At 73.0% G+C, this 56536-nt stretch carries 52 protein-coding genes (2 of these 52 running past the window's edge); 32 read left to right on the top strand and 20 right to left on the bottom strand.

All coding sequences use genetic code 11. The features are described 5' to 3' along the window. The 7 genes from RM812_RS03330 to RM812_RS03360 form a co-directional block, all read left to right on the top strand. Nucleotides 1-564, top strand: partial view of a sensor histidine kinase gene (locus tag RM812_RS03330; RefSeq protein ID WP_311570851.1) — the final stretch only. The gene continues 1059 nt to the left of window position 1, outside the view; the window shows 564 of its 1623 coding nt (coding positions 1060-1623); its start codon lies beyond the left edge, outside the window; it ends in the stop codon at nt 562-564. Next, nucleotides 561-968 (top strand): roadblock/LC7 domain-containing protein, encoded by a 408-nt coding sequence (locus RM812_RS03335; RefSeq protein ID WP_311570852.1) that lies wholly within the window; start codon nt 561-563, stop codon nt 966-968. Before RM812_RS03330 ends, RM812_RS03335 begins: the two co-directional genes overlap by 4 nt. After that, on the top strand, nt 965-1309 hold the full coding sequence (locus RM812_RS03340) for a DUF742 domain-containing protein (RefSeq protein ID WP_311570853.1): 345 nt from the start codon (nt 965-967) through the stop codon (nt 1307-1309). Before RM812_RS03335 ends, RM812_RS03340 begins: the two co-directional genes overlap by 4 nt. Next, nucleotides 1290-1907: a GTP-binding protein gene (locus RM812_RS03345; RefSeq protein WP_311570854.1), complete on the top strand. Its 618-nt coding sequence runs from the start codon at nt 1290-1292 to the stop codon at nt 1905-1907. Before RM812_RS03340 ends, RM812_RS03345 begins: the two co-directional genes overlap by 20 nt. After that, complete coding sequence (locus RM812_RS03350) at nt 1904-3136, top strand: cytochrome P450 (RefSeq protein WP_311570855.1); 1233 nt, start codon at nt 1904-1906, stop codon at nt 3134-3136. The genes RM812_RS03345 and RM812_RS03350 overlap by 4 nt, the downstream gene beginning before the upstream one ends. Beyond that, nucleotides 3133-4356 carry a cytochrome P450 family protein gene (locus tag RM812_RS03355; protein ID WP_311570856.1) on the top strand — a complete coding sequence of 408 codons (1224 nt, stop codon included), beginning with the start codon at nt 3133-3135 and terminating at the stop codon, nt 4354-4356. Before RM812_RS03350 ends, RM812_RS03355 begins: the two co-directional genes overlap by 4 nt. A 139-nt stretch (nt 4357-4495) precedes the next feature. Further along, the gene (locus RM812_RS03360) at nt 4496-4897 is read left to right on the top strand and encodes a hypothetical protein (RefSeq protein WP_311570857.1); all 402 of its coding nucleotides are present in this window, start codon (nt 4496-4498) and stop codon (nt 4895-4897) included. 19 nt (nt 4898-4916) lie between these two features. On the opposite strand, the gene RM812_RS03365 is transcribed toward RM812_RS03360, so the two are convergent. After that, nucleotides 4917-6071 carry an enolase C-terminal domain-like protein gene (locus RM812_RS03365; protein ID WP_311570858.1) on the bottom strand — a complete coding sequence of 385 codons (1155 nt, stop codon included), beginning with the start codon at nt 6069-6071 and terminating at the stop codon, nt 4917-4919. Between the two features lie 260 nt (nt 6072-6331). On the opposite strand from RM812_RS03365, the gene RM812_RS03370 reads away from it, so the two are divergent. Further along, complete coding sequence (locus RM812_RS03370; protein ID WP_311570859.1) at nt 6332-7129, top strand: ribonuclease BN; 798 nt, start codon at nt 6332-6334, stop codon at nt 7127-7129. A 170-nt stretch (nt 7130-7299) separates the two neighbouring features. Here the strand turns inward: RM812_RS03370 and RM812_RS03375 are convergent, their stop codons facing one another. The 3 genes from RM812_RS03375 to RM812_RS03385 all read right to left on the bottom strand — a co-directional run bounded on the left by RM812_RS03375 (nt 7300) and on the right by RM812_RS03385 (nt 11532). Then, entirely contained in the window at nt 7300-8451 is a 1152-nt protein-coding gene (locus tag RM812_RS03375; protein WP_311570860.1) for an SDR family oxidoreductase, read from the bottom strand. Further along, entirely contained in the window at nt 8448-10250 is a 1803-nt protein-coding gene (locus RM812_RS03380) for a thiamine pyrophosphate-requiring protein (protein ID WP_311570861.1), read from the bottom strand. The genes RM812_RS03375 and RM812_RS03380 overlap by 4 nt, the downstream gene beginning before the upstream one ends. 214 nt (nt 10251-10464) lie before the next feature. Next, nucleotides 10465-11532, bottom strand: coding sequence for a LacI family DNA-binding transcriptional regulator (locus RM812_RS03385; RefSeq protein WP_394816416.1), 1068 nt, complete (start codon nt 11530-11532; stop codon nt 10465-10467). Nucleotides 11533-11735: 203 nt separating this feature from the next. On the opposite strand from RM812_RS03385, the gene RM812_RS03390 reads away from it, so the two are divergent. The 12 genes from RM812_RS03390 to RM812_RS03445 all read left to right on the top strand — a co-directional run bounded on the left by RM812_RS03390 (nt 11736) and on the right by RM812_RS03445 (nt 28578). After that, the gene (locus tag RM812_RS03390) at nt 11736-12662 is read left to right on the top strand and encodes a carbohydrate ABC transporter permease (protein ID WP_311570862.1); all 927 of its coding nucleotides are present in this window, start codon (nt 11736-11738) and stop codon (nt 12660-12662) included. Nucleotides 12663-12669: 7 nt separating this feature from the next. After that, on the top strand, nt 12670-13620 hold the full coding sequence (locus tag RM812_RS03395) for a carbohydrate ABC transporter permease (protein WP_311570863.1): 951 nt from the start codon (nt 12670-12672) through the stop codon (nt 13618-13620). A gap of 104 nt (nt 13621-13724) precedes the next feature. Next, on the top strand, nt 13725-15068 hold the full coding sequence (locus RM812_RS03400) for an ABC transporter substrate-binding protein (protein WP_311570864.1): 1344 nt from the start codon (nt 13725-13727) through the stop codon (nt 15066-15068). A gap of 83 nt (nt 15069-15151) precedes the next feature. Further along, the gene (locus tag RM812_RS03405; RefSeq protein WP_311570865.1) at nt 15152-17197 is read left to right on the top strand and encodes a beta-galactosidase; all 2046 of its coding nucleotides are present in this window, start codon (nt 15152-15154) and stop codon (nt 17195-17197) included. A 147-nt stretch (nt 17198-17344) separates the two neighbouring features. Further along, the gene (locus RM812_RS03410) at nt 17345-19393 is read left to right on the top strand and encodes a glycoside hydrolase (protein WP_311570866.1); all 2049 of its coding nucleotides are present in this window, start codon (nt 17345-17347) and stop codon (nt 19391-19393) included. 89 nt (nt 19394-19482) lie between these two features. Then, a complete protein-coding gene (locus RM812_RS03415) occupies nt 19483-20121 on the top strand; it encodes a sugar O-acetyltransferase (protein WP_311570867.1) in 639 nt (212 codons plus the stop codon). Between the two features lie 89 nt (nt 20122-20210). Continuing rightward, a complete protein-coding gene (locus RM812_RS03420; RefSeq protein WP_311570868.1) occupies nt 20211-20774 on the top strand; it encodes an MSMEG_1061 family FMN-dependent PPOX-type flavoprotein in 564 nt (187 codons plus the stop codon). Between the two features lie 102 nt (nt 20775-20876). Next, entirely contained in the window at nt 20877-21737 is an 861-nt protein-coding gene (locus RM812_RS03425; RefSeq protein WP_311570869.1) for an ABC transporter ATP-binding protein, read from the top strand. After that, entirely contained in the window at nt 21734-22717 is a 984-nt protein-coding gene (locus RM812_RS03430; protein WP_311570870.1) for an iron-siderophore ABC transporter substrate-binding protein, read from the top strand. The genes RM812_RS03425 and RM812_RS03430 overlap by 4 nt, the downstream gene beginning before the upstream one ends. A 7-nt stretch (nt 22718-22724) precedes the next feature. Then, the gene (locus tag RM812_RS03435) at nt 22725-24794 is read left to right on the top strand and encodes an iron ABC transporter permease (protein WP_311570871.1); all 2070 of its coding nucleotides are present in this window, start codon (nt 22725-22727) and stop codon (nt 24792-24794) included. A gap of 726 nt (nt 24795-25520) precedes the next feature. After that, nucleotides 25521-26846 (top strand): lipase family protein, encoded by a 1326-nt coding sequence (locus tag RM812_RS03440; protein ID WP_311570872.1) that lies wholly within the window; start codon nt 25521-25523, stop codon nt 26844-26846. A gap of 244 nt (nt 26847-27090) precedes the next feature. Further along, nucleotides 27091-28578: an MFS transporter gene (locus RM812_RS03445; protein ID WP_311570873.1), complete on the top strand. Its 1488-nt coding sequence runs from the start codon at nt 27091-27093 to the stop codon at nt 28576-28578. Here the strand turns inward: RM812_RS03445 and RM812_RS03450 are convergent. The 5 genes from RM812_RS03450 to crtI all read right to left on the bottom strand — a co-directional run bounded on the left by RM812_RS03450 (nt 28542) and on the right by crtI (nt 33730). Continuing rightward, the gene (locus RM812_RS03450; RefSeq protein ID WP_311570874.1) at nt 28542-29480 is read right to left on the bottom strand and encodes a DMT family transporter; all 939 of its coding nucleotides are present in this window, start codon (nt 29478-29480) and stop codon (nt 28542-28544) included. The genes RM812_RS03445 and RM812_RS03450 overlap by 37 nt on opposite strands. Before the next feature lie 204 nt (nt 29481-29684). Then, nucleotides 29685-30173 (bottom strand): MSMEG_6728 family protein, encoded by a 489-nt coding sequence (locus tag RM812_RS03455; RefSeq protein WP_311570875.1) that lies wholly within the window; start codon nt 30171-30173, stop codon nt 29685-29687. A gap of 16 nt (nt 30174-30189) precedes the next feature. Further along, nucleotides 30190-31212: a DUF5914 domain-containing protein gene (locus tag RM812_RS03460; RefSeq protein ID WP_311570876.1), complete on the bottom strand. Its 1023-nt coding sequence runs from the start codon at nt 31210-31212 to the stop codon at nt 30190-30192. Further along, nucleotides 31209-32216: a phytoene/squalene synthase family protein gene (locus RM812_RS03465; RefSeq protein WP_311570877.1), complete on the bottom strand. Its 1008-nt coding sequence runs from the start codon at nt 32214-32216 to the stop codon at nt 31209-31211. Before RM812_RS03465 ends, RM812_RS03460 begins: the two co-directional genes overlap by 4 nt. Next, nucleotides 32213-33730, bottom strand: a complete 1518-nt coding sequence (gene crtI, locus RM812_RS03470; protein WP_311570878.1) for a phytoene desaturase family protein — start codon at nt 33728-33730, stop codon at nt 32213-32215. The genes RM812_RS03465 and crtI overlap by 4 nt, the downstream gene beginning before the upstream one ends. A gap of 455 nt (nt 33731-34185) precedes the next feature. Between crtI and RM812_RS03475 the strand changes: the two genes are divergently transcribed. The 3 genes from RM812_RS03475 (at nt 34186) to RM812_RS03485 (ending at nt 37722) form a co-directional block, all read left to right on the top strand. Beyond that, the gene (locus tag RM812_RS03475; protein ID WP_311570879.1) at nt 34186-35403 is read left to right on the top strand and encodes a lycopene cyclase family protein; all 1218 of its coding nucleotides are present in this window, start codon (nt 34186-34188) and stop codon (nt 35401-35403) included. 25 nt (nt 35404-35428) lie between these two features. Further along, a complete protein-coding gene (locus RM812_RS03480) occupies nt 35429-36160 on the top strand; it encodes a class I SAM-dependent methyltransferase (RefSeq protein WP_311570880.1) in 732 nt (243 codons plus the stop codon). Nucleotides 36161-36237: 77 nt separating this feature from the next. Next, nucleotides 36238-37722: an FAD-dependent oxidoreductase gene (locus RM812_RS03485; RefSeq protein ID WP_311570881.1), complete on the top strand. Its 1485-nt coding sequence runs from the start codon at nt 36238-36240 to the stop codon at nt 37720-37722. A gap of 20 nt (nt 37723-37742) precedes the next feature. Here the strand turns inward: RM812_RS03485 and RM812_RS03490 are convergent, their stop codons facing one another. The 3 genes from RM812_RS03490 to RM812_RS03500 form a co-directional block, all read right to left on the bottom strand. Beyond that, a complete protein-coding gene (locus tag RM812_RS03490; protein ID WP_311570882.1) occupies nt 37743-38624 on the bottom strand; it encodes an SDR family oxidoreductase in 882 nt (293 codons plus the stop codon). Between the two features lie 61 nt (nt 38625-38685). Next, the gene (locus RM812_RS03495) at nt 38686-40305 is read right to left on the bottom strand and encodes a phytoene desaturase family protein (RefSeq protein WP_311570883.1); all 1620 of its coding nucleotides are present in this window, start codon (nt 40303-40305) and stop codon (nt 38686-38688) included. Continuing rightward, the gene (locus tag RM812_RS03500; protein ID WP_311570884.1) at nt 40298-40804 is read right to left on the bottom strand and encodes an SRPBCC family protein; all 507 of its coding nucleotides are present in this window, start codon (nt 40802-40804) and stop codon (nt 40298-40300) included. The genes RM812_RS03495 and RM812_RS03500 overlap by 8 nt, the downstream gene beginning before the upstream one ends. Before the next feature lie 566 nt (nt 40805-41370). Here RM812_RS03500 and RM812_RS03505 point away from each other — a divergent pair. Further along, nucleotides 41371-42552: an alpha-lytic protease prodomain-containing protein gene (locus RM812_RS03505; RefSeq protein WP_311570885.1), complete on the top strand. Its 1182-nt coding sequence runs from the start codon at nt 41371-41373 to the stop codon at nt 42550-42552. Nucleotides 42553-42624: 72 nt separating this feature from the next. On the opposite strand, the gene RM812_RS03510 is transcribed toward RM812_RS03505, so the two are convergent. Together RM812_RS03510 and RM812_RS03515 are read right to left on the bottom strand one after the other, a co-directional pair. Next, complete coding sequence (locus RM812_RS03510; protein ID WP_311570886.1) at nt 42625-43056, bottom strand: hypothetical protein; 432 nt, start codon at nt 43054-43056, stop codon at nt 42625-42627. Nucleotides 43057-43178: 122 nt separating this feature from the next. Then, nucleotides 43179-44477: a cation:proton antiporter gene (locus RM812_RS03515; RefSeq protein ID WP_311570887.1), complete on the bottom strand. Its 1299-nt coding sequence runs from the start codon at nt 44475-44477 to the stop codon at nt 43179-43181. Nucleotides 44478-45602: 1125 nt separating this feature from the next. Between RM812_RS03515 and ctaD the strand changes: the two genes are divergently transcribed. Then, nucleotides 45603-47339 carry an aa3-type cytochrome oxidase subunit I gene (ctaD, locus tag RM812_RS03520; protein WP_311570888.1) on the top strand — a complete coding sequence of 579 codons (1737 nt, stop codon included), beginning with the start codon at nt 45603-45605 and terminating at the stop codon, nt 47337-47339. A gap of 6 nt (nt 47340-47345) precedes the next feature. On the opposite strand, the gene RM812_RS03525 is transcribed toward ctaD, so the two are convergent. From RM812_RS03525 to RM812_RS03535, 3 genes are all read right to left on the bottom strand, one after another. Continuing rightward, nucleotides 47346-48587, bottom strand: coding sequence for a cytochrome P450 (locus RM812_RS03525; protein WP_311570889.1), 1242 nt, complete (start codon nt 48585-48587; stop codon nt 47346-47348). A gap of 101 nt (nt 48588-48688) precedes the next feature. Next, the gene (locus RM812_RS03530) at nt 48689-49306 is read right to left on the bottom strand and encodes a hypothetical protein (protein WP_311570890.1); all 618 of its coding nucleotides are present in this window, start codon (nt 49304-49306) and stop codon (nt 48689-48691) included. A 133-nt stretch (nt 49307-49439) separates the two neighbouring features. Next, nucleotides 49440-49853: an SRPBCC family protein gene (locus tag RM812_RS03535; RefSeq protein WP_311570891.1), complete on the bottom strand. Its 414-nt coding sequence runs from the start codon at nt 49851-49853 to the stop codon at nt 49440-49442. Between the two features lie 208 nt (nt 49854-50061). Here RM812_RS03535 and RM812_RS03540 point away from each other — a divergent pair, with 208 nt between their 5' ends. Continuing rightward, on the top strand, nt 50062-51243 hold the full coding sequence (locus tag RM812_RS03540; protein ID WP_311570892.1) for a PP2C family protein-serine/threonine phosphatase: 1182 nt from the start codon (nt 50062-50064) through the stop codon (nt 51241-51243). Nucleotides 51244-51276: 33 nt separating this feature from the next. Here the strand turns inward: RM812_RS03540 and RM812_RS03545 are convergent, their stop codons facing one another. Then, on the bottom strand, nt 51277-51588 hold the full coding sequence (locus RM812_RS03545; RefSeq protein WP_311570944.1) for a hypothetical protein: 312 nt from the start codon (nt 51586-51588) through the stop codon (nt 51277-51279). A 280-nt stretch (nt 51589-51868) separates the two neighbouring features. Here RM812_RS03545 and RM812_RS03550 point away from each other — a divergent pair, with 280 nt between their 5' ends. The 3 genes from RM812_RS03550 to RM812_RS03560 are packed head-to-tail and all read left to right on the top strand — an operon-like array spanning nt 51869 to nt 53621. Next, nucleotides 51869-52603 (top strand): nucleotidyltransferase family protein, encoded by a 735-nt coding sequence (locus RM812_RS03550; protein ID WP_311570893.1) that lies wholly within the window; start codon nt 51869-51871, stop codon nt 52601-52603. Beyond that, complete coding sequence (locus RM812_RS03555) at nt 52600-52896, top strand: BON domain-containing protein (protein WP_311570894.1); 297 nt, start codon at nt 52600-52602, stop codon at nt 52894-52896. Before RM812_RS03550 ends, RM812_RS03555 begins: the two co-directional genes overlap by 4 nt. After that, entirely contained in the window at nt 52896-53621 is a 726-nt protein-coding gene (locus RM812_RS03560; protein WP_311570895.1) for a metallophosphoesterase family protein, read from the top strand. The genes RM812_RS03555 and RM812_RS03560 overlap by 1 nt, the downstream gene beginning before the upstream one ends. Nucleotides 53622-53636: 15 nt before the next feature. Here the strand turns inward: RM812_RS03560 and RM812_RS03565 are convergent, their stop codons facing one another. Continuing rightward, a complete protein-coding gene (locus tag RM812_RS03565; protein WP_311570896.1) occupies nt 53637-54275 on the bottom strand; it encodes a GNAT family N-acetyltransferase in 639 nt (212 codons plus the stop codon). Here RM812_RS03565 and RM812_RS03570 point away from each other — a divergent pair. The 3 genes from RM812_RS03570 (at nt 54265) to RM812_RS03580 (ending at nt 55789) form a co-directional block, all read left to right on the top strand. Continuing rightward, entirely contained in the window at nt 54265-54435 is a 171-nt protein-coding gene (locus RM812_RS03570; protein WP_311570897.1) for a hypothetical protein, read from the top strand. The genes RM812_RS03565 and RM812_RS03570 overlap by 11 nt on opposite strands. A gap of 152 nt (nt 54436-54587) precedes the next feature. Continuing rightward, entirely contained in the window at nt 54588-55121 is a 534-nt protein-coding gene (locus tag RM812_RS03575) for a DoxX family protein (protein ID WP_311570898.1), read from the top strand. A gap of 104 nt (nt 55122-55225) precedes the next feature. Then, on the top strand, nt 55226-55789 hold the full coding sequence (locus RM812_RS03580) for a hemerythrin domain-containing protein (RefSeq protein WP_311570899.1): 564 nt from the start codon (nt 55226-55228) through the stop codon (nt 55787-55789). A 166-nt stretch (nt 55790-55955) separates the two neighbouring features. Here the strand turns inward: RM812_RS03580 and RM812_RS03585 are convergent, their stop codons facing one another. Beyond that, nucleotides 55956-56536 carry the 3' portion of an NAD-dependent epimerase/dehydratase family protein gene (locus RM812_RS03585; protein WP_311570900.1) on the bottom strand. Its footprint extends 460 nt past the window's final position, so 581 of the gene's 1041 nt are visible here — the last part of the coding sequence; the start codon falls outside the window, past its right edge — the gene reads right to left on this strand; the stop codon is at nt 55956-55958.

The raw sequence follows: 56536 nt of genomic DNA on the forward strand, positions 1-56536 counted from the left end.
GTGGGCAGGCTGTCCGTCAAGTACGGGCTGAAGGTCTCCTTCCGGCCGTCCGCGCGGGGCGGTACGGGCGTGCTGATGCTCGTGCCCCAGGACATCCTGAGCGGCCCCGCCGCCGACGGTCCGGTGGCGAGCCCCCTGCCCTCGGCCCCCGCCGATCCGCCCCGGCCCACCGCGGCGCTCGCCGCCGGGTCGGCCGGGTCCACCGAAGTCGATCCCGAGCCGCTGCCCGCCCACGAGTCGGCGGACCGCGGACCGGACGCGGCTGCCGAGTCCGCCGATCCGGTCACGGGGCTGCCCCGGCGCCGCCGCGGCCGCACCCTCGCCGCGGCGGAACGCGCCCGCGCCACCCGGTCCACCGAGCCGCGCGCCACACCGCCCGCCGACGACGCGAAGGCCCGCGCCGCCCGCTTCGGCAGCTTCCGCCAAGCCGTACGGGCCACCGGCCCCGCCACCGCGCGGGACGGTGCCCCGCAGGCGGAGCCCGCCGCACCCGCACCGGCCGAGACGGCCCCCGACCACCCGTCCCACTCGCACGCGCACCCGGAAGGCGACACCACTTCATGACCGGCTCGACCACCGCCGACGAGAAGCTCACCTGGCTCATCGAGGGCCTCCTGGAGCGCACGCCGGGCGCGCGGCACGCACTCGTCCTCTCCCGTGACGGCCTCAAGCTGTGCCGCACCCCGGAGCTCTCCGTCGACCAGGCCGACCAGCTCGCCGCGATCGCCGCCGGCATCCAGTCGCTGTCCCACGGCGCCTCCGTGGAGTTCGGCGACGGCAGCGGCGGGGTGCGCTCGGCCATGACCGAGTTCTACGGCGGCGTCCTGTTCATCGTGGAGGCCGGTGAGGGGGCGCACCTCGCCCTGGTCACCTCCGAGGACGCCGACGCGGGACTCGTCGGGCACAACATGAGCGAGCTCATCGAGCAGCTCGGCGAGCACCTGACCGCGCGGCCCCGCACGTCATGAGCCGCCCCGGCAGGGACGACGCACCCGACCGCCTGTACACCGTCACCCAGGGACGCAGCCGGTCGGGCCCCGACAACCCCTTCGACCTGGTCACCCTCGTCGTCGCCGAGTGCGAGCCGACGCCCGGCATGCAGTCCGAGCACGCGACGATCCTCAGGATGACCGGGGCCCCGACGGCCGTGGTGGAGATCGCCGCCGAGCTGCGGCTCCCGGTGAGCATCACCAAGATCCTGCTGTCCGACCTGCACGCCGCGGGCCGCGTCAGCGCGCGCCACCCCAAGGCAGCCGTCCCCGATCCCGACATCCTGGAGCAGGTGCTCGTTGGACTCCGCAACCTCTGATGCCCGCACCCCCTTGGGTGCGTCCGCCGACAACGGCCTGAAGATCGTGGTCGTGGGCGGGTTCGGCGTCGGCAAGACGACCATGGTCCGCTCGGTCAGCGAGATCCGTCCCCTCAGCACCGAGGAGACGATGACGCAGGCCGGCGAGGCGGTCGACGACATCAGCGAGGTGCGCGGCAAGACCGCGACGACCGTGGCCTTCGACTTCGGCCGCATCAGCCTCGACGCGCACAACGTGCTGTACCTGTTCGGCGCGCCCGGTCAGGAACGGTTCTGGTTCCTGTGGGACCGGCTGTTCTCCGGCACGCTCGGCGCGGTGGTCCTCGTCGACACCCGCCGCATCGACGACTCCTGGTACGCCATCGACCGCCTGGAGCACCACGGCACGCCGTTCATCGTCGCCTGCAACGACTTCGGCGGGCCCCAGCACCCGCCCGAGGCCGTGCGCGAGGCCCTCGACCTGGATCCGCGGGTGCCGCTGGTCACCTGCGACGCCCGGTCCCGCGCATCCAGCAAGCAGGTGCTGATCACGCTGGTCGAGCATCTCCGGGCCCGCTACGCCGGCCACGCCGCCCAGCCCCGACAGGAGTTCGTGTGAGCCCCGACGCCACCGACGCCGTACCGCTCAGCGGCCCCCGCTTCCAGACCGAACCCGCGCTGCTGTACCGGCAGATGCGGCGCGAGCACGGTGCCGTCACACCCGTGCTCCTGGACGGGGACGTCCCGGCCTGGCTGGTGCTGGGTTACCGCGAACTGCACCAGGTGACCGGCGATCCGGTGCTCTTCAGCCGGGACTCCGACCTGTGGAACCAGTGGGAGAACATCCCCGACGACTGGCCCCTGCTGCCGATGATCGGCCGCAAGCAGCCGTCGATCCTCTACACGGTCGGCGAGAGGCACCGCGAACGCGCCGCGATGATCAGCAACGCGCTGGAGGCCGTCGACGCGCACGTCCTGCGCGGCCACGCCGAGCGGTTCGCCGACGAACTCGTCGACCGGCTCTGCGCCAGGGGCGCGGCCGATCTGGTCGGCGACTACGCCATGCTGCTGCCCGTCCGGGTGCTGGCCCGCCTGTACGGCTTCCCCGACGACCAGGGACCGGCCCTGGTCACCGCCCTCAACGACATGATCGACGGCAGGGAGCGGGCCATCGCCGGCCAGACGCACCTCGCCACGTCGATGGCGCGGCTGCTCGCCGACCGTAAGGCGGCGCCCGCCGACGACGTCGCCTCCCGGATGCTGGCCGACGACAGCGGCTTCAGCGAGGAGGAGGTCGCCCAGGACCTGATGGTGATGATGGCCGCGGGCCACCAGCCGACGGCGGACTGGATCGGCAACTCGCTGCGCCTGATGCTGACCGACGACCGCTTCGCCGCCTCCCTCTTCGGTGGCCGCAACAGCGTCGCCGAGGCCATGAACGAGGTGCTGTGGGAGGACACGCCCACGCAGAACGTGGCCGGCCGCTGGGCCCTGCGCGACACCCGGCTCGGCGGACGCCACATCCGCGCCGGCGACCTGGTGCTGCTCGGCCTGCAGGGCGCCAACTCCGACCCGCAGGTCCGCACCGACGGCTCCGCGCTCACCGGCGGCAACAACGCGCACTTCTCCTTCGGCCACGGCGAGCACCGCTGCCCCTTCCCCGCGCAGGAGGTCGCCGAGGTCATCGCGCGGACCGGCATCGAGGTCGTCCTCGACCGGCTGCCGGACATCGACCTGGCCGTGCCCGCCGGGTCCCTCACCCGTCGCCCCTCGCCCTGGCTGCGGGGGCTGACCGAGTTGCCCGTGCGGTTCACCCCGACCACTGCCCTGGGAGGCACGTCAGCATGACGACCGGCACCGAAGAAGCGCGGATCCCGCTGGACCCGTTCGTCACCGACCTGGACGGCGAGAGCGCCCGGCTGCGCGCGGCCGGACCCCTGGCCGCCGTGGAGCTGCCGGGCGGTGTGCCCGTCTGGGCGGTCACCCACCACGCGGAGGCCAAGGCCCTGCTCACCGACCCCCGCCTGGTCAAGGACATCAATGTGTGGGGGGCGTGGCGGCGGGGCGAGATCCCCGCGGACTGGCCGCTGATCGGGCTGGCCAACCCGGGCCGCTCGATGCTGACCGTGGACGGCGCCGAGCACCGCCGGCTGCGCACGCTCGTGGCGCAGGCGCTCACGGTGCGCCGGGTGGAGCACATGCGCAAGCGGATCACCGAGCTCACCGACCGGCTGCTGGACGAGCTGCCCGCGGACGGCGGCGTGGTCGATCTCAAGTCGGCCTTCGCCTACCCCCTGCCGATGTACGTCATCGCCGACCTGATGGGCATCGAGGAGGCGCGGCTGCCGCGGCTGAAGGTGCTGTTCGAGAAGTTCTTCTCGACGCAGACGCCGCCCGAGGAGGTCGTCGCGACCCTCACCGAGCTGGCCGGCATCATGGCCGACACGGTCGCCGCGAAGCGTGCCGCGCCCGGCGACGACCTGACCAGCGCGCTGATCCTGGCCTCCGAGGACGGCGACCACCTCAGCGACGAGGAGATCGTCTCCACGCTCCAGCTCATGGTGGCGGCGGGCCACGAGACCACCATCTCGCTGATCGTCAACTCCGTGGTCAACCTCGCCGCGCACCCCGGGCAACGGGACCTGGTGCTGTCCGGTCGGGCGGACTGGTCCGCGGTGATCGAGGAGACGCTGCGCTACTCGACCCCGACCTCGCACGTCCTGATCCGTTTCGCGACCGAGGACGTCCCGGTCGGCGACAAGGTGCTGCCCGCCGGGGACGCGCTGATCGTGTCGTACGGCGCGCTGGGCCGGGACGAGCGGGCGCACGGTCCGACGGCGGGCGAGTTCGACATCACCCGCGCCTCGCAGAACCGGCACATCTCCTTCGGTCACGGCCCTCATGTGTGCCCCGGCGCGGCCCTGTCCCGCCTGGAGGCCGGCGTGGCGCTCCCCGCACTCTACGCCCGTTTCCCGCGCCTGGACCTGGCGGTGCCGGTGTCGGACCTGCGCAACAAGCCGGTGGTCACGCAGAACGACCTGTTCGAGCTGCCGGTCAGGCTGGCGTAGCGACGCACCGGCCTGGGCCGGGGCCCTCGACCCGCGGGGCGTTTGCTCCCCGCCCTGCGGGTAACTCCGGCATTCCGGACGCCGAACCCGTTCCGGCACACCGGCGTCGACACTGCTGCGTGGCATCCCGGGAGTCACTATGTGGAAGCGCAAGAGCAGGAAGGACCGGCGGCCCGCGAAGCCGGTCCCCATGGAGCTGTGCGACCTGTGCGCCAGGGTCTTCCCGAAGGACGAGTCCGTGAGCGGATACGTACCGGACTCGTCCGCGGCGCACGCCACCAACGAGTGGTTCGACGGGCTGCGGCTCATCACCGCGTGCTGCGACGACCACTTCGACGTGATCAAGAAGGGCTACGCGGATCGGCCCTTCGTCCAGGAGGAGCTGTGGGCGGCGAAGCTCACCCGGGCCCTGACCAAGGGCCCGCCGGCGCTCTCCATGGATCAGCTCGGCTGCCGGACCGGTCTTCAGGAGCCGCAGATACGCGCGGCCATCGCCTGGCACAACGAGCGCATGCGTGAGCAGCAGGGCACGGACCCCTGACTCCTGCCCCGGTCGGGGGTCAGGAGGGGCGGGTCCCGTGCACCCGGTAGGGTTCCGCGTCGGCCCACTTGACGTCCAGTCCGAGTCCGGGACGGCCGGTGTCGGGGCGCAGGACGCCGCCCTCGGGCGACGGGGTGCCGTCGAAGAGCAGCCTCTCGACGCGCACGTGGTCGTGGAAGTACTCCAGGTGCCGCAGCCGGCGTACGGCGCAGAAGGCGTGGGCGGACACCGCCGGGGCGCAGTGGGCGGAGAGGTCGAGGTGGTGCGCGGCCGACAGACCGGCGACCTCCAGCACGCCGGTGATGCCGCCGCACCGGGTGACGTCGGCCTGGAGGCAGTCGACGGCGGGTCCGTCGACGAGGTTGACGAAGTCCTGGGTGGTGAAGGCGTACTCCCCCGCGGCGATCTCCAGGCGGGCCGGCCCCCGGTCGCGCAGCATCCGCAGTCCTTCCAGGTCGGCGGAGGCGACGGGCTCCTCGAACCAGCGCACGTCCCACTCGTCGTGGAATCTGTGCGCCCAGTACAGGGCCGCCTTGCGGCCGAGCGCTCCGTTGGCGTCGGTGAACAGTTCCGGCGCGTCCCCGACCGCCCGGCGCACGGCGGTCAGGCGCCGCGCGTCGGCCTCCGGTTCCCGCGAGGTCTTCAGCTTCACGCGCCCGATGCCCTGCTCGACCCATCCGGAGAGCTGGCCGGTGAGGCGGTGCAGGGAGTAGTTGGTGAAGCCGCCGCTGCCGTAGACCGGTACCCGGTCGTGGTGGGCCGGGAGGAGGTGGACCAGCGGGAGCCCCAGCAGCCGCGCCTTGAGGTCCCACAGCGCCACGTCGACGGCGGACAGCGCCATGGCCCCGACACCGGGACGCCCGGCGTTGCGCATCCGCGCGCCCATCCGCTCCCACAGCGCCGACGGCGAGGAGACCGGCCCTCCCGTGATCACCGGCGCCAGCACCGAGTGCACGAAGGACGCGACCGAGACATCCCCGTAGGTGTAGCCGAGGCCGGTCCGGCCGCCGGCGTGCACCCGCACGAGGACCAGGGTCGTGGAGTCCCACTCCAGGGTGCCGTCCTGTTCCCTTCCGTCCGGGCCGTCGGTGGGGACCTCGAAGGCGTGGACGTCGAGCGCGTCGACCGTGCACTCCCCCAGTGGCTCCGCGCCCGGGCTGGTGGCAGGCGTCATCACGTACTCCCTCACGTCGTTCGGTGAGCGGTCGGTGGGGGCGGTCGGTGGGCACACGGCGCTCACCCGCACAGCCCGCCTACACGGATACACGGAGCCGGTTCCCCGCGCCGTTCGGCCCATGCGAAGGCCGTGGCGGCCCACACCGTTCCCGGTGGCGAACCCCGGGCGACCGGGTGACGCGACGTTTGTCCGGGCGCCGCCGGGTCACTCATCTCCGCATCCGCGAGCCATCGAAAGGACGCCCCTAGGAGCAGCCCGTGAACCGGTTGTGGCGGCCGTTCCACCGTGTGTGGGACCGGTTGGCCGCGTCCGCCCTCGTCCGGCGGGGCCGGCAGCTGGAGCTGATGCACCGGGCCATGGGGTTCGCCACGCTCGCCCTGGTCACGCTGGCACCGCTGCTGATCGTGGTGGCCGCCGCCGATCCCCTGGGGCGCGGGGGTTTCGCGTCCTGGCTGGCCGACGGCATGGGGCTGTCCGGCCGGTCCGCCCGCGTGCTCACCGACATCATCAGCCCGCCGACCAAGGTGGTCGGCACCACGAGTGTGTGGGGCGGTATCGCGCTCGCCGTGTTCGGCGTGTCCTTCGCGGCAAGCGTGCAGAACGGCTACGAGCGCATCTGGGGGCTGCCCTCCGGCCCGTGGCACCGCGTCTGGCGCCAGCTGACCTGGGTGGTCGCGCTGACCGCCTACCTCTACCAGGAGGTGCAGACGCGGACCGCCCTGCACGGATCGGCGCGGATCGCGCTGTCCACGGCGACGGGCATGCTGTTCTTCTGGTGGGGTCAGCACTTCCTGCTGGGCAGCCAGGTCCGCTGGCGGGACCTGCTGCCGGGGGCGATCGCCACCATGGTGGGCCTGGTCGGCCTGCGAGGCTTCTCCTTCCTCGTCTTCACACCGCTCATCCTCGACAACGCGATCAGTTACGGCACGGTCGGCATCGTGCTCGTGGTGGAGTCCTGGCTGATCGGGGTCGGATTCGTCGTCTTCGGGGGCGCGATGGTCGGCCACTGGTTCTGCGAGCACCACTGGTGGACGCGCCATGTCGACCGGCAGTGACCGCTCCCGCCGACACGCTCTCCTCCCGCCGGGCCTTGAAGATTCCGTGATTCCGACCAGACCCCGTGCGAGCAGGCCCCATGCGAGCACGCCCCATGCGAATGCGAGCAGGCCGCATGCGAGCCGGACCGGCCAGCCGTCGTCCCGAAGCCCGTCGAGTCGGCCGGGCGTCAGCCGTGCGGCAGTCCCGCCCGGGCCGTCGTCCACGCCCTCCTGCCGGAACGCTCGGTCCGCCGCAAGGACGCCGCCGCCCGGCCGCCGCGGGACCGTCGGCGCAGGCCGTCGGCCACCGCCGCGGCGACGGTTCCGGTCGCGGCGGCGGCCAGCGCGAGCGGCCGGCGGTGGCGGGAGAGCCAGAACTGGGCACTGCGCGGGTGGGCCTCGTCGTCGAAGACGCCGTGCGCGCCGTAGTCCGCGGGCGCGGTGTCGTCCGGCGGCTTCCAGAGGTTGACCGGCCTCGACGGGTCGACCGGCTGGTCCGTCTGCTGCCCGTCGTAGCCGGTCCGGGCCAGGTAGCGGTCCAGCAGTCCCGGGGCGAACTTCTGGCCGAGCAGGGTGGCGACGGTCGAGCCGCCGACCCAGTACTCGCGCCGACCGGGATGGTCGGCGGCGTACAGGACCGCCTCGGCGGCGACCTCGGGCTGGTAGACGGGAGCCACCGGGCGCGGGTGCCGGGGCAGCCGGGTGAGGACCCAGCTGAACTGGGGCGTGTTGAGCCCCGGCATCTGGACCACGGTCACCCGCACCCCGCTGCGGTCGTGCAGCAGCTCGCAGCGCAGGGATTCGGTGAACCCCTGGATGGCGTGCTTGGCCCCGCAGTAGACCGCCTGGAGCGGAACGCTGCGGTGGGCCAGCGCCGACCCCACCTGGACGATGGTGCCGCGATCGCGCGGCGTCATGCGCCGCAGGGCGGCCTGGGTGCCGTGGACGAAGCCGAAGTAGGTCACCTCCGTGGCCCGCCTCAGCTCTTCGGGCCTGATCTCCGGGACGGGCGCGAAGACGGTCGAGAACGCGGCGTTCACCCAGACGTCGATCGGGCCGAGCTCCTCCTCGATCCGGTCGGCCGCCGCGTCCACCGCCGCCGGGTCGGAGACGTCCACCACCAGCGGCAGCGCGCGACCACCGGCCTCCCGGACCTCCTCGGCCGCCCGCTCCAGGGCGTACTCACCGCGCGCCAGCAGGGCCACGGTGCTCCCGCGGGCGCCGAAGGCCCGTGCGGTGGCCCGGCCGACGCCGCCGCTCGCCCCGGTGACGACCACGACTTCGGTGCCGCCCGCCCGGCCGGACCGGCCGCCTCGCCGGGCCCGTCGCCCGCCGCTCACTTCCTGCCCCGGCCCGGGAGGTGCTCGGCGTACTCGGTGAGCTTCTGGCGTACGCCCTTGGTGGCGATCCCGGTGAGCTGCGGGTCGTGCAGCGCCGCCTTGATGGCCTTCTTGCCCTGGTCCTTCATGATGTGCGGCGGGATCGGCGCGATCTCCGAGTCGACCTTGAACTCCAGGACCACGGGCCGGTCGGCGGCGAGCGCCTCGTCCCAGGCGGCACCGACCTTCTTGGGGTCGGCGCACACGATGCCCTTGAGGCCGAGGAGTTCGGCGTAGGCGGCGTAGGGGACGTCGGGGATGTCCTGGGAGCCCGGGTACTTGGGGTCGCCGGCCATGGCGCGCTGCTCCCAGGTGACCTGGTTGAGGTCCTGGTTGTTGAACACGCAGAAGATGAGCGGGGCCGACCCGGACAGGCGGTCCAGATACCGCTTGACGGTGATCATCTCGTTCATGCCGTTCATCTGGAAGGCGCCGTCCCCGATGAAGGCGATCACCGGCCGGTCGGGATACGCGAACCGTGCCGCGATCGCGTACGGCGTCCCCGGGCCCATCGTCGCCAGCGTGCCGGACAGCGAGGCCCGCATGCCGTCGCGGAGCATGATGTGGCGTGCCCACCAGTTGGTGCCCGAGCCGGAGTCCGCCGTCAGGATGACGCCGTCCGGCAGCCGCGGCGACAGTTCGGCGGCGACGGACTGGGGGTTGATCAGCTTGCCGAAGTGCTCGCCCGCCCAGCGGTCGCACAGGTCGTGCCACTCCCGGACGTCCTTCTCGATCTTCTCCCGCCAGCCGCGGTCCTTCTTGCGCTGGAGCAGGGGGATCAACGCGCGCAGGGTCTCCCTGGAGTCGCCGACGAGGTGCGCGTCCATCGGGTAGCGGATGCCGATCATGCGGCCGTCGATGTCGATCTCTACGCCCCGGGCCTGTCCCTCCTCGGGCAGCCACTCCGAGTACGGGAAGCTGCTGCCGACCATGAGCAGGGTGTCGCAGCCCTGCATCATGTTGTCGCTCGCCTTGCTGCCCAGCAGTCCGATGGGGCCGGTGACGTAGGGCAGGTCGTCGGGCAGGACCTCGCGGCCGAGCAGCGCCTTGGCGACGCCGGCGCCGAGCAGTTCGGCCACCTCGGCCACCTCGGCCTCGGCGTTCGCCGCGCCCTGGCCGACCAGCATGGCGACCTTGTCGCCCGCGTTGAGGACGTCGGCGGCCTTGCGCAGCTCGTCCAGGTCGGGCAGGACCCTGGGGCGGCTCCAGCCCACGCTGGAGAAGACGGAGCCGTGCTCCCTGGGCGGGGAGGGCTGGGCCTCCTCCTCCTGCACGTCGTTGGGGATGATGATCGTGGCGACCCCGCGGGTGGTCAGCGCGGTCTTGAAGGCACGGTCGATCACGTGCCGGGCCTGGCCCGGGTGGACGACCATCTGGCAGTACTCGGACACGTCGGCGAACAGCTGGTCGAGGGCGATCTCCTGCTGGTAGTGGGTACCCAGCGACAGCCGCTTCTGCTGGCCCACCACGGCCACCACCGGCTGGTGGTCGAGCTTGGCGTCGTACAGACCGTTGAGCAGGTGCACCGCGCCCGGACCCGAGGTGGCGACGCAGCATCCCACCTCCCCGGTGAACTTCGCGTGCCCGCAGGCCATGAAGGCGGCCATCTCCTCGTGCCGCGCCTGGATGAACTCCGGGTCGCCGTCGGCCCGGTCGAACGCGCCGAGCAGGCCGTTGATGCCGTCGCCCGGATAGCCGTACACACGCTGGACGCCCCACTCGGACAGGCGCTGGAGGACATAGTCGGCGACTTGGGTCATGGAGTTCTCCTGGGCGTGGGGAAACGACGTGGGCTTCTGGAGTTGCCTTCCCCGGCGGTCCGTAAACCGGACGGTACTCACCCGTTCGGCCAGCGACCGCCCTGTGGCGCCCGGACGTGACGCCCCCCGAGATGTGGCGCACGGATCGCCCGGTGGAAGCCGTACGCACGGTGGAAGCCGTACGCACGGGCGCCCCTAGCCAGGACCCGCGCCGCTACCGCGGCGGTGCCGCCGTGCTCGCCCGGGTCACCAGCCGGGTCGGCACGAGCGTCGTGCCCCGCTCCGGGCCGTCCTGGCGCATCTTGCGCAGCACGGCCTGCACGCAGAGCCGCCCCACCTCGGCGAAGTCCTGGTGGACGGTGGTCAGCGGCGGCAGGAAGGAGCCCGCCTCGGCGATGTCGTCGAAACCGATGACACTGACGTCCTCGGGGACGCGCCGGTCGCGTTCGTGCAGGGCGCGCATCAGACCGAGGGCCATCTGGTCGTTGGCCGCGAAGACCGCCGTGCACTCCTTACGGGCGGCGAGTTCGAGGCCGGCCCGGTAGCCGGACTCCGCCGTCCAGTCGCCCCGCACCAGGGGCGGCGGGGTACGGCCGGCCTCGGCGAGCGTCCGGCGCCAGGCGTCCGTACGGCGCTGGGCGGCGAAGGAGCCCTCGGGCCCGCCCAGGTGCCACACCGTGTCGTGCCCGAGGTCCAGCAGATGCCGTACGGCGGCGCGGGTGCCGCCGGCCTGGTCGGTGTCGACGACCGTGTAGTGGTCGCCCGCGTCGGAGTCGACCACGACGACCTGCACGTGAGGCGGCAGTTTGAGGGTCGCGGCGTCCAGCAGGTGGACCTCCATGATGACGATCACCGCGTCGACCGCGAGCTCCTCCAGCCGCGAGAACGCGCCCCGCACCTCGTCCTGAGTGGGTACCGCGACCGGCAGCAGGGTCACCGCGTAGCCCTCGCTCGCCGCGGAGGTGGCGATGGCCTCCAGGGTGCGCACGTTGCCCGTGGTGGCCAGCGAGAAGGTGATGACGCCGATGGTGCGGAACTCGCCGCGCTTGAGCGCCCTGGCCGCGCTGTTGGGCCGGTAGCCCAGCTCCTTCATGGCCGCCAGCACCTGCTGCCGGGTCTCCTCGGTCACTCCGGCGTAGCCGTTGGAGACGCGGGAGACGGTCTGCGAGGAGACCCCCGCCAACCGGGCCACGTCCGCCATGGACGCCGTCGGTACCCGGCCGCCCCGTCGGCGTCGCGTGCCCGCGTCCCGCGCGTCCGCGACTCCCTCAGCCGTGTCCACTTGCCGTCCGCCACCTCTCTGCTGCTGGTCGAGTCCCGGTTCGCGAAGGACCCTTGACCGTCGTCCTCGGGGCAGTGTAGACATGCCGCCATCAAATGTTTACGTAAACATAACAGCCGCCAGGCGCCCGCGCCGCTTCCCGCGCCCCTTGATGTTTACGCAAACATGATGATGCTCCCTGACGTGGACGAGCGAGGAACGACATGACGACCCTGCAACCGCCGGCCGCCGCCGAACCGCGGCCGGCCCCACTCCCGGCGAGGCGGGAGAGCCGCTCCTGGACGGGGTGGGGCTTCCTCGGCCCCTTCGTGGCCGTGTTCGCGCTGGTGTTCCTCGCGCCGATCGCGTACTCGATCTACCTCAGCCTCTTCCGCGACCAGCTCATCGGCGGGACCACCTTCGTCGGGCTGGACAACTACAGCGAGGCGCTGAAGGACGACCAGTTCTGGGCCTCGCTCGGCCGGGTCTCGCTCTTCCTCGCCGTGCAGGTGCCGGTCATGCTGGGCATCGCGCTGCTGGTGGCCCTGGCCCTGGACAGCGGACGCCTCTACGGCCGGGACTTCTTCCGCATCTCGATCTTCCTGCCGTACGCCGTGCCCGCCGTGGTGGCCACCCTGATGTGGGGCTTCATGTACGGCACCCGCTTCGGCCTGGTCGGCGACATCAACAGCGCGCTGGGCGTCTCGCTGCCCGACCCGCTCTCCCCCGACCTGGTGCTGGCCTCCATCGGCAACATCGTGACCTGGGAGTTCGTCGGCTACAACATGCTGATCTTCTACTCGGCGCTGCGCGTCATCCCGCACTCGCTGTACGAGGCGGCCCAGATCGACGGCGCCGGGCAGATCCGCGTGATCACCGCCATCAAGCTCCCGGCGATCCGCGGGGCCCTGGTGATCGCGACGATCTTCTCGATCATCGGCAGCTTCCAGCTCTTCAACGAGCCCAGCATCCTGCAGCCGCTGGCGCGCAACGCCATCACCACGGACTACACGCCGAACTACTACACGTACTCGCTGTCCTTCAACGGGCAGCAGCACAACTACTCCGCGACGGTCGCCATCGTCATGGGGCTGATCACCATGGTCATCGCCTACGTCGTCCAGCTGCGCGGCATGCGCAAGGGAGTGTGAAACAGCGATGACCAGTCCCGTCGCCACCGTCTCCGACCGTTCCGCGCCGAAGCCGTCCGCCGCCTCGGGCCCGGTACCCCGGCTGCGTGCCTCCCGGCGCCGGCACTCCCCCGACAAGCCCCGGCGCAGTGTGCTGCTGACCGTGCTCGCCTCACTGGTGCTGCTGTACAGCCTGGTGCCGCTGGTCTGGCTGGCCGTCAGTGCCACCAAGACGCAGGAGGGGCTGTCCCGTTCCTTCGGTCTCTGGTTCGACGGCGACTTCGCCCTGTGGGACAACATCAGCGAGACGTTCACCTACCACGACGGCGTCTTCACCCGCTGGCTGCTGAACACCCTGCTGTACGTGGGGCTGGGCGCCGGCGGTGCCACCTTCCTCGCCGTGCTCGGCGGCTACGCGCTCGCCAAGTTCGACTTCCCCGGCCGGCGTGCCGTGTTCGCCGTCGTCATCGGCGCGGTGGCCGTGCCGGGTACGGCGCTGGCGGTGCCGACCTTCCTGATGTTCAGCGAGATGGGGCTCACCAACACCCCCTGGGCGGTGATCATCCCGTCCCTGATCTCGCCGTTCGGCCTCTATCTGATGTGGGTGTTCGCCACCGAGGCCATTCCGACCGAGCTGATGGAGGCCGCCCGCATCGACGGGGCGAGCGAGGTGCGCACCTTCTTCCAGGTCGCCCTGCCGCTGCTGGCGCCCGGCATCGTCACCGTCCTGCTGTTCACCATGGTCGCGACCTGGAACAACTACTTCCTGCCGCTGATCATGATCAAGGACCCCGACTGGTATCCGCTGACCCTGGGGCTGAACAGCTGGAACCAGCAGGCCGCGACCGCGGGCGGTGAGGCCGTCTTCAACCTCGTCGTCACCGGGTCGCTCATCACCATCCTGCCGCTGATCGTCGCGTTCCTGCTGCTCCAGAAGTACTGGCAGTCCGGTCTCGCCGCCGGAAGCGTCAAGGAGTAGCCCCCGCTCCCTCCCCCTCCCCCCGGCATGTCCCCCATGCCCCTCTCGACCTCTCCAACCCTCAACGGTGCCGGTTCCGGCCACGAAGAAGTGGAAGCACACCCATGCCCAAGCACTCGCGCCGCCTACTGCGCGGCATAGGCCTCGTCTGCGCCCTCGCCCTGGGGGCGACCGCCTGCGGCGGCTCCGACGACGGGGGATCGAGCCAGAAGGCGGTCTCCGAGGCGGACATCCAGGCGGCTCTCAAGGAGGGCGGCACCCTCACGGTCTGGGCATGGGAGCCCACGCTCGAGCAGGTGGCCACCGACTTCGAGAAGGAACACCCGGGCGTCAAGGTCGACCTCGTCAACGCGGGCACCAACAAGGACCAGTACACGGCGCTGCAGAACGCCATCTCGGCGAAGAAGGGCGTCCCCGACGTCGCCCAGATCGAGTACTACGCGATGGGCCAGTACGCCCTGACCAAGCAGCTCACCGACCTCAAGTCCTTCGGTGCCGACAAGCTCTCCGCCAAGTTCTCCCCGGGCCCGTGGAACGGTGTGAAGGCCGGTTCGGACAGCGTCTACGCGCTGCCGATGGACTCCGGTCCGATGGCGCTGTTCTACAACAAGAAGGTCTTCGACAAGTACGACATCAAGGTGCCCACCACGTGGGCCGAGTACGTGGACGCCGCCCGCGACCTGCACAAGGCCGACCCGAAGGCGTACATCACCGCGGACAACGGCGACGCCGGGTTCGCCACCAGCATGCTCTGGCAGGCCGGTTCGCGCCCCTACACGGTGAACGGCACCAAGGTGAAGATCGACTTCTCCGACCAGGGAGCCAAGAAGTTCACCGACACCTGGCAGCAGCTCATCGACGAGAAGCTGCTCGCCTCCGTCCCGGCCTGGACCGACGAGTGGTACAAGGGCCTCGCCGACGGCAGCATCGCGACGCTGGCGACCGGCGCCTGGATGCCCGCCAACCTCGAATCCGGCGCGAAGACGGCGTCCGGTGACTGGCGCGTCGCCCCACTGCCGCAGTGGACCGCGGGCGGCAAGGCCGGCGCGGAGAACGGCGGGAGCGCGCTCGCGCTGCCGGAGCTCGGCAAGAACGAGGCCCTGGCCTACGCCTTCGTCCAGTACGCCAACGCAGGCAAGGGCGTGCAGACCCGCCTCGCGAACGGCGCCTTCCCGGCGACCACCGCGGACCTGCAGTCCACCGAGTTCCAGGAAACCGCGTTCCCCTACCTCGGCGGCCAGAAGGCCAACGAGATCTTCGCCGAGGGGGCCGCGAACGTCGCCGAGGACTGGTCGTACCTGCCCTACCAGGTGTACGCGAACTCGATCTTCAACGACACCGTCGGCAAGGCCTACGTCTCCGGCACCACGCTGGCCGAGGGCCTGAAGTCCTGGCAGGACGCCTCGGTCAAGTACGGCACCGAGCAGGGCTTCACCGTCGAGAAGTAGCACGCGAGGCGGCGGCCCGCGCAGGGCGGCGCGGCTCCCGCGCCGCCCGGCGCACCGCTCGCCCCCACACCGGAAGGACCGCCATGATCTCCACCCTCCTGTCCCGACTCCAGCCCGGAGAGGACGGTACGCCGGCCTCCCGTCTCGCCTTCGGCGCCGACTACAACCCCGAGCAGTGGCCCCGGGAGGTGTGGGAGGAGGACGTCCGGCTGATGCGCGAGGCCGGCGTGAACATCGTGTCGCTGGCCATCTTCTCCTGGGCCCGCATCCAACCGGACGCCGACACCTGGGACTTCGCCTGGCTCGACGAGGTCATGGACCTCCTCCACGTCAACGGCGTCGGCGTCGACCTGGCCACCGCCACCGCCTCCCCGCCGCCCTGGCTGACCACCGCGCACCCGGAGATCCTCCCGGTCACCGACCGGGGCGAGACGCTGTGGCCGGGCGCGCGCCAGCACTGGCGCCCCACCTCGCCGGTGTTCCGCGAGCACGCCCTGCGCCTGGTCCGGGAGATGGCGACCCGCTACGCGGACCACCCGGCCCTGGTCGCCTGGCACGTCAACAACGAGCTGGGCTGCCACAACGTATACGACTACTCCGACGACGCGGCCCGCGCCTTCCGCGACTGGCTGCGCGCGCGCTACGGCACGCTGGACGCCCTCAACCACGGCTGGGGCACGGCGTTCTGGTCGCAGCGCTACAGCGACTGGGAGCAGATCCTGCCGCCGCGACTGGCCGCCTCCCATCCGAACCCGACCCAGCAACTGGACTTCAAGCGGTTCTCGTCGGACGCGCTCAAGGACCACCTGCGCGCGGAGCGGGACCTCCTGCGGGAGCTGACACCCGACATCCCCGTCACCACCAACTTCATGGTGATGCCCGGCACCAAGGGCATGAACTACGCCGACTGGGCGGGCGAGGTGGACTTCGTCGCCAACGACCACTACGTCGTGCCGGGCCCCCGGGACCGCGACGAGCTGTCGTTCTCGGCGAACCTGACCAGCGGCATCGCCGGCGGCCGGCCCTGGTTCCTGATGGAACACTCGACCAGTGCCGTGAACTGGCAGCCCGTGAACCTGGCCAAGCGGCCCGGTGAGCTGGCCAGGGACTCGCTGACGCACGTGGCGCACGGCGCCGACGCGGTCTGCTTCTTCCAGTGGCGCCAGTCGGCGGCGGGCGCCGAGAAGTACCACTCGGCGATGGTCCCGCACGCGGGCGCCGACAGCGACCTCTTCCGCGCGGTCACCGCGCTCGGTGACACGCTGAAGACGCTGGCGCCCATCGCCGGGAGCGAGCGGGAGGCCGCCGAGGTCGGCATCCTCTTCGACTGGGAGTCGTGGTGGGCGAGCGAGCAGGACTCGCACCCCACGTCGCTGCTCGACTACCACCGGGAGGCGCTCGACTGGTACTCCGCGCTGCTCTCCCTCGGCATCCGCGCCGACGTCGTCACCACCGGCGCCGACCTGAGCCGCCACCGGGTGCTGATCGCGCCCGTGCTGCACCTGGTCCCGGCCGAGCTCGCCAAGGACCTCACGCGCTACGCCGAGCAGGGCGGCCACCTGGTCACCACGTACTTCTCCGGTGTCGTCGACGAGAACGACCACGTCTGGCTCGGCGGCTACCCGGGCGCCCTGCGGGACCTGCTCGGCATCCGCGTCGAGGAGTTCGGCCCGCTGCCCGCCGGGCAGACGGTGGAGCTGGACGACGCGAGCACCGGAGGCCTGTGGACCGACCACATCACCGTCACCGCGCCCGAGACCGAGGTCCTCGCCCACTACCGCACCGGCACGCACGCGGGCCGCCCGGCCGTCACCCGGCGTCCGGCGGGCAGCGGCACGGCCGCCTACGTCTCCACCCGGCTCGGCGCCGACGGGCTCGCCTCGCTGCTGCCGAGGCTGCTGGAACCGGCCGGCGTGGCGAGTGAACTGCCCGCCGAGGTGCGCGGCTCGGTGGAGCTCACGGTGCGCCGCGGTCCCGGGGGCCGGTTCCTGTTCCTGGTCAACCGGACCGAGGAGGCCGTGACCGTGCCGGGGCTCACCGGTGAGGTCCTGGTGGGCGACACCGGTGCCGACGGCGCCGTCGTCCTCGCACCCAGGGGCGTCGCCGTGCTGCGCACGCCCACCGCCTGAGCCGGCACCGGCACCGTCGAAGGACCACCACCGCACCACCCACGACTCCCCGGAGCGGCACGCCCCGCTCCGGGGCCGTCCCCTCCTGCCCGGATCCGGGCGGGAGGGGCCACCGCAGCGACCGCACCTGTCAGTTGGGAGCACACGATGGCACGCCGTACCCGCAGCAGACGCCTCCTCGGAGCCGCTGCCCTGACCGCCCTGGCCATGGGGGCCGCATCGATCAGCGTCCCGGCCCAGGCCGAACCCGCCGCGGCCACCGCCTCCGTCACCGTGCGGCCGGACCCGTCGTACCAGCAGGAGAAGTTCGAGGGCTGGGGCACCAGCCTGGTCTGGTTCGCCAACGCGACCGGCGACTACCCGCCCGAGATCCGCGAGAAGCTGGCGCGGCTCCTGTTCGGCGACGACGGTCTGGGGCTGAACATCGCCCGGTACAACATCGGCGGCGGCAACGCGCCGGACGTCAAGGACTACCTGCGGGCCGGCGGCGCCGTCGAGGGCTGGTGGAAGGCGCCCGCCGGCACCACCCGCGAGGACACCGACTGGTGGAGCGCCGACGACCCGGCCGACTGGAACAAGGACGCCGACGCGAACCAGCGCTGGTGGGTCGAGCGGATCAAGGACGACATCGACCACTGGGAGACGTTCAGCAACTCGCCGCCCTGGTTCATGACGGTCAGCGGCTACGTCTCCGGCGGCTTCGACTCCTCCGACGACCAGCTCAAGGCCGAGTCGGTCGACGACTTCGCCGCCTACCTGGCCGGTGCGACCCGGCGGCTGGAGCAGGCGGAGGGCATCGAGGTCGACACGGTCGACCCGTTCAACGAGCCCAACACACCCTACTGGGGCACGCGGCTGGGCAGCGACGGCGAACCCGTCGGCGGCCGGCAGGAAGGGGCCCACATCGGACCCGAGCTCCAGCGCGAGGTCCTGCAGGCCCTGGCCCCCGCGCTGAAGAAGGCGAAGGTCGAGGCGGACATCTCCGCGATGGACGAGACCAACCCGGGCACCTTCGCGACGAACTGGAGCGCCTACTCCCAGGCCGACCGCGACCTGGTCGGCCAGATGAACGTCCACACCTACGGCACCGGGCAGCGCACCACCGTGCGCGACCTCGCCAAGGCCGCCGACAAGCCGCTGTGGATGAGCGAGGTGGGCGGCGACTGGGGTGACGGCCAGGACTTCGAGGACATGCGGCCCGGCCTCGGTCTCGCCCAGCAGATCGTGGACGACCTGCGCGAACTGGAGCCCCGCGCCTGGGTGTTCTGGCAGCCGGTCGAGGACTACGACAACATGAAGCCGGGCGGCGAGTCCGCCAAGGGCGGCAACTGGGGCAGCATCCAGATCCCCTTCAGCTGCACCGCCGGGGACACCCTCGAGACGTGCCCGATCCGCACGAACACCAAGTTCGACACGGCCCGCAACTTCACCCGCTTCATCAAGCCCGGTGACCGGCTGATCAGGACGGACGACACCTCCAGCGCCGCCGCCGTCACCCGCGACGGCAAGGGCGCCTCGCTCGTCCACGTCAACCGGACCACCGAGGCCCGCACGGTCACCATCGACCTGTCGAAGTTCCGCGACGTCAGCCGCAGGGCCACCGTCACCCCGGTCGTGACCAGCACCGACGGCAAGCTCGAACGGCGGGCCCCGATCGGGGTCGACGACCGCACGGCCACCTTCACCGTGCCCGCCCAGTCCGTGACCTCCTTCGAGATCAAGGGCGTCTCGGGCGTCGCCAAGGACGCCGCCTTGCTGCGCAAGGGGCACTCCTACACGCTGACCGGTGTGCAGAGCGGCAAGCCCGTCACCGTCGCGGACAACGGCACGAACCTGGTCCTGGGCACCGAGGCCCGGGCGGACGCCCGGCAGTGGCGGCTGAGCGCGGTGCGCCCCGACGGCGGCGTCCGTGACCGCTACGTCTTCACCGACCCCGAGGGCGGCACGCGGCTGGCCGTACGCGACGACGTCCCGGTGGCCGAACCCGACACCGGCCGGCGCGACGCGGCCTCGGAGTGGCTCCTGTCGACCACCGGGGACGGCACCTGGACCCTGGTCAACGCCGGCACCGGGCGTCTGCTCGAAGTCGGCGGCCAGGCCACCCACGCGGGCGCGGCCGTCACGACGTGGCCGCCCAACTCCGGCGCCAACCAGCGCTGGACGGTGACGGACGTGACCGCCACCAGCACCGACTGACACCCACCGCACAGGAGAACGGCCCCGTCCGCACCGCCCCTGCCGCGGTGCGGACGGGGCCGCCCGACCGGGCGACCGGAGGAGGACGTATGACCCTGGATCCGCGTGAACTGGAAGTACGCCGCAGGATGGCGGCGCAGGAGCTGTACTCGGACGGCGCGCCCGGCCTGGAACGCCTGGCGGAGGAGCGCCTGCGGGGAAAGGAACTCGCCGACACCTACAACCGCACCGGCCCCCGGGACGAGGAAGGCCGCCGGACGATCCTCAAGAAACTGTTCGCCTCCCTCGGCACGGGCGTGTGGATCGAACCGCCGCTGCACGTCGCCTACGGCAACCGCGTCCACCTGGGCGACGACGTCTACGTCAACTTCGGCCTCACCCTCGTCGACGACGTCGAGGTCTTCGTCGGGAACCGGGTGATGTTCGCCCCGCACGTGACCATCAGCACCACCGGCCACCCCGTCCACCCGGACCTGCGCAGGGACGGTACGCAGTTCTCGGCGCCGGTGCGCGTCGAGGACGATGTGTGGATCGGGGCCGGCGCGCTGATTATGCCGGGGGTCACCATCGGCCGGGGCTCGGTGGTCGGCGCGGGCAGCGTGGTGACGGCACACGTGCCGCCCATGGTGGTCGTCGCGGGGACACCGGCGCGGGTGCTGCGCGAGATCACCGACGCGGACCGGGAGTGGAGCTACCGCCCGCCCCGGACCCTGCGCGCCGGGTGTTAGGTAAGGCGAACCTAACACCCGATAATGTTCCGTGTGCAATCACCTCCGGAAGCGCGCGCTTCCGGCACGCACACACCTGGGAGCCGGCCTTGCCACACACCATCGACGCGACCGGAGACGGGCCGGACACCGTCACCGACGACCACTGGGTGGAACTCGGCTCACACGCCGAACTGCGCGAGCTGCTGGGCGAGCCCTGGCCCATCGTCATCGACAAGGTCCACGACCGGCTCACGGACGACGACCGGGACATACTGACCCGCTCCCCGTTCTGCCTCCTGGCCACCTCCGACGCACAGGGCAACTGCGACGTCTCCCCCCGCGGCGACGCCCCGGGCTTCACGCACGTCCTCGACCCCGGCACCATCGCCCTGCCCGACCGGCCGGGCAACCGGCGGGGAGACAGCTTCCACAACATCCTCGACAACCCGCACGCCGGCCTGCTCTACCTGATCCCCGGCGGCAAGGAGGTACTGCGGGTCAACGGCCGGGTCCGCATCCTCACCGACGCGCCCTTCTTCGACGCGATGGCACGCGACGGCAGGCGTCCGGACCTGGCGCTCCTCATGGAGATCGACGAGATCTACCTCCACTGCCCGCAGTCCCTGAACCGGGCCGGCTTGTGGAAACCCCAGTCCTGGAAGGCGAGTTGAGCCCGCCGCCCGTCTTCGTGCGGGACGGGCGACGCGGCCGTCGACGGGGCCGGTGAACCGCGCCCCTACCAGCACTTATTAGGTTAGGCTAACCTTCACCACGTGAGATCAGGTGAAGACGCAGCCGGTACCCCGCGCCTGCGCGGTCATGAGCTGTCGGCGACCGGTGTGACCGTGTCGTACGACGGTGTCGATGTCGTGCACGACGCGGCGGTCAGGCTCAGGCCCGGCGAAGTGACCGTACTGGTGGGTCCGAACGGCAGCGGGAAGTCGACGCTGCTGCGGACCATCGCCCGGCTCCAGCATGCCCGCAGCGCCACGCTCAGGATCGACGGCGACACCGACGGCCTGGCGCTGACGTCCCGTGAGTTCTCGCGATACGTCGCGCTGCTGACGCAGGCGCGCCCCACGCCCGGCGGGCTGACCGTGCGGGACGTCGTCGAGTTCGGCCGCTATCCGTACCGGGGCCGCTGGGGGCGGCCGGATCCGGACGGCCCGGCCGCCGTCGACCGGGCGCTCGCGCTCACCGGCGTCGACGGCCTCGCCGACCGCGGCGCCGACCACCTGTCGGGCGGGCAGTTGCAGCGGGTGTGGCTCGCGAGCTGCCTCGCCCAGGAGACCGGCGTACTGCTCCTGGACGAACCGACGACCTACCTCGACCTCCGCTACCAGATAGAACTGCTCGACCTCATCCGCGACCTGGCGGACCAGCACGGGATCGCCGTCGGTGTCGTCCTGCACGACCTCGACCAGGCGGCGGCCGTCGCCGACCGGATCACACTCCTCGAAGCGGGCCGGATCGTCGCCGACGGCGTACCCGAGGACGTGCTGACGCCACAACGCCTGACCGCCGTCTACGGCATCCGGATCGACGTCGACACCGACCCCCTGACCGGCCGGCTGCGCACCCGCCCGATCGGCCGCCACCACATACGAACCGAAAGGCTCGGCACCACCTCATGAGACGCCTCCTCCTCACCGCGGCCGCCACCACGGCCGCGGCGCTCACCCTCGCCGCCTGCGGCACCACCGAGCCCGCCGCCGACAAGACGGAGAAGAAGGCCTCCGAGGCCATCACGCTCAAGGACGGCAAGGGCGCCGAGGTGAAGCTGGACGGCCCGGCCACCAAGGTCGTCGCCACCGAGTGGAACGTCGTCGAGAGCCTCGTCTCGCTGGGTGTCGACCCGGTCGGCGTCGCGGACGTCAAGGGCTACACCACGTGGGACACCGCGGCTCCGCTGAAGAACAAGCCCAAGGACATCGGCACGCGCGGCGAGCCGAGCATGGACACCGTCGCCTCCCTGGCCCCCGACCTCATCGTCGCCACCACGGACCTGCCGCCCGCCGCCGTGAAGCAGATGCGCGAGGTCGCCCCGGTGCTGGAGGTCAAGTCCGCCGACGGCACCGGTCAGATCGACCAGATGCTGGCGAACGTCGACCTCATCGCCAAGGCCACCGGCACCACGGACAGGGCGAAGACGATCCGCACGGAGTTCGAGGCGAAGGTCGCCGAGGGCAAGAAGGCCCTGACCGACGCCGAGATGGCCGGCAAGGAGATCGCCTTCGCCGACGGCTACGTCACCGCCAACCAGGTCTCCATCCGCCCCTACACCGCGACCTCGCTCATCGGTGAGGTCAATGAGGCCATCGGCCTGAAGAACGCCTGGAAGGTGAAGGGCGACGAGGCCTACGGTCTCGGCGCCACCGACGTGGAGGGCCTGACCGCCCTGCCGAAGGACGTCCAGTTCGCCTACATCGGCAACGACGGGGACGAGAGCGCCACCCCGTTCACCGGCGCCCTGACCAAGAACTCCGTCTGGAAGTCCCTGCCGTTCGTGAAGGCCGGCGACGTGCACCGGCTGAACGACGGCATCTGGATGTTCGGCGGTCCCGGGTCGATGAAGGCGTACATCGACGCCGTCGTCGGCGCCCTGACGAAGTAGCGAGGCCATGGCCGTCACCGCAACCAAACCCGCGACGGGTCCGTCGACGGTCCCCACGTCCCGGTCGGGCGCGGCCGCGGTGACGGCCGGGATCGTCCTGCTGGTCGCCGTCCTCGCCGTCGTCGACATCACCCAGGGCACCGCCGCCGTCGGACCGGCCGAGGTGTTCAAAGCCCTGACCGGACGGGCCGAACCGGACGACGCGTCCGTCGTGATCGCGTCCCGGCTGCCGCGCATGACCGCCGGTCTGCTGGTCGGCGCCGTCCTCGGCATGGCCGGCGCGGTGCTCCAGAAGGTCAGCCGCAACGTGCTGGCCTCCCCCGACACCCTCGCGGTGAACGCGGGCTCCTACCTGGCGCTCGGGCTGGCCGGCGCCACCGGCGTCTCGCTCCCGATGATCGCCTCCTCCGGTGTCGCCTTCGCCGGCGGCCTGGCGGCGGCGGCCGTCGTGCTCGGCCTGTCCGGCCTCGGCACGGGCACCGTCCGGCTCGTGCTCGCCGGCACCGCGCTGATGCTGGGCCTCAACTCCATGACGGAGGGACTGCTCCTGCTCTTCCCGGAGCGGACCGAGGGCCTCTACCAGTGGAACCAGGGCAGCATCGGCCAGAACGGCTTCGACGGTGTCCTGCAGATGCTGCCCATCGCCCTCGTCGGGCTGGTCGGGCTGCTGCTGACGGCCCGTCGGGTCGACGCCCTCGCCCTCGGCGACGACGTGGCGCGCGGGCTGGGCGTCCCGGTCCGGGCCACCCGGGTCACGGTCGTCGTGCTGGCCGCGCTGCTGTCCGCCGCGGCGGTCACGCTCGCCGGACCCATCGGCTTCGTCGGCCTGTGCGCACCCGCCCTGGTCCGCCCGCTCTCCCGCCGGTTCCGCGGCTTCGCGCGATCCCGTACGTCCATGCCCGCGGCCGCCCTGACCGGCGCGGCCCTGGTGCTCGGTTCGGACGTGCTGCTGCGGGCCCTGGTGGCGGACGACCGCGCGGTGTCCGTGCCCACGGGCGTGGTCACCAGCCTGGTCGGCGCCGTGTTCCTGGTCGTCATGGCGCTGCGGCTGCGGGACACCGCCGGGGCCGGTGCGCCGGATCGGCTGCGCATCCCGAGCCGGGCGGTGTTCCTGACCACGGTCGCCGTCCTGGTCGCCGTCCTGGTGGGCCTCGTGATCGCCGCCGTGCTGGTGGGTGACAGCAAGCTCCTGCTCGGTGACGTCGTCAACTGGGCGCAGGGGAAGGCCGGGCGGACCGTCTCCTTCGTGCTGGACACGCGGGTGCCCCGAGTGCTCGCCGCGCTCTGCGCGGGTGCGGCGCTCGCCCTGGCCGGCACGCTGGCGCAGGCCGTCACCCGCAACCCGCTCGCGGAGCCGAACGTCCTCGGTGTCACGGGCGGGGGCGCGCTGGGCGCCGTGGTCCTGGTGACCACCGTGCCGGCCGCGGGCACGTGGGGGATCGCCGGGGCCGCGTTCGCCGGGGCCGGCATCACCGCCGTCCTCGTCTTCGGGCTCGCCGCCCGGGGCGGCTTCCAGCAGAACCGGCTGGTGCTCGTCGGCATCGGCGTCGCCTCCGCGACGGCGGCGCTGATCAGCCTGCTGATCGTGGTCACCGACCCGTTCAACGCGACCAAGGCGCTGACCTGGCTGTCGGGTTCCACCTACGGGCGGACCATGCCCGACGTCGTGCCGGTCGCGTTGGCGCTCGTCGTCGGTATCGGCGTGACGGTGGCCCGGCGCGCCGAGCTGGACCTGATCTCCCTGGACGAGGACACGCCGCGGCTGCTCGGTCTGCGGCTGGCGCCGGGCCGTCTCGGCTTCCTCGTGCTGAGCGTGGTGCTCAGCTCGACCGCCGTGGCCTGTGCGGGCACCATCGGGTTCGTGGGGCTCGTGGCCCCGCACGCGGCACGCGCCCTGGTGGGCCGGCGGCACGTACGGGTCGTGCCGGTCTCGGTCCTCCTCGGCGCCGCCCTCGTCTGCGCGGCCGACCTGCTCGGCCGTACGGTGATCGCCCCGGCCCAGCTCGGCGCGGGGCTCATGACTGCGGTGATCGGTACGCCGTACTTCCTGTACCTCCTGGTACGCAGCCGCCGGTAGCCCGCTCACCGGCACGAGCCCGGGTGGCGGTGACCGCGGGCGCCGTACGGTGGCGGGAACGCCGGGACGGACCGCCGTGGCCGACGCGTTCCGCACCGGACCGATCGGTGGGTCACCGTCCTGACGCGACGGCGGTGGTGCGGGAAGCCCAGACGGATGACGCAGGGCGACGGCCGTGGCCCGCGCCCTGCCCGCGGAGGGCGGCCGGACGAGGCCGCGAAGCGGGCATGCGGATCCCGGACCTGCTCGGCGAGGTCCAGTCGTCACGCGTCCACACGACGCCGTCGAACACGGCACGGGTACTGCCGCACCGGCGGGCGTCGGAGGTGTCGACGTTCCTCGACCGCCTCGCCGCGCTGCCGCGACCGGCACAGCATCCCTCACGACGGTGCGGCGACCGTGGCCCGGCGTCGGTGCCGGCGGTGGTCCGGACGGCCGTGGCCGCGGTGGTCCGGACGGCCGGCCCGCGTCCTTCGCTCCGAGACGCGACGGCGGGTCCCGGCCGCGTTCGACCCCGGCGGCCATGCCCCGCCCACCGCGACCGCCCTCACGGCGGGCGACTCCTGTTAGACAACGCGTCAAGTTACTGAACCGTAATAGGCCTGGCGCTACCCCCGGTAACCTCTGGCCGGGTACGGTCCCGTCACCCCACAGGAGCAGCGCGACACGACCCTCTCCCACCGGACCGCGGACGACCGGTTCCGGTCCTTCCCCAGGAGGTTCGCCATGCCCGCACGCCCACGCATGCTCGCCGCGGCGATCACCGCGGCGCTCGCCCTCGGCGTCCCGGCCGTCCCGGCCGCCGCGACCACGGACACGGCCCCGGTGGTGTCCCGCGGCGTCGAGATCCCCGCCTTCTACACCCCTCCGACCGAACTCCCCGACACCGACGGCGCGCTGATCCGCAGCGAGCCGCTCCGCCTCGCCCTGAGCCTGCCCAGCCTCGGCGGGCCCCTCCCGGGGCGGGCGACCCGGCTGATGTACAAGTCCACCGACGCCAACGGCGAACCGGTCGCCGTGACCGGCGCCTACATCGAGCCGAGCGCGAAGTGGCGCGGCGACGGACCACGCCCGCTGGTCGCCGTCGCCCCGGGCACCATGGGCCAGGGCGACCAGTGCTCCGCGTCCATGGGCCTGGAGCACCCGCTGCGGATCAACGGCGAGACGGTCTCGGTGGGTTACGAGGACCTGTCCGTCTACCGGCTGCTGGCCCGGGGCGTCGCCGTCGTCGTCACCGACTACGTCGGCCTCGGCGCGACGGACCGGCTGCACACCTACGTCAACCGCGTGGACGGGGCCCACGCCGTACTGGACGCCGTACGCGCCGCACGCGCCCTGGACTCGTCCTCGATCACCCCCGACTCGCGCGTGGGGCTGTTCGGCTACAGCCAGGGCGGCGGGGCGACGGCCGCCGCGGCCGAACTCCAGCCGTCCTACGCCCCGGACGTCGAGCTGGCGGGCACCTACGCGGGCGCGCCGCCCGCCGACCTGTCGAAGGTCACCGAGGCCATCGACGGAAGTGACCTGGCGGGTGCGCTGGGCTGGTCCCTCAACGGCTTCCTCCAGACCGAGCCGTCCCTGCGGGCCATCGCCGACCGGTACGTCAACACCGCGGGCGAAGAGGCGCTGAAGGACCTGTCGACGATGTGCATCGGCGACGCGCTCTTCTCCTACGGCTCCGCGAGGAGCACCGCCTGGACGAAGACCGGGCAGTCGCTCGGCGACATCATCCGGGCCGAGCCCGCACTGCAGGCGTTCCTCGAAAGGCAGCGCGTCGGCACGCTGAGGCCGAGCGGTCCGGTGCGCGTGGCGACGGGCGTCAGCGACAACCTCGTTCCGCACGGGCAGGCGCGCGAGCTGGCCGTCGACTGGTGCGGCAAGGGCGCGCAGGTCACCTACGCCCCCGTCCTGCTCCCGGGCGTCGGCAGCGGCCTGCTCAACCACGCCGCCCCGCTGCTCACCGACCAGGGCCCCGCCCTCTCCTGGCTCACCGACCGGCTCTCCGGGAAGCCGGCCGGCTCCAACTGCTGGAGCATGCCCGTGCAGCCCTGAGCCCCACCCCGCAGGCGTGCGAGGACCCCGGCGAGGCCGCGCCGGGGTCCTCCCTCGTCCGGGCCCGGCATCGTCGCCCCCGGGTGTGACCCGCGCGAACCCGGGCAGCAGCTCCGGCATGCGCCGGACGATCACTGCGGCGCAGAATTCGCTTAGGCGAATCGTGGTGAGGCAACAGAAAGGCAGCAGCGTGGACAACGCGAAGCCTGACGGAAGGTCCGGCCCCCTGGGCGGCCGGGTGAAGATGCCGAGTACGGTCGCGCACCTGCCGCACCAGGTGCGCGAGGAGCTGTCCCGCCGGCTCAGGCGCAACAAGCGGGCCTTCCGCGAGGAGGACGTCCAGGTCGTCGAGGGACCTCTGCTCAAACGCGCGGTGGGCGCCTCGGCGCTCGGCAACTGCATGGAGTGGTTCGACTTCGGCGTCTACAGCTACCTGGCCGCCACCCTCGGAAAGGTCTTCTTCCCCGGCGCCTCCCCGGCCGCCCAGGTCATCTCGTCCTTCGCCACCTTCGCCGCGGCGTTCGTCGTGCGGCCGCTCGGCGGCCTCGTCTTCGGCCCGCTCGGGGACCGCATCGGCCGGCAGAAGGTGCTCGCCACCACCATGATCATGATGGCGCTCGGCACCTTCGCCATCGGGCTGATCCCCAGCTTCGCCACCATCGGCATCGCCGCCCCGATCCTGCTGCTGCTCGCCCGAATGGTCCAGGGCTTCTCCACCGGTGGCGAGTACGGCGGCGCCACCACCTTCGTCGCCGAATACTCACCCGACCGCCGGCGCGGCTTCCTCTCCAGCTGGCTCGACTTCGGCACCTTCGTCGGCTACGCCCTGGGCTCGGCGCTGGTCACCGTCCTCAACCTGACGCTGACCGACGCCCAGATGCTCTCCTGGGGCTGGCGTCTGCCGTTCCTGATCGCCGGTCCGCTGGGCGTCATCGGCCTGTACATGCGGCTCAAGCTCGAGGAGTCCCCCGCCTTCCAGCAGCAGCTCGACCAGCACGAGAAGAGCCTCGCCCAGGAGTCGGCGGGCAGCGAGTTCAAGACCATCATCAGGAGGCACTGGCGTCCGCTGCTCATCTGCATGGGCCTGGTACTGCTCTACAACGTCACCAACTACATGGTCACCGGCTACCTGCCCACCTACCAGACGGAGACCCTGGGCCGCTCCAGCGGCTTCGCCGACGTCCTGGTGCTGATCGGCATGGTGTGGATCGTGCTGCTGATCACCTTCCTCGGCCGGCTCAGCGACCACGTCGGCCGACGCCCGCTCTACGCCGTCGGCGCCGCCGCGATGATCGTCCTCGCCGCACCGGCCTTCCTGCTCCTGAAGGCCGACGGCACCTGGGCGCCTATCGCCGGTGTCCTGCTCCTGTCCACCCTGCTGGCCCTCTTCGCCGCGCCGAGCGCCGCCACCCTGCCCGCGCTCTTCCCGACCGCCGTGCGCTACGCGGCCATGGGCATCGGCTTCAACTTCGCCGTCGCGGCCTTCGGCGGCACCACGCCGCTGTTCACCGAGGCGCTGGTGAGCATCACCGGCAACGACATGATGCCCGCCTACTACCTGATGGCGGCCGGCGCGATCGGCCTGGTGACCGTGAGGTTCATGCCGGAGAGCGCCCAGGTGCCGCTCCACGGCTCGCGGCCCATGGTCGGCTCCCGGAAGGAGCAACGGGAGCTCATCACCACCTCGAAGGACCTCTACAGCTTCTCCAAGGAGCGCTCCGGGGCCGACTGACGCCGCCCCGCGGGGCGGCCCCCGCGTGCGAACCGGAGGGAGACGCCCGACCCCACGGCGACCCCGGCGCAGACCAGGGCACTGCCCACGGCCTGTGCCGCACCGTAGGAGCCCGTGCCGACGAGCGGTGCCGTGCAGGCGGCGGCGACGGGGATCAGACCGGAGAACAGGGTGGCGCGCTCGGCGCCGATCCGCTGCATGCCCATGTACCAGCACACGAACCCGACGACGGTGACCACCGCCGCCTGCCACAGCAGCGCGCCCGTCTCGACCGCGTCCGGCCGCCGTAGCCATCCGGAGCCGTCGATCAGGACACCGGCCGCAGCGGACTCGACGGCCGCGATCCCGCACACCACGGTGGACAGCAGCCGTGGCCCCAGGGGCCGCAGCACGGGCACGGCGAGGACGGCGAACCCGACCTCACCGACCAGGGCGCACACGGAGAAGGCGATGCCCGCCCCGTCGGTGCGCCCCCACCCCTGGACCGTGAAGGCGCCCACGGCCACGAGCAGCGCCCCGTACAGCACGGCGCGCTGCGGCCGGCGCCCGTCCAGGAGCGGGACGACGACGGCGACCACCACGGGCGCGCAGCCGACGAAGACCCCGGGGACCGCCGGTTCCGCCGTGCGTTCCGCGGCGAGGACGGCCAGGTTGAAGCCGACCATGCCGACGGCCGCGAGCAGCGCGAGGCGCAGCCACCGGCCGGGACCGAGCGTGCGCAGCCGGGTCCGGGCGCCGGGCCCGGCGAGCGGGGCGAGCAGCAGGAAGGCCAGGCCGTAGCGCAGGAACTGGCCGCCGGCGTAGGGGTAGTCCCCGAGCAGGCTGTTGGCGGTGAAGGACCCTCCGACGAGGACACAGGCGAGTGCGGCGAGCAGGGCTCCGCGCGTGGTGGTGGCGTTCATGTCCACGACGCTAGGAAGCACCGGGGCCCGGCGAGGGGTCCACTTCACGGCCGCCATCGGGGACCAATCCGCGGCGACGGCCCGCGCACGGTCCTCACGGATTCCCCCCTCACGTGCATGGCGCGGGAACGGCCCGAGCAGCCGCCGGCCGACCGGACCGTCGACCTGGAGGAACTCTCCGGCGAGCCGCGGACCCGAGCCGCCCTAGCCTCCGTCCCCCGCCTCCCCTCGCTCCCGGTCCGAGGCCGGCCACACATACGGCAGGTCGTCCGGGACGCCGGGAAACCGTTCGGCGTACACGGCGGGATCCTTGCGCACCAGGGCCGACCGGTGGCTGCGGTGGAAGGCGTCGTCCCCGAGCCAGGGCGGCAGCTCCCCGGCGTCCGCGAGTTCCCGCTGGTCCCGCACCGGCTCGCCGGGACGGCGCGCGGCCAGACCGGCGACGAGTGAGGCCGCGCAACTGTCCTGGTGGCCCTGCTCGCGCCAGACCCGGCAGACCTCCAGGCCGTAGCGGACGAGTGCCTCCTCGTAGCCCGTCCACATCGTCACCGCCGGGTGCCGGCGCCAGCCGTAGCCGGGCACGGTCAGGCCGCGCAGCACCTGGAGCGCCTCGACCCGCTGTTTGCCCAGCCGGCGACGGTCGAGAGTGAGGGCCGACTCGCGGAACCCGGGGTGGGGAAGGAAGGTCTGCACGCTGGTCCTCTTCCGTTCAGCCGGGAAACCGGCCGCGCTCGCGCAGCTGTCCGCGGCGTTCGGCGTAGGCGAGGTCGTCGCGCCACAGTCGGCCGGCGGCGGCCCGCATCAGCGGGCGCAGGGCCGGTGCCAGTCGGCGGAGCGCGGGGAAGCCGGGCCGGTCCGAGGTGGCCAGCACCGCTTCGACCACCGCGGTGCGGGGCCGGCCGCTCTCGTCCGGGCCGAGTGGCGTCGCGTGGCTCTCCACGACCGACCCGGTGCCCTCGCCGTCGGTGATGCGCATGACGACGGTGCGCGGCTCCGGTGCGGTGAACTCGGCCCGTACGGGGACGACGAGCCGGCCCGTGAGCCGGAAGGACACGTCCACGACGAAGCGATCGTCCTCCTCGCCGGCGTCCGGGGTCTCGCCGGGTGCCGCGACGACGGTGAGGTCCACGAAGGAGTACGGGTGGAACCAGGCGCCGTGCCACGGGTCGAGCCGGTTGGCCACGACGTCCTCGGGCTCGCAGGTCCCGACCCCGCGCCAGACGGACGTCAGGGCCGCGGCAAGCGGCGGCCTGGCGGGCACGACGGGCGCCGCCGTGGGCGGCTCCTCCCCCACGGCGTCCAGGCGTACCCACACCAGGACGCCGTCGTCGTGGACCGGCAGGGGGTCCCAGCCGGCGAACGGGGTGCCGTCCAGGGCGAGTCCGTGCCAGTGGCACACCAGCGTGCCGCACCGCACCGGGCTGTCCGCCAGCGGAGCGCCGAGGTGGGGGCACGCGCCGGGGCCACCCACCAGGCGCCCGCGCGCGTCCCGCCAGACGACGACCTCGACGCCGGCGACCGTGCCGGACAGCGGGCGGGCGGATCGTGCGTCCGTGCTCGCGCCGAGGACGTACCAGTTACCCGCGGGGCGGGCCAGGGCTCGCTTCAGCGCCCCGGCGATGACGGCGGGCCGGGCCTCGCGCCAGGTCGGCCGCTGGTGCTGCCAGGGGACGGGGTGGCGGCGCAGCCGCAGGGGGTGGCGGCCCCGGCGGGGGCGGGGGTTCCGCGTCATCCGGCCTCCTTCGCGGGGTGGGTGTCGTTCCGGCACGGCGCCGGCGACGTTCTGTGAGCGGCGGCGCCTCGCGCCGCCAGGCGTGCGGCCAGCACCCGTGCCAGCCCGTCGGCCGCGACGATCGCGCGCCGTCGGCGGGACACCGTCGCGCGCCGGTGCAGGACCGCGTACCCGTCGTCCGCGATGGCGTCGAGGATGTTCCGGTAGAGCACGTAGGCGGTGCGGATGCAGGGCCGCGCGGCCGGGTCCAGCATCGCGAGTCCGGGCTCGGCCTCGCGGTAGACCGCTCGGGTGAGGTCCTCCGCCGCCCGTAGCGCGGCGGTGATGCGCGGGTCGTGGCGGCCGGTGCGCCGGCTCCAGGTGAGCAGGGCCCGCTCCACGCCGTGTGCGGCCAGCAGGTCCGCCGGGAGGTAGATCCGGCCGCGGTCCAGGTCCTCCCCGACGTCCCGCAGGAAGTTGGTGAGCTGGAAGGCGACACCCAGCGCGGCGGCGTGCGGGGCGGCCCGGGCGCGGCTGGTGACGGTGCCGAGTACGGGCAGCATCTGGAGGCCGATGACGGCGGCCGAGCCGTGCATGTAGGCGCGCAGGTCGTCGTAGGTGGCGTAGTCGGTGACCGTGAGGTCGCTGCGCATGGAGGCCATGAAGTCGGTGAAGTGCGCCGGTTCGATGGCGTACCGGGCGGCGGTGTCGGCCAGGGCGAGCACCACGGGTTCGTCGGCGGGCCGCAGGCCGGTCAGTGCCCGCCTCAGCTGCTCGTCGAGGCGGGAGAGGGCTGCGGCGCGCTCGGTGGGTGTGGCGTCGGCCCCCAAGTCGTCGACGATGTCGTCCGCCCACCGCGCGAAGCCGTACAGGGCGTGCACGGCAGGTCTCCGGTCGGCGGGCAGGAGGCGGGTCGCCAGGAAGTAGGTGCGTCCGTGGCGGGCGTTCAGCAGCCGGCACCGGGTGTAGGCGGCGCGCAGCACCGGGTCGGTGATGCCGGCGGCGTCCAGTTCGCGGTGGGTCATCGGGGCCCGCCCCGCACCGCCGTACGGCGTGCCGGTGATCCGGTGATGCGGGCGGCGGCCAGCTTCCCGGAGATCAGCACGGTCGGCACGCCGCCCCCCGGAGTGGTGCCGCAGCCCGCGAGGACCGCGTTGTCCGTGCCCCGCACCAGGTTGCGGGGACGGAAGGGCCCCGTCTGGGCGAAGGTGTGCGCGACGGAGAAGGGCGTGCCCGCTCCGTGCCCCTGGGCGGTCCAGTCGGCGGGCGTCACCAGGCACTCCTCCTCGATGGCGGCGGCGACTCCGGTCAGTCCCCGGTGTTCCAGGGTGGCGAGCAGGCGGTCGCGGTAGCGGGGCGCGAGGTCGCTCCACTCCCGGGCGCCCGGCCCGATGTCGGTGTTGGGGCAGGGCGCGAGGACGTAGTGGAGGTGGCGGCCCGCCGGAGCGAGGGCGGGGTCCCCGGCCGTGGGCCGGGTGATCAGCAGGGACGGGTCGGTCATCAGGGTGCCGGTCCTGGTCAGTTCGTCGAAGGTCCGCCGCCACGCCGCCCCGAAGGAGAGCGTGTGGTGGGCGAGGTGCGGCCAGGTGCGGGTGGTGCCGGCGTGCAGGACGACGGCGGAGGGTGCGTGCCGCAACCCGACCGGCCTGAGCGGACGGCGGCCCAGCAGCCGGTGGGCGACGGGCAGGTCGGGGGTGAGGACGACGGCGTCGCAGGGGATGCGCTCGTGGGCGGTGACGACCGCCGTGACGCGACTGCCGGACCGTTCCAGGCGGGTGACGTCCTGTCCGAGGCGCAGGTCCGCTCCGGCGTCGGTCGCGGCGGCGGCCATGGCGCGGGGCAGGGCGTGCATGCCGCCGCGCGGGAAGTACACGCCGGCCACGGTGTCCATGTAGGCGATGACGGCGTAGGCGGCCAGCGCCCGGGAGGGTGCGACACCGGCGTACAGGGCCTGGAAGGAGAAGACGCGCCTGAGCCGTTCGTCCGTCAGGAACCGGGAGATGCGCGCGTCCAGCCGGCCGAAGCCGCCGGCGGCGGCGAGCCGGGCCAGGTCGGGCGTGAGCAGGCCGAGCGGCGAGTCGAAGTTGGCGTCGATGAACCGGCGCATCTGCACGGTGTACAGCTGCCGGAGCCAGGCCCGCAGCCGCCGGTATCCGGCCGCCTCCCGCGGCCCGGCGAACCGTTCGACCTCCGCCTCCATCGCGGCGGCGTCGGTGTGCACGTCCAGCGTGCCGCCGTCGGCGAAGCACGCCCGGTAGGCGGGGTGCAGGGGCAGGAGTTCGACGCGGTCGTCCAGACGCTCGCCCACGGCCGCGAACGCCTCGTCGGCCAGCTCCGGCATCGTCAGCACGGTCGGACCCGTGTCGAGGTGGTAGCCGCCGAGCTCCCGCCGCCCGGCACGGCCGCCGGGCAGCGGGTCGCGTTCCACGACCGTCACCCGTCGTCCGGAGCCCAGCAGGTGCAGGGCGGCCGACAGGCCCGCGAGTCCCGCACCCACGACCACGACGTGGTCGGTGCGCCCGGTCACCGTCCGCGTCATCGCGGGCCCCGTCCCGCGGACGACCGGTCCCACGGCTGTCGGCCGCCGTCGTCGGCGGTGCTGGGGCGCATCCCGGGCTCCTCTCTCGTCGTCGGCCGGGGCGGCGGGCCGTGTCGGGTGCGTCGGCCGCTCCGGCCGGGCGGTGCGCTGCGCAGGCACCGTCCGGCGTCGGCCACCGTCCGCCGGAGTGGCACGGCGTCATGCCTTCCCCGCCCGCGTGCCGCGCGACGCCGCCCGGGCCCGTTCCCGTCCTGCGGTCACCCGCCCGGCGGGCACCCGCCCCGGGCAGTCCAGCGCGCCGTGCGGCCGCGGCCGGCACGGGGACGGGATACTCCGCCGGAGCCGAGCCGTCGCGGGCTCGTCCCATGCACCTGGCGCAGGTCCGTCGTACGTCCGTCGTACGGCCCGCGGTCCGGGGCGGTGGACGGCCCCGCCGGGCGAAGGAAGGAGAGTCCGTGGTCGAGGCGGACATCGTGATCGTGGGGGCGGGGGCTGCGGGCCTGTCGCTGGCGCACCGGCTCCCGGCCGGCACGCCGCACCGCCCCGGCCCCTCCGTCGTCCTCGTGGCTCCGCCCGCGGGGCCCCTGCGGGCGCCGCGCCGCACCTGGTGCTTCTGGGAGTCGGGTCCGGGCCGCTTCGATCCGGCGACAACGGCGTCGTGGGAGTGGCTGCGGGTGCGGAGCCGGGACGGGGCGGTCGTACGGCGGCACATCGCGCCCGCGCGCTACAAGATGATCCGCTCGGACGACTTCGAGGCGATGGTGGACCGTGACCTGGAGGACCGGCCGGGGCTGCGCCGTCTGGAGGCCACCGTCGGCACGGTGACCCCCCTGCCGGACGGGACCGCGTGCGTGACGGCCACCGACGCCACCGGGGCCCGGGTCGGTCTGCGCGCCCGCTCGGTGTTCGACTCCCGCCCGCCCGGGCGTCCGTCCGCCGCCCGCACCCGCCTTCTCCAGCACTTCCGGGGCTGGTTCGTCCGTACCGAGCGGCCGGTCTTCGACCCGGCGGTGGTCGACCTGATGGACTTCCGCACCCCCCGGCCCGCACGCGGCCTGTCCTTCGGCTACGTGCTGCCGACCGGCCGGCACACCGCGCTGGTCGAGTACACCGAGTTCGGGCCCGCGCCGCTCACGTCCGCCGAGTACGACGGCGCCCTGGAGGACTACACGCGCCGCGTTCTGCGCACCGGCGACACCGAGATCCTGTCGACGGAGCAGGGGGTGATCCCGATGACGGACGCCGTCTACGAGCGGCAGGCCGCAGGGGGCTCCGTCTCCGCCCCCGCCTCCGTCTTCCGGATCGGGATCGCCGGCGGGGCGACCCGCGCCTCCACCGGCTACACGTTCGCCGCGGTGCAACGGCAGTCCGAGGCCATCGCCCGCGCCGTGCGCGCGGGCCGCCGCCCGGTGCCGCCTCCGCCGTACCCGGTGCGGGCCCGGCTGATGGACGCGGTGCTGCTGCGCGCGCTGGACACCGGCCGGGTGGACGGCCCCGACCTCTTCTTCCGGCTGTTCGACCGCGTCCCCGCCCAGCGGCTGCTGCGCTTCCTCGACGGACGGTCCCGGCTGTACGAGGACCTCGCGGTCGGTGTGCGCACCCCCGTCCTGCCCATGCTGCGCACGGCGGCCGAACTGCCCTGGCTGCCCCGCCGGTACACCTGCGACCGGTGAGAGGCCCCCGTCCCCTGGAGCTCCGATGCCCTTGCTGCGCGACGCCGCGCTGACCGCCGCCTTCGACCACGGTGCGGGCCGCTACGACCGTCTCGTCGCGCTCAATCCCGGCTATCACGCCCAGTTGCGCCGCTCCGCCCGTCGGCTCCGCCTCGCCGACGGCGGCGCGGGACGCCGCGTGCTCGACCTGGGCTGCGGCACGGGCGCGTCGACGGCGGCGCTGGCCGTGGCGTTCCCCGGCGCGGAGATCGTGGGGGTGGACGCCTCGGTGGGCATGCTGCTCCGGGCCCGCGCCAAGGACTGGCCGTCGCGGGTGCGGTTCGTGCACGCCCCGGCGGAGGAACTGCCCCGGGCCGACGTGCACGGGCCCTTCGACGCGGTCCTCGCCGCCTACCTCTTCCGCAACCTGGCCGATCCCGACGCCGTCCTGCGCACGGTGCACCGGCTGCTGGCCCCGGGCGGCAGGCTGGCGGTGCACGAGTATGCGCTCGGGGGCAGGCGCGCCCACCGGCTGGTGTGGGCGGCGGTGTGCCGGGGCGTCGTCCTGCCGCTCGGTACGGCCACCGGTGACCGGGACCTGTACCGGCACCTGTGGCGCAGCGTCACGGCGTTCGACACCGCGTCGGCGTTCGGCGCTCGACTGGGCCGGGCCGGGTTCGAGCAGGTGCGCATCCTGCCGCTGCCGGGCTGGCAGACGGGCATCACCCACACCTTCCTCGGCCGCCGGGCCGACGCGGAGACGGGTGGTGCGCGGTGAACCGGCGCGAGGGGACACGGCCTCCGGGACGGGACCGGCGCGCACAGGCCGTCCGTCCCCGGCCGGGACGGGAGCGGGTGACCGGTGACCCGCCGTCCGTCGCGGTGATCGGCGGCGGCATCGCGGGGCTGGCGGCGGCGACCGTCCTGGCGGAGCGGGGCGTGCGCGTGGTGCTCCACGAGCGCGAGCCCGTGCTCGGCGGGCGGGTCGCCGGATGGCCGGTCGGCCTGCCCGACGGCACGTCCGTGACGATGAGCCGGGGCTTCCACGCCTTCTTCCGCCAGTACTACAACCTGCGGGGCCTCTTGCGCCGTGCCGATCCCGCGCTGGCCATGCTCACCGGCCTGCCGGACTATCCCCTGCTGCACAGCAGCGGGCTGCGCGACGGCTTCCGCCGGGTTCCGCGCACGCCGCCGTGGAGCGCGTTCGGCTTCGTCGCCCTGAGCCCCAGCTTCCGGCCCCGCGACCTGTCGGCGATGCGGCCCGCCGCGGCACTGCCCCTGCTCGACGTCCGTACGCGCCGCGTCCACGAGCGACTGGACGACGTCAGCGCCCACGACTTCCTCGACGCGCTGGGCTTTCCCCCTGCCGCGCGGCATCTGGCCTTCGAGGTGTTCTCCCGCAGCTTCTTCGCGGACCCGCGGGAGCTCTCGGCCGCGGAGATGGCGCTGATGTTCCACATCTACTTCCTCGGCTCCAGCGAGGGGCTGCTGTTCGACGTGAACCGCGAGCCCTTTCCGCAGGCTCTGTGGGATCCGCTCGTGCGGCATCTGACGGGGTGGGGAGTCGACGTGCGGACATCCGCTCCCGTCGAAGCCGTCCTGCCCGGTCCGTCGGGCCCGTCCGGTGGTCGCCTGGTGGTCGACGGCGCCGGTTGCCGGTCGTACGACGCGGTCGTGCTCGCCCTGGACGTCGGTGGGCTGAAGGGGGTGGTGGGCCGCTCACCCGGTCTGGGGGACGCCGGGTGGCGCGCGCGGGTGGCGCGGCTGCGCAACGCTCCGCCGTTCCTGGTCACCCGGCTGTGGCTGGACCGCCCGGTAGCGCCCGGCCGGCCCGGCTTCCTCGGCACCGGCGGGTACGGCTCGCTGGACAACGTCAGCGTGCTGTCCCACTGGGAGGGCGAGGCGGCACGCTGGGCGGCACGCACCGGAGGGTCGGTCGTCGAGCTCCACGCCTACGCCCTGCCGCCGACGGCCGTCCGGGAGGTCGAGGAGAAGCGCCTCGTCGGCCGGTTGCACCAGGTGTATCCGGAGACCCGGCACGCCCGCGTCGTCGCCGCGCGGCACGAGTGGCGGGCGGACTGCCCCCTGTTCACCGTCGGGGGGTACCGGGAGCGTTTGACGGTCCGCACGCCCGACCCGGCCGTCGTCGTGGCCGGGGACCTGGTCCGTACGGATCTGCCCGTGGCCCTGATGGAGCGCGCCGCCACCTCGGGGTTCCTCGCGGCCAACGCCCTGCTGGAACGGTGGGGCGTGCGGGGCGAAACGCTGTGGACGGTCCCCGACCGGGGCCGTTCGGCCCTGCTGCGTGCCCTGGCGCGGACGTTCGGGGCGCCCCGCTGACACCTGCGGCGCGTACGGCTCTACACCCCCGTTCCCACCGCCGCGTGGTCGGCCTCCCCGCCCGCGCCGAGCGGTCCGGTCGGGTCCGTGGCCCCCTCGGCCTCCAGCCTGGGCAGGTCGCGCCGGGAGACCCGCAGGACGACGGGGGGCAGGACCGTGCGCACCGCCTGTGTCAGGCGCAGCCACCGCGGCACGTACACGGCGGTGCGGCGGCGTTCCACGGCATCGGCCACCCGGGCGGCGACCTCGTCCACCGGGAAGGTGCGGCGGGCCGGCGCGGGCAGGTGCGCGCGGAGCTCGCGCAGGACGGCGTACCGGTCGGCGTCGCGGATCATGTCGGTGTCGATCCAGCTGAGGTAGGCGATGCCCACGGCGACCCCGTGATGGGCCACCTCGGCGCGGAGCGAGTGGGTGAAGGCCTCCACGCCCGCCTTGGACGCGCAGTAGGCGCTCATCATGGGGACGGCACCGAGCGAGGCCAGCGAGGCGATCTGGAGGTGGTATCCCGCCGTGCCGATCAGGTCCGGCAGGAAGGTCCGGGCCGTGTGGGCGCTGCCGGTCAGGTTGACGTCGACGACGCGGCGCCACTCGGCCGGGTCCGAGGTGGCGAACGGTCCGCCCCGCGCGATGCCGGCGTTCGCCACCACGACCGACGGCGGCCCCAGGCGCCTGCGCACCTCGCCGGCCGCCTCGTCCAGTGCGGCCGCGTCGGTGACGTCGGTCTCGACGGCGAGCGCCGGCGTCGGCAGGGCCGCCGCCACGGCGTCCAGTCGCGGCTTCTCGTGGCCGAGCAGGGCGAGCCGGGCGCCTCGGCGGGCACAGGCGTGCGCCAGGGCAGCGCCCAGTCCGCGGGCGGCCCCGGTCACCACGACGACACGGTTCTGGAGAGGGCTGTCTGTCACCGGGCTGTCTGTCACCGTTCGGCCCTTCCTCCGGGGGTACGCGGGACGGAGACGCGGGCGGTCACCGTTTGTCGCCGGTGCGGTCGCGGCGGGTGAGGGCCCGCTGCATCCGCGTGAGGCCCGCGAACCGGTGCTGACGCAGTGCGGCGCGCGCGGCGTTGGCACCCGGCGCCCCGTGCACGCCGCCTCCCGGGTGGGCGCCCGCGGAGGCGAGGAAGAGGCCGGCCACCGGAGTCTCCGGCCGCCCGGTGCCGGGGACGGGCCGGAAGACGAGCTGCTGGTGCATGGCGGTGGTGCCGCCGTTGAGGGCACCGCCCTCCAGGTTGGCGTCCATGGCCTGGAGCGTCGGCGGTGCCAGCACGCGCCGGGCCCGGACCAGTGCGCGGAAACCTGGCGCGAAGCGTTCCACCTGGCGCTCGACGCGGTCGGCCATGATCTCCTGCTCCTTGGGGTCCCAGCTGCCGGTGATGCCCTCCTCGCCCGCGTCGGCCCGGACGTCGTGCGGGACGTGGGTGTAGGCCCAGGCGGACTCCGTGCCGCGGGGTGAGCGGGTCGGGTCCGTGGTCGTCATCTGGCCGAACAGCGCGAAGGGGCGGTCGGGGACCTGGCGCATGGCGACCTGGGCGGCGAAGCGGGTCAGCTCGTCGAGACCGTCGGCCAGGTGCACGGTCCCGGCCCGCGCCGCGTCCTCGCACCGCCAGGGCACGGGGCCGTCCAGCGCCCAGTCCACCTTGAAGGTGGCGAAGTCCCACTGGAAGCGCCGCAGGTCGGCGAGGACCTGGTCCGGCAGGTGCTCCGGGGCGACGAGCTCGCCGTAGAGGGCGGGCACGGACACGTCCGCGAGGACGGCGCGCCGTGCGGCGATCCTCTCCCCGTCGGCCGTGCGTACGCCCACCGCGCGACGGTCGCGGACCAGGACGTGCTCGACGCGTCGCCCGCAGCGCAGGGTGCCGCCGCGGGCGCGCAGCCGGTGGACCAGCGCCGCGGTGAGGGCGCCGGAGCCGCCGACCGGCACGGGAAAGCCGTAGGTCTGCCCGAGCATCGACATCAGCCAGCCGAAGCCGCCGCTTCCCGCGGACTCGGGGGCGAGGTCGGCGTGCAGGGCGTTGCCGGCCAGGAGCAGCTTGCCGCCCTCGCCGCGGAACTCCTCCTCGCCCAGCCTGCGCACCGGCAGCACCAGGGTGCGCGCCAGCCTGAGCCCGCCCCCGCCCCGCAGCCGCAGGGCCAGCCGGGTGCCGGCCCGGACCGGGGGGAAGGGCGTGAAGAGGGCGTCCAGGATGTCGGCCCGGTAGCGGTCCCACACCTCGTGCAGGCGGTCCCAGGCGGTGCCGTCCCCGGGCGCGAAGACGTCGAGGGACGCGGCGGTGGTACCGACGTCGCGGTCGAGGACGGCGCACGTACCGTCGGTCAGGGGATGGGCCAGCACATGGGGCGCGTGGGTCCAGCGCAGCCCGTGGTCCTCGAGCCGCAGTCCGGCCAGGACCGGGGAGGCGGCGGCGAGCGGGTAGAAGGAGCTGAACAGGTCGTTGACGAAGCCGGGCGCGACCTCGCTGTCGTGCCGCACCGCGCCGCCCGGCTCGGGCTGCTCCTCCAGGACCTCCACGCTCCAGCCGGCGTCCGCCAGCAGGTTCGCCGCCACCAGCCCGTTGGGGCCCGCCCCGATCACGACCGCGTCAGGCACGGCCGGTTCCCGGCCCGAACGCCACGGATCCGGCCGCGTTCGCCGGGTCCGGCCGGCACCGGTCGCCGGCCTCGGACTCGCACAGCTTCGCGAGCCTGGCGAGCATCGCGCGGTGCCGCATCTGAATGAACGCCTCGACGCCCATGTTGTGCAGCAGTCCGCCGGGACCGCGCAAGGGGTGCTCGTCCACGATCAGCAGGCACTGATCGCCCCACGGACGCAGCTCGATGGCGATCCGCGCGGTGCCGAGCGCGCCCGCCTTCGCCTCCAGTTCCAGTCGGGAGCCCTCCACGCAGTGTCTGACGACCGACTCGTTGTTCAGCCGCAGCGGACCGAGGGGCACCTCGTAGGCGATCGTCGCGCCGACCTTGGGCCACTGCCCCGACTTGGGGGTGACCGACGACGGCCCCACCACCCACCGCACGTACAGGTCGCCGTCCGCGAGGACGTCCCACACCGCCTGCGGGCTCGCCTGGATCACCCGATGCCGCACCGCCATGCGTGCCTCCCGCGTCCACACGCCTTCACTGCAAGGACGCAGCACTGAGTGCCCCGTCGGGGACCGGCCAACCCGGAGGACCGCGGGCGTCCCCTGACAGCTGTCAGGTACCGGCGCCCCGTCCACTCCGACACGTGCGGAGTCCTTCGCGCGAAACGAGGACTCCCGGGCCGACTGTGCCGCGGCGCTGAAACGCTCGGACTCCGACGCGGAGCCGCGGACGGCTGCGTCTCGGAGCCCGTCGGTCCAGGGCCTCACCCACGCCTGCACGAAGGTCGGCGGCAGACCCGGGCGGCCGGGTCTCGCGCGCTCTGCTCACCCGCGACGCCCGCCTCTGGGCGCGAACCGGCTGGTACCGAGGCGCCCCCGCTCCCCTGCCGGCCGGCATCGAGGCGAACTCCGCCGGCGCCTGCGCCGCGCGGCGGCCGAGCAAGCTCTCCGGAAAGGCGCTGCATTGGCATGGACCTGATGACAAGCCCTGGCTAAGCTCGAACCAACCCGACGAGAGCGCTCTCAGACTGCGGTTGTTCCACCCCACCTTGCTGGAACGACGAAGGGCAACTCCCGTGAGACGCAGCAGACTCAGGCACCTCGGCCTGGCCGGCCTCCTGGTGCTCGGCAGCTTGACCACCCTCGGCACGCTGCCGGCCTCGGCGGCGGATTCCCCCGCCTCCCCCGCCTCCTCGGCCCCCTCCGCCGAGGAACCGGCCGCCTCCGCCGGTCTTCTCGAGGCCATGCGGCGGGACTTCGGTCTCACCGCGGCCGAGGCCGAGGACCGGCTCGCCGCCGAACGCCGGGCCACCGACCTCGCGCCCACGGCACAGCGGGCCGCCGGGAACGCCTTCGGCGGCTCGTGGTTCGACGCCGACGCCGGGCGGCTGACCGTGGCCGTCACCGCGGACGCGACGCCCGCGACGGTGCGGGCGGTCCGCGCCACCGGCGCGCACGTCCGCACCGTCGAGCACAGCGCACGCCGGCTCGACGCGGCCAAAACGCGCATCGACCGCCTCGACGCGCCCGCCGGCGTCAGCGGCTGGCACGTCGACCCGGCCGCCAACGCCGTGATCGTCGACGTGGTGTCGGGCGAGCATGCTGACAACGATGTCCAGCGCTTCGTCGACCGGGCCCGCGAGGCCGGCCCGGTCACGGTGCGGACGGTCCCGACGGCGCCGCGGACCTTCGCCGCGGGCACGGTCGGCGGCGACCCGTACTACACCGGCAACGTCCGCTGCTCCATCGGCTTCTCGGTGCACGGCGGGTTCGTCACCGCCGGGCACTGCGGCCGGGCCGGCGCCGGGGTCAGCGGCTGGGACCGCTCGTACATCGGCACGTTCCAGGGCTCGTCGTTCCCGGACAACGACTACGCCTGGGTCAGCGTGGGCAGCGGCTGGTGGACGGTGCCGGTCGTCCTCGGCTGGGGCACGGTCTCCGACCAGCTCGTGCGCGGCTCGAACGAGGCCCCCGTCGGCGCCTCGGTGTGCCGCTCCGGCTCCACCACGCACTGGCACTGCGGCACCGTGCTGGCCAAGAACGAGACGGTCAACTACAGCCAGGGCGCGGTGCACCAGATGACGAAGACCAGTGTCTGCGCCGAGGGCGGCGACTCGGGCGGCTCCTTCATCAGCGGCGACCAGGCGCAAGGCGTCACCTCGGGCGGCTGGGGCAACTGCTCCAGCGGCGGGCAGACCTGGTTCCAGCCCGTCAACGAGATACTGGGCCGCTACGGGCTCACCCTGCACACCGCCTGACCAGGGGGCGGTGGGAGGCTCCGCCGGGCGCCCGGCGGAGCCTCCCCCGCTCCGGCCACCGACGCGCAGGGATCACGCGTCACCCGGCTCCGGTCCCTCGGGACCGGTCGCCGCGGTCAACCGGCGGTAGGCGGCCCGGGCGTGGACCAGACGAGCCAGCGCCGTGCCGACGAGGGTCGCGCCGAGCAGACAGGCCAGCCAGAGCGCGTCCCGCCGGCCGGCCCAGGTCAGTGTGCCGGCCGGCGGGATGGCGAAGCCGTTGAGGGACAGCCAGCACAGGACGGCCGTCCCCGGAGCCGCCGCGAACCGGGCGCAGAGCCCGAGCCCGGCCGCCAGCAGGGAGAGCACGGCCAGTGCGAGCCCCGGACGGCCCGAGCCCACGGTGCCGTTGAGAAGCGCCACCAGGACGAGCGCCCCACCGAAGGCGCCCGCCCACACCAAGGGAGCGGCGACCGGCCGGGGAACGGGTCTGGCACCGTCGGCCAGGGGCACCCACTCGATCATGCTGACGGCTCCTTCCGGTCCCGGTCGGCTCCGACCACGGCATCGGACACCGACCCTGCGGTCAGATTGTCCCACCGGGACGCGGGGTGAGGGACGGCCGGGCGCCCGGACCGCGTCCGGCCCTACCGCTCGCCCTCCGCGTGCGCCGCGGACGAGGTGGAGCCCGCCGCGGACATCGGCGCATCGCCGTCCCGAGGGTCCTCGCCGGACCGTCCGGCCGGAGCCTCGGCCGGCCTGCGGGCGCCGGGCAGCAGCCCGCCGACTGCCCGCAGGGCGCCGGCGAGCAGGTGCGCCCGTGCCGCGACGATGGGGCCGAGGACGGCGAGGACCAGCACGTAACCGGCGATGAAGGGGGCGAGCCGCCCGTCGAGTCCCGCGCCCGCGGCCATCGCGGCCAGGATCAGCGCGAACTCCCCGCGGGCGACCAGGGTGGTGGCGATCTCCGCGGCGGGCTGGGAGCCGTAGCGGTACACGCGGGCGACGCACAGGCCGGCGAGGACGTTCATGACGACGGTCAGTGCCGCGGCCGCGGTGACCGGGCCGGCGACGGAGGCGATGTCGCCGGGGTCGATGGCGAGCCCGAAGGCGAAGAAGAAGATCGCCGCGAAGGCGTCCCGGAGCGGGTGCACCAGTTCGCGGATCCGTGGCCCGGACGGGGTGCCGGCGAGGATCAGTCCCACCATGAAGGCGCCGATGGCGTCGGCGACGCCGAGGACCTCGGAGACACCGGCGACCAGCACCGCGGCCCCGAGGAAGCTGATGACGAGCAGTTCGTTGTCCCGGGTGGCGATGAGGCGGCCCACGAGCCGGGTGCCGTAGCGGGCCGCGGCGGCCAGTAGCAGCAGGAAGCCGAAGGCCTTGCCGGCCTGCAGGGCCATGTCCACGACGCCGTGCGCGCCCGCGATGACCGGCTGGAGGGCGGCCAGATACAGCGCGAGGAAGATGTCCTCCACGACGATGACACCGAGGATCAGCCGGGTCTCCGGGCGGCCGATCCGGCCCAGGTCGATGAGGATCTTGGTGACGATGGCGGAGGACGAGATGCCGAGCACACCGGCGAGCACCAGCGCCTCGCGTACGCCCCAGCCGAGGACGAAGCCGAAGCCGAGACCGGCGCCCACGTTCAGCACCAGGTAGATGCCGCCCGCGGTCAGCAGCCGTTTGCCGCCGCTCTTGAGGTCGTCGAGGTGGAACTCCAGGCCCAGGTAGAAGAGAAGCAGCACCAGTCCGAGCGCGGAGAGCATCTCGAAGTCGTGCGCGTCCTCCACCAGGACGAAGCCCGGTGTGTGCGGGCCGAGCAGGATGCCGGCGAGCATGAACAGGGGAATCGTCGGAAGTCCGATCCTGCCGCCGAGGCGGGCGAGGAACGCGGCGGCCAGAAAGGCACCGCCCATGGCGAGCAGGGTGTCAGCGTGTCCCACGGGTCACCGCCTTCGACCGTGCGGAGGGTCGGGTGGGCTTCACTTGACGGGGATGGATGCGGGTTCTCCTTCATCTGTGACGCGTCATCTGTCGTACGGCCGGACGCCGTCGGCCGACACCGGTGCCATGACACCGCTCCCGGACCGACCGGGGCGCCGACGGGCGGCGAGCACGGACGAACGAGCGCCCGAACCGGGGTCCGAACCGGGTCCGGACCAGGGCCCCGCCCGCGGCGGTGCGCCACGACCGCCACCGGCCGCCCCGGCAATCGGGGCGCGGACGGCACACCCGGAACGCACCACGCGGCAACACCCGCGAACGGGCGGGACGGGGGGCCTTTCCGCAACGTCCCCGGCCCCCGAAAAGGCCCCCGGGGCACGGCGTCGCTCCACGCTCGCACACGTGGTCGGCACGCGGACATCGGGGACGACACCCAAATCCGCCGGTGGGCGACACCCATCGGCGCACCGGGACGGCGTACCGGTCCGGTCCGGGGGGACCGCGCGCCCGGGTACGGCCTGCGGCTTCCCCGCCTCGGCGGCGTGCCACCGCGCCGGGCGAGTGCCGGTCACGACCGGTCCCCCGCGAAGGGGCACGCCATGGGAGACCCCTCGGCCCGGCTCCGGGGCCGTCCGCCCGGCCGGCATGCACGCCGTACGCCGTCCGCCCCGCCGCAGGCTGCGGCGGGGCGGACGGTTGGCGGACGGTCCGTCAGCACGGCGTGGCTGTCATCAACTTCTCGAACGAAGCCATGCAGTCCGGGCAGTGACGTGCCCGTTCGCCGTCGGATGCCTCAATACGCTCGCGGAGCTTCTGTCCGCACAGGGTGGCCGCGGCCTGTTTGGCCATCACGTGCCACACCAACGCTCCACCCGCCTTCTCCGGGCCCACGCACATTTCGTACATGATCGGCCTCCCAGCCTGGACGCCGCTGACACCTTCCAGGAGACACCGGATCGGCCCTGCCCAGTAGCGCTCGAGGACCATTCGGGTGACGCCCGCTTCGTCCGCCCGGGTCGGTGACACACCCGGACGGTTACGAACGATCAGCCAACCGGCCGTATATCGGTGGGCGCGTGACGTGGCGTCGACGCAGCCGGGCAGGCGTCGGTTGCCCTGGTCCGATGGCGACACAGACCGAACCGGCCGAACCGACCGAACCGATCGCTCCGGTCCCGGCGGCGGAACGCCGCGGCAAGGGACGCGTGGTCGTCTCCTGGCTGACCACGACCGACCACAAGCGGATCGGTCATCTCTACCTCATCACGTCGTTCGCGTTCTTCCTCGTCGCCGGGGTGCTGGCGATGCTGATCCGGGTGGAGCTGGCCCGGCCGGGCCTGCAGCTGCTCTCCAACGAGCAGTACAACCAGTCGTTCACGATGCACGGCACGATCATGCTGCTGCTGTTCGCCACCCCGACGTTCGCCGGATTCGCGAACGCCGTCATGCCGTTGCAGATCGGCGCGCCGGACGTGGCCTTCCCCCGGCTGAACATGCTGGCGTACTGGCTCTTCCTCTTCGGCGGTCTGATCGTGCTCGGTTCCTTCCTCACCCCGCAGGGCGCCGCGGACTTCGGCTGGACCGCCTACACGCCGCTCAGCGGCCCGCTCCGCGCCCCCTACCTCGGCGGTGACCTGTGGATCATGGGGCTGGCGCTGTCCGGGTTCGGCACCATCCTGGGGGCGGTCAACTTCATCACCACGATCATCTGCATGCGCGCCCCCGGCCTGACCATCTTCCGCATGCCGATCTTCGTCTGGAACGTGCTGCTGACCTCGGTACTGGTGCTGCTGGCCTTCCCGGTGCTGGCGGCGGCCCTGCTGGTGCTGGAGGCCGACCGGCACTTCGGCGCCCACGTGTTCGACGCCGAGAACGGCGGGGCGATCCTGTGGCAGCACCTGTTCTGGTTCTTCGGCCATCCCGAGGTGTACATCCTCGCGCTGCCGTTCTTCGGGGTGGTCACCGAGATCATCCCGGTCTTCGCCCGTAAACCGGTCTTCGGTTACATGGGGCTGGTCGGTGCCACCGTCGCCATCGCCGGGCTGTCGGCCACCGTCTGGGCGCACCACATGTTCGCCACGGGTGCCGTACTGCTGCCCTTCTTCTCGTTCCTGACGTATCTCATCGCCGTCCCCACCGGAGTGAAGTTCTTCAACTGGATCGGCACCATGTGGAAGGGCTCGCTGTCCTTCGAGCCGCCGATGCTGTGGGCGGCCGGGTTCCTGGTGACGTTCCTCTTCGGTGGTCTCACCGGGGTGATCCTCGGCTCACCACCGCTGGACTGGCACGTCACCGACTCGTACTTCGTCGTCGCGCACTTCCACTACGTCCTGTTCGGCACGATCGTGTTCGCGATGTTCGGTGGATTCAGCTTCTGGTGGCCGAAGATGACGGGCCGGATGCTCGACCACCGGCTGGAGAAGACGCACTTCTGGACGCTGTTCACCGGCTTCCACACCACCTTCCTGGTGCAGCACTGGCTCGGTGTCGAGGGCATGCCGCGCCGGTACGCCGACTATCTGTCCGTCGACGGCTTCACGGCCCTCAACACCGTCTCCTCCATCGGTGCCTTCCTGCTGGGCCTGTCCACGCTGCCGTTCCTGTACAACGTGTGGAAGACCGCCAAGTACGGCCGCCCGGTCGGGGTCGACGACCCGTGGGGGTACGGCCGCTCACTGGAGTGGGCCACGTCGTGTCCCCCGCCACGCCACAACTTCCACACGCTGCCGCGCGTGCGCTCCGAGTCCCCGGCCTTCGACCTCCATCATCCCCGGATCGTCCCGCTCGACCAGGCGGAGCTGACCGGGCAGCGCGACGCCGTGGAGCCGGGTGAGGGGCACAAGGGCGACCGCACGTCCTGACGCGGGTCACGGGGCGCGTACGCCGGTGACGGCGAATCCGCTGCGCGGGCGGGTCGGGATGCGGCGCAGCGGGATGCGCAGGTCCTGCTCGGGGACCGTGTACTCCAGGCGGGCGAGCCGGACGGCCAGGGACTCCAGCAGGCCCACGGTGACGCGCTCGCCGGGGCAGCGGTGACCGGTGGCGGGGTCGCCGCCGCCCTGCGGGATCAGCTCGTCCCGCTCGGGGGGCCGGTCCAGGAACCGCTCGGGCCGGAAGGTGTAGGGGTCGCCCCAGAGTTCCTCGTCGTGGTTCTGGCCGTAGACGTCGAGCAGCAGGATCCCTCCGGCCGGGACGGATGCGCCGTGCCAGGTCAGCTCCTTGACGGTCCGGCCGCCCAGGAACGGGGCGAACGGGTAGAAGCGGCGGACCTCGTGCGCGAACGCCGTGGCGAACGCGCCGTCACCGGCGCGCAGTCGTTCCCGGTGGACCGGCCACCGGTGCAGGGCGTGGGCGGTGAAGGCCACGAACCAGCTCACGGCGGCGGTGGGGCGCAGGACGTTCAGCAGTTCCACCGCCGCCGTCCCGGCGTCCAGCGGTTCGTCCGGGCTGTCGCGATGCCGGGACACCTGTTCGAGCACCGATTCCGCGGGGGCGGCGACGGCGCCGCAGCGTACGTCCTCGATCAGGCGGGCCATCCGGGCTTCCTGCCGGGCTCGGGCGCGGCGGGCCCGGAGGTGGCGCGGTCCCGGGGTGGCGAAGCCGTCGACCATCGCGACGAGGTCCCGCGCCAGTGGCTCGGCGTCGACGGCCCCCGGCGGAAGACCGGCCCAGCGGCAGACCCCTCGGGTGAGCACCACGCCCGCCTCGTCGAACAGCACGACGCGGGGGCGCTCGCTCCAGGAGCGTACGGCCTCGTCCCAGGCGGCGGCGACGTGCTCGGTGAGGCCGGTGACCCGGTCGGGGTCGAGCAGGGGCAGGAACAGTTCCTTGCGGGTGCGGTGGGCGCCCCCGTCGAGGGTGTGGACCGCGCCCTGCCCGAACAGGGTGTCCAGCACGGGTGCCGGGATGGCCCCGTGGCGGTGGACGTGCCCCTCGTCGTAGAGGAAGCGCACGGCCTCCGGGCCGCGCACGGCCAGCGCGGGCTTGCCGAGCAGCCGGGTGCGCAGCACGGAGTCGGGGCTGTCGCGCATGCGGTTGGGCAGCCAGGCGTACCCCTCGGTGAGCAGCGGCAGGGTGCGGTCCAGCATCGGGCGGTGATGTGCGTCCATGGCCGGGGAGTGCCCCGGGCCGCCGTACGGACACCTGGTCCTGTCCGGTGGGGTGCCGGGAATCACCAGGGCGGGCCGGTGCACCGGCCCGCCCCTCCCGTTCAGTACAGCTTGTCGACGGCCGTGACCGTGGTCTCCCGGAAGTCGGCCACCTGCGCGTGCGCGAAGGTGCCCATCTGCCCCCACTGGACGACGGTGACGGTCCTGCCGTCCCGGCCGACCGAGAACAGGCCGATGTCCGAGGCGCCCCACTCGGCGACCGTGTGGACGCCGTAGACGTGGGCGCCCTCCTCCACGTTCAGCCGGCCGTAGTACTTCTGCGTGGCGGTGATGTCGGGGTGCTGCTCCATCACCTTGCGCGCGCAGTCGGCGAGGTCCGCCCGCAGCAGTGCGGCGAACTCCTCGGCCCGCCGCGTGCTGCGCTCGACGACCGTGACCTGGACGGCGCCGGTGTCGTACTCCGTCCAGTACCTGCGGTGCGATGCGGTGGACGGCAGCGCGTCGCCGACGCACATCGGCAGCGGGTCCGGCTGCCCGGCGGTGACCGGTCCGGCGTACCAGTCGGAGCTGGGGTGCGGCGGCAGTTCGTTCGGCTGCAGAAAGGCGGGCGGGCCGGGTTCCGGCGTCGCCGCGGTCGCCGGGACGGCGGCCACGGCGACCGCGGCGCCGGCCGCCAGCACGGCCACGGCGAGGCGGACTTCTCGGGCACGGGTGTACATGATTCCCCCAGGTCGGTTCGTCGGTGTCGTTCAGTCTTTCCCTGTACGACCCGACATGACCGCCATGGGTTGCCCTCTTCACCCGTTACGGATTCGTCCCGAATGTCACCGACGGGCAACGGTGGCCCGCATCTCACCCGGCCGCGTTGTCCGTGCGCATCCGCACCTGCTCCTCCAGGCGCCGCAGGCTGGTGTCGAGGGCGTCGGCCACCGCGTGCCGCCCGGGGTCGTGGCTGTCGTCGAAGAAGGACAGGTGCACCGTCACCTCGCTGGCCCCGCTGTCGAGGCCGGCGACCTGCAGCCACCCGGCGTAGCTGCCCTGTTCGCGGGTTCCCCATTCGAGCCGCATCTGCTCGGGCCGGGCGCTCAGCAGGGCGGAGGTGTCCTGGTCGGTGCGGTCCTCGTGCACGGTCACGGCGGGCGGCTCCTCGGGCTCCACGTGCAGCTCCCGGGGGAGCCAGGTGTCCAGTTGCCCGATGTTCGCGGCCTGGTCGAAGACCTGCTCGGGCTGGGCGGGCATGGTGCGGGAACGCTCGTACTCGGTCATGCGGCACCACTCCTCGGCGCTCGGGGGCGTACGACGGACGCGTGCCCTGTCTGCCCCGGCCGAAGCGCGCGGCGGCTGATCCGGCGGCAGGTGGTCCGCTCGACAGGTGACCCGCTCGGCGGGCGAGGCGGGGCGCGCGGTGACAGACTGCTGCGCAACATGCCCCGCCGCAACGAGTTCCTCGATCGGGACGACGAGGGGAGAGCAGGTGTCGACGTCAGAGGCGAGCGACGCGCTCCTGCTGCGGTTCCTCGCCGATCCGGCCCATCTGACCCTGGACCTGGCCGCCGCGGTGGCGCACTGTGCCAAGGCCCTCGACCTGCCGCATGCGGTGGTCTACCTCGTCGACCTGCAGCAACGCCATCTCATTCCGCAGACCGACGCGGCGTCGGCCCTCCCCGTCGACGGCTCGCTCGCGGGCTGGGCCTACCGTTCGCAGTCGCTGCGGGTGGAGGAGTCCGGGACGGGCGGCGTCACGGCGTGGCTGCCCCTGCTGGACGGCGCCGAGCGGCTCGGTGTGCTGGCGGTGCACGCGTCGGCTCTCACCGGGGCCACGCTGACCCGGAGCCGGGCACTGGCCTCGCTCCTGGCGATAATGATCAGCTCGAAGCGGGCCTTCGAGGACTCCCTGGTCCGGCACACCCGCACGGAGCAGATGCGACTGCCCTCCGAGATGCTGCGCGCGTTCCTGCCCCCGCGCACCATCGGCAACGCCCACGTCGTGTCGACGGCCGTTCTGGAACCGGCCTACGAGATCGGTGGCGACGCCTTCGACCACTCCCTCACCCGGACGACGCTGCACGTCGCTGTGATCGACTCCATGGGACACGACCTGGCCTCGGGCCTGACCAGCGCGGTCGCGCTGGCCGCGTGCCGCAACGCCCGGCGCAACGGGGCCGACCTGCCCGAGCTCGTGGAGTCCGTGGACGACGCGCTGGCGCGCTGGCTGCCGGACCGGTACTGCACCGCGGTCATCGCCCAGCTGGAGTTCGAGACCGGACTGCTGCGCTGGAGCAACTGCGGCCACCCCGCGCCCCTGCTGATCCGGGGGGAGCAGTTGCTCGTCGACGCCCTGGCTCGGGAGGCCGACCCGCCGATGGGCGTGCCGGTCCGTCTGTCCCCCGAGCCGCGCCGCACGCACGAGACGCGTCTGGAGCCGGGTGACCGGGTTCTCTTGTACACCGACGGGGTCACCGAGGCGCACACCCGGGAGGAGAAGCTGTTCGGGCTCGAACGCTTCGCCGACTACGTCATCCGGGCCACGGCCGGCGGCGAGCTGGCGCCGGAGGCGCTGCGGCGCCTGATCCACTCGATCCTGGACTCGCAGACCGGCCGACTGCGGGACGACGCGACGATCCTGATGTTCGAATGGCGGCCGCCGATCCGCTGACGTCCCGGCGGTGCGCTCGGAGCGCTCGGCGCCTCAGACCGGGTGCCCCCGCGCCCGCAGCCATCCGTGCACGGTGTCCTTGTCGGCCGGCGTGATCCGGACCGGGCCCTCGACATGAGGGCCCTCGTCCTCGGTGAAGCCGGTGTCCGTGATCCTTGCCGTGACCCAGGTCGCCAGGTCCTGCGCGGCCCCCTCGGACAGGGCCCCGCGTTCCCAGCCGGTGCGGGCCTCGTGGGCCGCGGCCGGGTCGTGCCGCTCGGTCTCCGCCAGCCACGCCGCCACCAGCCGTTCCACGGTCCGGCGGTCCTCGGAGGCGGTCCGCCGCTGCTCTTGCCGCCCCTTCAGGTCCGGCCCGTCCGGCACGTCCGGCACGTCCGGCACGTCCGGCACGTCCGGCCCGTTCGGAACGCCCTGCTTGCCGTTCACGTCCTGCTTGCCGTTCACGTCCTGCTTGCCGTTCACGTCCTGCTTGTCGTTCATGCCGTCCGGGTGCCCGGAAACCGCCGGGAACGTCTCACGTCGGGGACGGTCTTCGTGTCGGCGGAACCTCGCCGGGTACCCGCACTGCCAGGGAGGACCAGCGGTCCGGTCCGCAGCAGACGCACAGCCCGGAAAGGGGACAGCGATGACGCAGCCCGCCGACGACCACGCTCTCGACCAGCGCGCCGGCGTTTCCGAGCTCCGTCTGGCAGCGGGGGACCCCGAACTCGTCCCCCAGAACGAAGCACGCCACCAGGATCTCCCCCTCGACCGCAACCAGGCGATCCTCCAGGCCGCCAAGCAGGTGGGCTCGATCCTGAAGAAGAACGAGCACCCGTTCGCGCTGGCCGGCAGCGTCGCCGTGTACGCGCACGGAGGCATCCAGAACCTCCAGCACGACGTCGACTTCTGCATCCGGCCCGACGACGCGGAGGCCGTCGCCGCCACCCTGCGGGAGGCCGGCCTGGCGGTGTACACGCCGCCCGAGGACTGGCTGCTGAAGGCCCACTGCCTGGGTCAGCAGGTCGACCTCATCTTCGAGCTGGCGCACGAGCCCGTCACGTCGGAGCTGCTGGACCGGGCCCAGGAGCTCTCGGTCGACTCGGTGCTCATGCCGGTCCTGTCACCGACCGATCTGCTGCGCGGTCTGCTGGCGGCCTTCTCGGAGCACCACTGCGACTTCGGGGCGGTGCTGCCGATCGCCCGCACGTTGCGGGAGAAGATCGACTGGAACGAGCTGCGCCGGGACTGCGGGGACGCCCCGATGCCGGCCGCGTTCTTCTTCATCCTCGAACGGCTGGAGATCATTTCTCCGGTCGATCCCGCGACCGATCCGGCGACCGATCCAGCGGCCGGTCCAGCGAAGGAGGAGCAGCGATGAGCGACCCCGTCGCACACCAGGGTCCCGCGGCGAGCGGCACCACTTCCGCGGACGGGAACGTCGAGTACCGCGTCGCCCACCTGCACGACCGGCTCGCCGCGGAGGAGCTCGGCGAACTCGGCGTGCGGGCCGAGATCCGGGCCGGGGCGATCGTGATCACGGGCACGGTTCCCTCCGCGCGGTGCCGCGAGACCCTGCTGCGGATCGCCCGCGAGGAGCTGGCCGGACTCACCGTGCACACCGATGTCGTGGTGGCGGAGACGACCGGCCCCGACCATGCGGAGGAGCTGTGATGATCCGTGTCGCCGCCGTCGGAGACATCCACATGGGGCCGGACAGCCAGGGACTGCTGCGGCCCGCCTTCGAGACCCTGCCCGACTGTGCCGACCTGCTACTGCTCGCCGGGGACCTCACCCGGCACGGCACCCCGGAGGAGGCACGGGTGGTGGCCCGGGAGGTACGCGACCTACCGGTTCCGGTGGTGGCCGTCCTCGGCAACCACGACCACCACGACGAACAGCCCGAGAAGGTCACCGCCCTCCTCCAGGACGCCGGCGTCACGGTCCTGGAGGGCGAAGGGACCGTCGTGGAGTGCGCCGGGACCCGGGTGGGGATCGCCGGGACCAAGGGGTTCGGCGGCGGTTTCGTCGGGCGCAGCGCGGGCGAGTTCGGCGAGCCGGTCATGAAGGAGTTCGTCCGCACCACCCGCCGCTCGGCGGACAGCCTGTACGCCGCCCTGAAGGAGCTGGACGACGAGGGCTGCGCGGCCCGGGTGGCGCTGACCCACTTCTCCCCCGTCTCCGACACGCTCGCCGGGGAGCCGCTGGAGATCCATCCGTTCCTCGGCAGCTATCTGCTGGCCGAGGCGATCGACACGGCGGGCGCGGACCTGGCCGTCCACGGCCACGCCCACCTGGGCTCGGAGCACGGGATGACGGCGGGCGGGGTGCGGGTGCGCAACGTGGCCCAGCCGGTGATCCGCCGGGCCTTCAACGTCTACCGGCTCGGCGCCGCCTGACCACCGCCCGGCGCGTCAGGGCCGGCCGGTGTCCTCGGTCGTGCGACCGAGGCAGGTGACATCCGCCGGGTCCAGGCCGTCCGCCTCGATCACATGGAAGCCCATACGGTCGTAGAAGGCCCTGGCCGGTCCGTTGGCCGTCGCCATGACCAGGTGGACGGCCGGCACCCCGCGTTCCCGCAGCGCCCGCCAGAACGTCCGCATCAGCGCCCGGCCGTGTCCGCGGCCCTGCCACTCGGGCAGCAGGTCGATGTGGAGATGGGCCGGGTACGCGGCCAGTTCGGGGACGATCATCCGCTCCGGATCGTGCAGCAGTCCGGCGATGACCTCGTCCGGGGTGGCGGGCGGTCCCTTCGGCGCCGGATGGCGGTCCGCGACCCGCGGCAGCCACTTGGCGCGGAACTCCTCGGCGAAGCGCGGGGTGTCGGCCGTGCCGAGGACGTAGCCGACCGCCCGGCCCTGTCCGTCGTCCAGCACGAAGGCCAGGTCCGGGTCCAGGTGGACGTAGGGGGCGGCGAAGACGGCGGGCAGGACGGCGGGGTCGGCGTACACGGGCCGGCTGTCGCGGCCGTTGTGCCCGGTGCGGATGCAGATGTCGTCGAGGGCCGGGGCGTCGGCGGGACGGTACGGACGTACGGCGGCAGTGGAGGTCACCCCCAGCATCCTGCCGTTCTGGGAGCGCTCCCACAAGAGGTTGCACCACGCGATGTCCACCACGTCGGCCTCCGCCTGCCACCCGCGGACACTGCGCCGGATGCACCGGTCCGACACCAGGATCGAGAGCCTGGCGCCGCGGGTGCTCACCAGCCTCTGAGCTGCGCGGAACCGCACGGCGCGGGGCCGGCGGACGTCGGGGCCGCACCGGACGCCGAATGGCGCCGACCGGTCCGGGCACCCGATGATCCCAAGTGGGCACCTCACCCTTGGTGATCCCTCGACGACCCTTGGAGAGAGCGAGAGAGCGTCATGAGTCTTTTGCGTATGGTCGGCCGCCCGATGCTCGCCTCGATGTTCGTCGCGGGCGGGCTGCATGCGCTGCGCAGGCCGGGGGACCTGGTCCCGGCCGCCGAGCCGGTCGTGCGGGCGGTGGCCGAGCGCGTTGCGGTGCTGCCCGACAGCACGGAACAACTCGTACGGCTCAACGGCGCCGTGCACGTCGTGGGCGGGGCCCTGCTCGGGCTCGGACGCTGTCCGCGGCTGGCCGCGCTGGCCCTCGCGGCGACCCTGGTCCCCACCACGCTGGCGGCGCACCGCTACTGGGAGGCTCAGGACCCCTCCGACCGCGCCCAGCAGCGCATCCACTTCCTGAAGAACCTGTCCATGATGGGCGGCCTGCTGATCGCGGCCGACGACACCGGCAGCGCCCCCTCGCTGCTGTGGCGCGGCCGTCACGCCGCCCACGACCTGCGACACGACGCCCACCTGGTGCGCCGCTCGGTCCGGGCCACGGCCCGCCCCGCGGCGACGGCGGGCGGTGTCCGGGCCAGGCTGGGCGTCTGAGCCGGACGTCGCGCGAACCGGGCGTTAGCCCACCGGGTGCGAGGGGACCCGACGCCCGTGGCGGGTCGGGTCCGTAACCGCCAGGACGTAGCTGAAGGAGAGACATGGGACACGGAGGAAACGTCATCGACGAGCTGACGACCGATCACCGTGAGGTCGAGGAGCTCTTCGGCAAGATCGAGGCACTGCCGTCCGGTCACAAGGACCGCAAGCTGTACGCCGATCAGGTCACGATCGAGCTGATCCGGCACTCGGTGGCGGAGGAGGCGTATCTCTACCCGGCCGTCCGTGAGCACGTGGCGAACGGTGGTGCCCTCGCGGACAAGGAGCTCGACGACCACGCCCAGGCCGAGCAGATCATGAAGGAGCTGGAGGGCTGCGCGGCGGACGACGCCGAGTTCGACCGGCTGATCGGCATGCTGATGAGCGAGATCCGTGAGCACGTCGCCGACGAGGAGGGCAACCTCTTCCCGAGGCTCCGCGAGGCGTGCCCTCCGGACGCCCTGGACCGGTTGGGCGACAAGGTCCGCCAGGCGAAGAAGACGGCTCCCACCCGACCGCACCCGTCCGCCCCGGACAAGCCGCCGATGAACAAGCTGCTGGCGCCCGGCGCGGGGATGGTCGACCGGGTACGGGACGCGCTGTCGGGACGGGGCAAGTCCGACTGAGCCCGCGTGCCGGCACGTCGTGGGAGGCGTGGGAGGCCCGTCGCCGTGGCGACGGGCCTCCCGCACGCGTGACGGGCCCGCTCATCCGCGTGCGGGGTCTCCCGCCGTCCCGCGCGTCAGGGCGAGCGGACCGGGCCGAGGACGCCGGGGCGGGCGACGAGCGCCGTCACGCCCACCACTCCCCCGCACGCCCGGTGGCCGCCGCCTGCACCGGACCGGGCCGTTCCCGGAGGGAGGCGACGGTGCGTTCCAGGCCGTCCTGCCAGGTCACGCTCGGCAGCCAGCCGAAGATCTCGCGGGCGAAGCCGGTGACGGGCCGGGGCTCGACGGGCCGGTCATCCGTCCCGTCGGCGAACACCAGCGGTGAGTCGGAGCCGGACACGTCGATCACCCGGCGGGCGATCTCCACGGCCGTCGGTTCCTCGTCGCCGCCGAGGTCCACGGGCCGCACCGAGCGGCCGGCCGCGACCAGCAGCACGCCGTCGACCATGTCGTCGACGTAGCACAGCGGGTACGTCCGGCTGCCGTCCCCGGCGACGGTGACCGGACGGCCGGCCAGGGCCTGCTGGATGAAGGCGGCCGGTGTCCCTCCGTCGTCCGTCCGCATGCCGGGTCCGTAGCCGGCGAACAGCCGGACGATGCCGGCGTTCGTCCCGTGGGCGCCGACGTGCGCGGTGACCAGGGCCTCGCAGAAGCGGACCGCCTCGGCGCGGGCGCTGTGCGGGCCGGCCGGGCCGGCGGTGATTG

It is taken from the genome of Streptomyces lancefieldiae, from assembly GCF_031845825.1.
Classification (GTDB): Bacteria; Actinomycetota; Actinomycetes; order Streptomycetales; family Streptomycetaceae; genus Streptomyces; species Streptomyces lancefieldiae.

What these genes read in the sequence shown, in the direction of transcription:
- RM812_RS03335 (WP_311570852.1), top strand. Translation starts at nt 561, where the DNA reads ATGACCGGCTCGACCACCGCCGACGAGAAGCTCACCTGGCTCATCGAG.
- RM812_RS03340 (WP_311570853.1), top strand. Translation starts at nt 965, where the DNA reads ATGAGCCGCCCCGGCAGGGACGACGCACCCGACCGCCTGTACACCGTC.
- RM812_RS03355 (WP_311570856.1), top strand. Translation starts at nt 3,133, where the DNA reads ATGACGACCGGCACCGAAGAAGCGCGGATCCCGCTGGACCCGTTCGTC.
- RM812_RS03360 (WP_311570857.1), top strand. Translation starts at nt 4,496, where the DNA reads ATGTGGAAGCGCAAGAGCAGGAAGGACCGGCGGCCCGCGAAGCCGGTC.
- RM812_RS03365 (WP_311570858.1), bottom strand. Translation starts at nt 6,071, where the DNA reads ATGACGCCTGCCACCAGCCCGGGCGCGGAGCCACTGGGGGAGTGCACG.
- RM812_RS03380 (WP_311570861.1), bottom strand. Translation starts at nt 10,250, where the DNA reads ATGACCCAAGTCGCCGACTATGTCCTCCAGCGCCTGTCCGAGTGGGGC.
- RM812_RS03390 (WP_311570862.1), top strand. Translation starts at nt 11,736, where the DNA reads ATGACGACCCTGCAACCGCCGGCCGCCGCCGAACCGCGGCCGGCCCCA.
- RM812_RS03395 (WP_311570863.1), top strand. Translation starts at nt 12,670, where the DNA reads ATGACCAGTCCCGTCGCCACCGTCTCCGACCGTTCCGCGCCGAAGCCG.
- RM812_RS03400 (WP_311570864.1), top strand. Translation starts at nt 13,725, where the DNA reads ATGCCCAAGCACTCGCGCCGCCTACTGCGCGGCATAGGCCTCGTCTGC.
- RM812_RS03405 (WP_311570865.1), top strand. Translation starts at nt 15,152, where the DNA reads ATGATCTCCACCCTCCTGTCCCGACTCCAGCCCGGAGAGGACGGTACG.
- RM812_RS03410 (WP_311570866.1), top strand. Translation starts at nt 17,345, where the DNA reads ATGGCACGCCGTACCCGCAGCAGACGCCTCCTCGGAGCCGCTGCCCTG.
- RM812_RS03415 (WP_311570867.1), top strand. Translation starts at nt 19,483, where the DNA reads ATGACCCTGGATCCGCGTGAACTGGAAGTACGCCGCAGGATGGCGGCG.
- RM812_RS03430 (WP_311570870.1), top strand. Translation starts at nt 21,734, where the DNA reads ATGAGACGCCTCCTCCTCACCGCGGCCGCCACCACGGCCGCGGCGCTC.
- RM812_RS03435 (WP_311570871.1), top strand. Translation starts at nt 22,725, where the DNA reads ATGGCCGTCACCGCAACCAAACCCGCGACGGGTCCGTCGACGGTCCCC.
- RM812_RS03440 (WP_311570872.1), top strand. Translation starts at nt 25,521, where the DNA reads ATGCCCGCACGCCCACGCATGCTCGCCGCGGCGATCACCGCGGCGCTC.
- RM812_RS03445 (WP_311570873.1), top strand. Translation starts at nt 27,091, where the DNA reads ATGCCGAGTACGGTCGCGCACCTGCCGCACCAGGTGCGCGAGGAGCTG.
- RM812_RS03450 (WP_311570874.1), bottom strand. Translation starts at nt 29,480, where the DNA reads ATGAACGCCACCACCACGCGCGGAGCCCTGCTCGCCGCACTCGCCTGT.
- RM812_RS03460 (WP_311570876.1), bottom strand. Translation starts at nt 31,212, where the DNA reads ATGACGCGGAACCCCCGCCCCCGCCGGGGCCGCCACCCCCTGCGGCTG.
- RM812_RS03465 (WP_311570877.1), bottom strand. Translation starts at nt 32,216, where the DNA reads ATGACCCACCGCGAACTGGACGCCGCCGGCATCACCGACCCGGTGCTG.
- crtI (WP_311570878.1), bottom strand. Translation starts at nt 33,730, where the DNA reads ATGACGCGGACGGTGACCGGGCGCACCGACCACGTCGTGGTCGTGGGT.
- RM812_RS03480 (WP_311570880.1), top strand. Translation starts at nt 35,429, where the DNA reads ATGCCCTTGCTGCGCGACGCCGCGCTGACCGCCGCCTTCGACCACGGT.
- RM812_RS03500 (WP_311570884.1), bottom strand. Translation starts at nt 40,804, where the DNA reads ATGGCGGTGCGGCATCGGGTGATCCAGGCGAGCCCGCAGGCGGTGTGG.
- RM812_RS03510 (WP_311570886.1), bottom strand. Translation starts at nt 43,056, where the DNA reads ATGATCGAGTGGGTGCCCCTGGCCGACGGTGCCAGACCCGTTCCCCGG.
- ctaD (WP_311570888.1), top strand. Translation starts at nt 45,603, where the DNA reads ATGGCGACACAGACCGAACCGGCCGAACCGACCGAACCGATCGCTCCG.
- RM812_RS03525 (WP_311570889.1), bottom strand. Translation starts at nt 48,587, where the DNA reads ATGGACGCACATCACCGCCCGATGCTGGACCGCACCCTGCCGCTGCTC.
- RM812_RS03530 (WP_311570890.1), bottom strand. Translation starts at nt 49,306, where the DNA reads ATGTACACCCGTGCCCGAGAAGTCCGCCTCGCCGTGGCCGTGCTGGCG.
- RM812_RS03535 (WP_311570891.1), bottom strand. Translation starts at nt 49,853, where the DNA reads ATGACCGAGTACGAGCGTTCCCGCACCATGCCCGCCCAGCCCGAGCAG.
- RM812_RS03550 (WP_311570893.1), top strand. Translation starts at nt 51,869, where the DNA reads ATGACGCAGCCCGCCGACGACCACGCTCTCGACCAGCGCGCCGGCGTT.
- RM812_RS03555 (WP_311570894.1), top strand. Translation starts at nt 52,600, where the DNA reads ATGAGCGACCCCGTCGCACACCAGGGTCCCGCGGCGAGCGGCACCACT.
- RM812_RS03560 (WP_311570895.1), top strand. Translation starts at nt 52,896, where the DNA reads ATGATCCGTGTCGCCGCCGTCGGAGACATCCACATGGGGCCGGACAGC.
- RM812_RS03575 (WP_311570898.1), top strand. Translation starts at nt 54,588, where the DNA reads ATGAGTCTTTTGCGTATGGTCGGCCGCCCGATGCTCGCCTCGATGTTC.
- RM812_RS03580 (WP_311570899.1), top strand. Translation starts at nt 55,226, where the DNA reads ATGGGACACGGAGGAAACGTCATCGACGAGCTGACGACCGATCACCGT.